We start from the raw sequence: 55,328 nt of genomic DNA, 5'->3' as shown, positions 1-55,328 counted from the left end.
AGTTGCAGCGCGGCAACACCGAGGAAGGCCGCGAAGATCACCACGCTGATAATTGACGTCGGATTGGCACCGGTCAGATCGGCAAACGGATTCTTCGGAACAAAAGAGAGCAACAGCTGCGGCGCACTGAGGTCAGCAACTTTGCCGACGTAATTATTTTGGATCGCAGCCAGACGCGCACTTTCCTGCACACCCTGCACCAGTCCACTGGCATTCAGGCCAAACAGCCAGGTAACAAAGATCCCGACTGCCGCTGAAATCGCGGTAGTGAACAGCAGAACACCAATCGTCAGCAGGCTGATTTTACCCAGTGATGACGCGTTGTGCAGACGGGCAACTGCGCTGAGGATAGAGGCAAATACCAGCGGCATAACAATCATTTGTAACAGCTGAACATAGCCGTTACCGACGAGGTTAAACCAGCTGACCGACTCTTTAATGATCGGGCTGTTTTCGCCGTAGATCGCGTGAAGGGCCAGCCCGAACAGTACCCCGATCACCAGACCGAACAGCACTTTCTTTGACAGGCTCCAACCTGTGCGACCGGTTTTTGCTACCAGCAGCAGCAGGGCGACAAACGCCACAAGGTTAATGATTAGCGGAAAGTTCATTCCCATTTTCTCCCAATAAATACGGACTACAATGTCGCCATGCTGGTGACAATTAATTTTTGACGCGCAGAAAGTAAAAACAGTGGCGGAATGGTATCAGCTACTTATGGTGCAGCCTTATATCCAGATGGAATTATTTATAACTTTTCGGTGTTATTTGAACACTTAATCAACCCTTCGTTTATTAATTAATCGCTCAATGTGATATTGCGCGGAGCTGACCACCTGGTTTGTCCAGCCGGATGCACCAAAAGGTAGCGAGCTGGGGGGGAACCAGATGGCATAGCCGACTAAAACCAGGCACAGGGCGCGCTCCAGCTGATTGCCTTTTTGGCTGTTCAGCACGGGCAAACGAAAGCGCCAGCGACAGGGCCAGAGCAGCGGCACGCCAGCGGGTGTCAGCATGTCGGCGACGATGTGGCTCAGATAACCCAGCACCATCCCCTGAAAAGCATCCGCTGGAATCAGCCAGGCGTCCGGGAGCTTTAACTGCAACAGGGCAACGCCCCCGACGACTGCCAGCAGGCTGTGGGTGAACCCCCGGTGGCCAAACGCACGGGCGATAGGATGCGATAGCCACCTCAGGCGCTGGCCCAGAAACGACTTCGGATGGTCGATATCGGGCAACAGGCAGGTCAGCAACGTAGCGGGGATAATGTGCCACCAGTCTGCGCTGGCCAGAACGGGAGTGAGTTCGGCACGTTTCGCAAAAATTGCACTGGCGATGGCAAAAATAAGATGGCCTTCGGCCGTCATGGGAGTACCTGGCTGCATAACTGTCAATGCATCCAGTATAGGGAATATATACAGTAGAATAAATATGTGACGCTGTAACGAAAGATAAATAATTTGGCATTAATCGTGCGGTGAACAAAGCGTGAGCGGCTTTTGTTCACCGCAGCGCATTAACGTGCCAGCCAGCCACCGTCTACCGCCAGCGTATAGCCATTGACGTAGTCAGCGGCCGCAGAGGCGAGAAATACCACCGGGCCCATCATATCGTCACTTTGACCCCAGCGTCCGGCAGGGATGCGATCCAGAATTTGCTGATTCCTGTCTTCATCGTCACGTAGCTGTTCCGTGTTATTGGTGGCCATATAACCGGGGGCGATGGCATTGACGTTGATGCCATACTGCGCCCATTCATTGGCCATCAGGCGCGTGAGCCCCATCACGGCGCTTTTTGACGCCGTGTAGGACGGCACCCGGATCCCCCCCTGATAAGAGAGCATTGAAGCGATATTGATGATTTTACCCCCACGCCCCTGGCGAACAAACTGGCGGGCTACCGCCTGTGAGAGGAAAAACAATGTCTTGCTGTTAACGTTCATTACGTCATCCCAGTCACGTTCGCTGAAGTCGAGCGCGTCTGCCCGGCGAATAATCCCGGCATTGTTGACCAAAATATCTAACTGTGGGCAGGCGGTCAGCGCCTGATCCATCACGCTCTCAAGGCAATGGCTGTCGGAAAGGTCTGCCGTGATGCTGACAAACCGTCGCCCGGTGGCCATGACTTTTTGTGCAGTCTCGCTGGCAGAGGAGCGATTAACACCAATAATATCGCATCCTGCATGGGCCAGCCCAAGCGCCATTCCCTGACCAAGACCGGTGTTACAGCCGGTAATCATGGCCACTTTGCCTTCAAGATTAAATGTGTTCAGGATCATCGTGGCTCCTTATAGATAAGTGGGCACGCGCCATGGCAGAGATGACATAACGGATATGCGCGAGCCGGTTAACGGAGCATAGGCAGAAGCGGGGATGAATTCAACAAAAATGAAACGATGTTTTATTTATTTTAACGGCAATGGGTGATAATAAAAAACCAGGCGGACGCATTGCCGCCTGGTACTGACTCAGCGTCCGTGCAGATGCTGTGCTGTAAGCTCTTCAAGGCTGGCGAGTTTTACGTCAGCCAGTGACCAGCGCAGATCGGCGGCATGAGCGGCATCCGGGACGACGATAGAGCGCATACGTCCTGCTTTGGTGGCGATCATGCCGTTAAATGAGTCTTCCAGCGTCACGCAGTTGAGCGGATCCACGCCCAGGCGGGCGGCCGCATCCAGATAGACCTGCGGGTGGGGTTTACTGTAAGGCAGCGCCTCTGCCGAGGCCAGGACCTCAAAGTACTGGCGCAGGTTGAACATCTCCAGCACACGTTCCAGCATAAATAGCGGTGAGGCAGACGCGAGGCCGATCTTCAGTCCCTCGGACTGACAGAGCTGTAATGCCTGTTCAACGCCGGGCAGGAGCGGCCGGGTTTCTTCGACCAGACTCAGTGCCCGTGCGATGACTCGCTGGGTGACTTCGGCCTGGGAGGGGCCTTTCCACGGCAGGTTTTCATACCACATGCGTACCACCTGATCGATACGCAGACCCAGCGCATCCGGCATTTCACCGCGACGGCTGAGGTCAACATCAAGGGTGGTTAAGATATCCAGCTCGGCTTGTTGCCACAGGGGCTCGGAATCAATCAGCAGACCATCCATATCAAAAATGGCGGCGAGTACAGGGCGGTGATAAGACATGCTACGGCTCCATTTAACAGTTTATGGCAGCTTAGCACGAAGTGTTGATGAAAAAATTATCATCGCGGCAGGCTGTCTGTGTAAACCTGGCATTAACTCTGCATTTTGCAGGCACTTTTATGTCACTACAGGTAAACTGACAGGCAGACAACAGATGGACTGGAGAAAGCATGACATATCAACAGGCTGGCAGGGTTGCGATTATAAAGCGCATCGCGGGCTGGATTATTTTTATTCCCGCGTTGTTATCGACGCTGATTTCACTGCTGGGTTTTCTGGAAAAGAGTCGTGAGCAGCGCGAAGGTATCAATGCGGTGATGCAGGATTTCGCCCATGTGATGATTGATATGATCCGCTTCAATACCGGTTTTCTCTCCGGCTTCTGGGCACATTCGCCCATACCGGACTTTAATCAGGGGACGAATGTTCTGTTCTGGATTATTTATGTGCTGATTTTTGTTGGTCTGGCGTTACAGGCCTCGGGAGCACGTATGTGGCGGCAGACGCGTTTTCTGCGTGAGAGTCTGGAAGATCAGATGATCCTGGAGAAAGCGCGCGGCACAGAAGGGCAAAGCCGGGAACAGCTGGAAGCAAAAATTGTGGTGCCACGGCACACGATTTTCCTGCAAATCTTCCCACTCTACATCCTGCCGGTGATCATCATAGTGGCCGGATATTTTGTGTTGAAACTGGCTGGCTTCATCTACTAAGCCAGCCCTCATACCCACGTTTGCGTTCTGCCATCAGGCAGGGCGCGCGTGGCGTTTTACCCGCTCATCGGTATCCAGCAATGCGCTTGTGGCCCGTTGCGCCTCTCCCAGCCAGCGTCCGCCAAAGACATTGGCGCGGTTAAGCAGGTAATAGAGCTGATAGACAGGCTGCCGTTGCAGGAAGTCGCCAGGCAGCGGCCAGACTGACTGGTAACCATCATAAACCTGCACCGGAACATCCGGGAACCAGGACAGCATCGCCAGATCACATTCACGATCCCCCCAGTAGCAGGCGGGATCAAATATCCACGGTCCGCTGTCACTTCCGGCACAGTTGGCCGGCCACAGGTCGCCATGCAGCAGGGACGGCTGAGGGTGATGTGATTCCAGAATCGCTTGTGCACAATGGACAATCAGTTCGCTGTCACCATACTGAATGCCTTTCTCTGCGGCGAGCTGAAGCTGCCAGCCGATGCGCTGTTCGGCAAAGAATACCGACCAGCGGCGCAACCAGCTGTTCGGCTGCAGGGAGGTGGTGATGTTATTGTCGAAGTCGAGGCCAAACTGCGGTTGTTCACTCCACTGATGAAGGTGCGCCAGCTGCTGACCCAGTTGAAAAGCACCATGGGCATCAAGCGGCCTGACCGGGATGTACTCAAGCAGTAAAAAGCTGGTATCGCGATCGCTACCCACCCCGTATACCGCCGGTACGCGCACTGTCTGACTGCGTGCCAGCAGTTGTAACTGATCGGCTTCCCATGTGAACAGGTCCTGCATGTCACGCTGGTTACATTTAACGAAGATTTCATGCTCACCATAGCGCAGATACCAGGTGGGATGAACATCACCACCGGGCAGCTCGCTGCGTTCGGTGATCTCTGCCGGCCCCAACTGCTCACTCAACAGACGACGAATGGCTGACCACATAGGACACTCCTCTTTTTCGCTGTGATTGCACTATGATAACGCTTAAAGAATAACCAAAATCTGCGCTTGCGCACGTTAAGCGCCCGTCTTTACAAAAACTTAGTCGGTGTTACTGCGGAAGTCTTCCCAGTGCTGAACGTCAAGTTGCGGTACTTCTCCCAGTACCTGTTCACCGATCCCCACCGCTTGCTGGTGGATATCCTCTTCTGACAAAGCGGTAATGATGCCGAAACTGTTGGTGCCAAGTTCGTGTGGATGACCATCGTCATCTTTCAACGTGGTAGAAAATCCACTACTAATCAGCGCACTACTGAGTTCCAGCACATCTGACAAACCTTTTTCATCGTAATGAAAAGTCACAACATACTGATGGATCCCCTGATTACTCATCATTCACCTCATTGTAAAAAAACATGTTTTCAGCGTAGCCCATCCTGAAGGGGGCGCAGTAAAATCAGCATATCGTAGGGGGATGTGGCGCATTAACACATTTGTGCGTGCTGCAAATCAGAGCAGGGGGGCTTGAGAAAGAGGTGAAGAAGAAAGCAGCCCGTTGACTGGGGGGATTTTACATTTAGTCACATTGCTGACGGTTTTCGGTGAGAAAATGCCCGTTACTAAAGATATTTCTTATTTACAGCCAGGTGTTTTCTCACCAAATACCCTCTATAATGCGCCGCGTTAATGGGAATGTTCTCAATAACGGTGCTGTTTTGTCATGATGCTTTGTAAAAAGAGCGAATTAACAAATTGTTACGAATATTACCGTAAAATGCGTTGATCGTCCTTCAAAACGCTTCAGACTCACTCTTTTAAAAACTGTCGTACGGGTCACATTTAAATGAAAGCGCTTAATAAGCTGTCTGTAGTTCTGCTGCTCTCCGGGGGAGCACTGTGTCAACAAGCCCTGGCGGATAATAACGTCTTCACGGTTATGGATGACCCTTCCACGGCGAAAAAAGATTTTGAAGGCAACGCCGCTGCGGGTTATCTGGCGCAGTCTGGCAACACCACCAGCTCCTCTGCAACGGCAAACACCAACCTGACCTGGTATACGCCAAGCTTTGCATACAGCCTGTGGGGCAACGCCAGTAATACCTCTTCCAATGATGAGCGCTCTTCAGAGACTTATCAGGTGGGTGGCCGTACGCGTTACAACATGAACAGTGCCGATTACCTGTTCGGCCAGGCAAGCTGGTTAAGTGACCGTTTCAATGGCTACGATGGTCGTTCCATCCTGGCGGCAGGTTATGGTCGTCAGCTGCTGAATGGCCCGGTGCACTCACTGCGTGTGGAAGCCGGTCCTGGTGTGCGTTATGACGATTACCATCAAGGTGGCCATGAAACTCAGGCGCTGGCTTACGGTGCATTTAGCTACCAGTGGCAGTTAACCGATACCACCAAGTTCATTCAGGGTGTTTCCGTTCTGGGTAGCGACGATACTACCGTCAACTCAGAAACCGGTCTTCAGGTGGCGATTAATGAACATTTCGCCCTGAAAATGGCTTACAACGTGACCTGGAACCAGAATCCTCCAGAGTCTGCGCCTGATCATACTGATACCAAAACAACGATCATGCTTTCCTACGCGATGTAATCCTCAGACGAGCCGCTGCCTGCGGCTCGTTTTTCTCCTGCCTCGAATCCTCCTGCTTCGTTTCTGAACGGTTTCTCTCTGATCCTAAAGCCATTTGATGACGTATCCGTTCATTGCTTAAGACACGCCCCCGTGCAATTGACCTCTATGAAGTGTAAGATGTTCCTCCTTCTGAAGTTTCTGATAAACAGACACTTTTGAATATGTGTACCAGGCCTGTACCAAATCGGCAAATGTGAGTCGGTTTCAAGTGCAAAGTGCTTGTTGTATAACGTAAATTTTAATTTTGCATGTAATCTTACGTGTGGGTTACCACTGCAATTAAGGATGTTTCATGCCTGTTATTACTCTTCCTGATGGAAGCCAGCGTTCGTTTGACCACGCCGTAAGCGTGATGGATATTGCTCTGGACATCGGTCCTGGCCTGGCGAAAGCCTGTATTGCCGGACGTGTCAATGGCGAACTGGTTGATGCGGTTGACCCGATCACCGAAGACGCACAAGTTGCCATCATCACGGCGAAAGACGATGCGGGTCTGGAAATTATTCGTCACTCCTGCGCCCACCTTTTAGGGCACGCGATCAAGCAACTGTGGCCAGATACGAAAATGGCTATCGGTCCTGTTATCGACAACGGTTTTTACTATGATGTTGATCTCGACCGTACGCTGACCCAGGAAGACATTGAGCTGCTGGAAAAGCGTATGCACCAGTTAGCTGAGACGAATTACGACGTCATCAAGAAGAAAGTCAGCTGGCAGGAAGCGCGTGATGCCTTCGCTGCACGTGGTGAGACTTATAAAACCACCATCCTTGATGAAAATATCAGCCACGACGATCGTCCTGGTCTGTATCATCACGAAGAATATGTGGATATGTGCCGTGGCCCGCACGTACCCAATATGCGTTTTTGTCATCACTTTAAGCTGCAGAAAATTTCTGGTGCTTACTGGCGTGGTGACAGCAATAACAAAATGCTGCAACGTATCTACGGCACTGCATGGGGCGATAAGAAGCAATTAGCCGCCTATCTGCAACGTCTGGAAGAAGCAGCAAAACGCGACCACCGTAAAATCGGTAAACAGCTCGACCTGTATCATATGCAGGAAGAGGCACCAGGTATGGTGTTCTGGCACAACGATGGCTGGACAATTTTCCGTGAACTGGAAGTGTTTGTTCGTACCAAGCTGAAAGAGTATGAGTACCAGGAAGTGAAAGGTCCGTTTATGATGGACCGTGTGCTGTGGGAGAAAACCGGGCACTGGGAAAACTACAAAGAGGCGATGTTTACCACCTCTTCTGAGAACCGTGAATACTGCATTAAGCCAATGAACTGCCCAGGGCACGTGCAGATTTTCAATCAGGGTCTAAAATCATACCGCGACCTGCCGTTACGTATGGCTGAGTTTGGCAGTTGCCACCGTAATGAGCCGTCAGGTGCGTTGCACGGTCTGATGCGTGTGCGTGGTTTTACCCAGGATGATGCCCACATCTTCTGTACCGAAGAACAGGTACGTGATGAGGTCAACGGCTGTATTAAGATGGTGTACGACATGTACAGCACCTTCGGCTTTGAAAAGATCGTGGTAAAACTGTCTACCCGTCCTGAAAAACGTATCGGTAGTGATGATCTCTGGGACCGTTCAGAGGCCGACCTGGCCGCTGCGCTGAAAGAGAACAATATACCGTTCGACTATCAGCCGGGTGAGGGCGCATTCTACGGCCCTAAAATTGAATTTACCCTGTATGATTGCCTCGACCGTGCATGGCAGTGCGGTACCGTTCAGCTCGACTTCTCTCTGCCGAGCCGTCTGAGTGCCTCTTATATCGGTGAAAGTAATGAACGTCAGGTGCCAGTGATGATTCACCGTGCAATCCTGGGGTCCATGGAGCGCTTTATCGGGATTTTAACCGAAGAATATGCCGGTTTCTTCCCGACCTGGTTAGCTCCTGTACAAGTTGTGGTGATGAATATCACCGATGGTCAGTCCGAATATGTTGCAGAATTGACTCGAAAACTGCAAAATGCGGGCATTCGTGCAAAAGCGGACTTGAGAAACGAGAAGATTGGCTTTAAAATCCGTGAACATACTTTACGACGTGTCCCTTATATGTTGGTCTGTGGTGATAAAGAGGTGGAAGCTGGCAAAGTTGCCGTTCGCACCCGCCGCGGTAAAGACCTGGGAAGCATGGACGTAAACGAAGTGATCGCTAAGCTGCAGGGTGAAATCCGCAGCCGCAATCTTCATCAATTGGAGGAATAAAGTATTAAAGGCGGAAAACGAGTTCAACCGGCGCGTCCTAATCGCATAAATAGAGAAATTCGCGCCACTGAGGTTCGTCTGACTGGCGTCGATGGCGAACAGATTGGTATTGTCAGTCTGAATGAAGCTTTGGAAAAAGCTGAAGAAGCGGGCGTGGATCTGGTAGAGATCAGCCCCAACGCCGAGCCGCCCGTTTGTCGTATAATGGATTACGGCAAGTTCCTTTACGAAAAAAGCAAATCTTCTAAAGAACAGAAGAAAAAGCAAAAGATTATCCAGGTTAAGGAAATTAAATTCCGTCCTGGTACCGATGATGGCGACTATCAGGTAAAACTACGCAACCTGATTCGCTTTCTGGAAGATGGCGATAAAGCCAAGATCACGCTGCGTTTCCGCGGTCGTGAGATGGCGCACCAGCAGATCGGTATGGAAGTGCTTAACCGCGTCCGTAAAGATCTGTGTGAAGATATTGATCTGGCAGTTGTCGAATCATTCCCTACAAGGATTGAAGGTCGTCAGATGATTATGGTGCTCGCTCCCAAGAAGAAACAGTAGGCCCTAAAGTAATCTTGCTGCGTGTTTCGGCACGCGGCGTGATTCGCCTGTCTGGTTCATTTTATTAACAATGCGAAGTGGATATTTTTTAAATGCCAAAGATTAAAACTGTACGTGGCGCGGCCAAGCGCTTCAAGAAGACCGCCGGTGGCGGCTTCAAGCGTAAACACGCTAACCTGCGTCATATTCTGACTAAAAAATCTACTAAGCGTAAACGCCACCTGCGTCCTAAAGGTATGGTGTCTAAAGGCGATCTGGGTCTGGTTATTGCCTGCCTGCCGTACGCATAAGTATCAATTTTTTTAACAGAATATTAAACAGGAGAGCTAAATGGCTCGTGTAAAACGTGGTGTAGTTGCTCGCGCACGTCACAAGAAAATCTTAAAACAAGCTAAAGGCTACTACGGTGCACGTTCACGTGTATACCGTGTTGCTTTCCAGGCTGTTATCAAAGCTGGTCAGTATGCTTACCGTGACCGTCGTCAGCGGAAGCGCCAGTTCCGTCAGCTGTGGATTGCGCGTATTAACGCTGCTGCCCGCACTAACGGTATCTCTTACAGCCGCTTCATCAATGGCCTGAAAAAGGCTTCGATCGAAATCGACCGTAAGATTCTGGCTGACATCGCAGTATTCGACAAAGCAGTATTTGCTGCTCTGGTAGAAAAAGCGAAATCAGCTCTGGCGTAAGCCAGATTGAAGAGGGAGCTCGTCTCCCTCTTTTTTATTATCTGAAATGATTGACTTTTTTCCCCTCCGGCCTTTCAATAGAGCGGTCCGAAACTGCATTTAAGGTCAGCTAACCATGAATACTGCTATTTTCCGTTTCTTTTTTTACTTTAGCGCCTGATCATCGGGGGCTTTAGCGCAAAGAAAAGAAACGAAAAATCGCGCTGAAAGCCTCCCTCGTGGAGGCTTTTTTCGTTTTAGCGCACGTGAAATAACGACCGGGCGGCTATTCGTCCTGAAAAAAACAGATCAGCCAGCGTGGCTGGAAGAAGAGGAAAGCATGTCACATCTCGCAGACCTGGTGGCGAGCGCGAAAGCCGCCATCAATGATGCTCAGGATGTCGCCGCGTTAGATAACGTTCGCGTCGAATACCTGGGTAAAAAAGGGCATCTCACGCTCCAGATGACCTCCTTGCGTGAACTGCCTGCGGAAGATCGCCCGGCAGCGGGTGCGGTAATCAATGAAGCAAAACAACAGGTGCAGGAAGCGCTGAACGCGCAGAAAAACGCACTGGAATCTGCAGTGATGAACGCCCGTCTGGCGCAGGAAACCATTGATGTTTCTCTGCCGGGCCGTCGCATTGAAAACGGTGGGTTGCATCCGGTCACGCGCACCATTGACCGCATTGAAACCTTCTTTGGCGAACTGGGCTTCTCTGTCGAGACGGGCCCGGAAATTGAAGATGACTATCATAATTTCGATGCGCTGAATATTCCGGGCCACCACCCGGCGCGCGCCGATCACGATACCTTCTGGTTCGATGCCACCCGCCTGCTGCGTACTCAAACGTCAGGCGTGCAGATCCGCACGATGAAAAACCAGCAGCCGCCAATCCGCATTATTGCGCCAGGTCGCGTGTATCGTAACGATTACGATCAGACTCATACCCCCATGTTCCACCAGATGGAAGGCTTGATTGTTGATAAAAATATCAGCTTTACCAATCTGAAGGGCACCCTGCACGATTTCCTGAACAACTTCTTTGAAGAAGATTTGCAGGTTCGTTTCCGTCCGTCCTACTTCCCGTTCACTGAGCCTTCTGCTGAAGTGGATGTGATGGGTAAAAACGGCAAATGGCTGGAAGTGCTGGGTTGCGGCATGGTGCACCCTAACGTGCTGCGCAATGTGGGTATTGATCCGGAAGTGTACTCAGGTTTCGCCTTTGGTATGGGAATGGAGCGTCTGACCATGCTGCGTTACGGTGTGACCGATCTGCGTGCCTTCTTCGAAAATGATTTACGTTTCCTCAAACAGTTTAAATAAGGGCGGGTAAAACCAATGAAATTCAGTGAACTCTGGTTACGTGAATGGGTCAACCCGGCCATTGACAGTGCAGCCCTGTCCGATCAAATCACCATGGCCGGCCTTGAAGTGGACGGTGTCGATGCGGTTGCCGGTGCTTTCCATGGCGTGGTAGTAGGTGAAGTCGTTGAGTGCGGTCAGCATCCTAACGCCGACAAACTGCGCGTGACCAAAATCAATGTGGGCGGCGAACGCCTGCTGGATATCGTCTGCGGTGCACCCAACTGCCGCCAGGGGCTGAAAGTGGCCGTGGCAACCGTGGGTGCGGTACTGCCGGGCGATTTCAAAATCAAAGCCGCAAAACTGCGCGGTGAGCCGTCAGAAGGCATGCTGTGCTCTTTCTCCGAGCTGGGTATTTCCGACGACCACAACGGCATCATTGAACTGCCGCTGGATGCGACTATCGGCACAGATATCCGCGATTATCTCAAGCTGGATGACAACACCATTGAGATCAGCGTGACGCCTAACCGTGCCGACTGCCTGGGCATTATCGGCGTGGCGCGCGATGTGGCCGTGCTTAACAAGCTGCCACTGACGGCGCCGGAGATGGCCCCCGTCGCCGCGACCGTGCAGGATACTTTCCCGATCCGTGTGGAGGCGAGCGAAGCCTGTCCGCGTTACCTTGGCCGCGTAGTGAAAGGCATCAATGTGAAAGCTGCTACGCCGCTGTGGATGAAGGAAAAACTGCGCCGCTGTGGAATTCGCTCAATCGATCCGGTTGTCGACATCACCAACTATGTTTTACTGGAGTTGGGCCAGCCGATGCACGCCTTCGACCTCGATCGCCTTGAGGGCGGTATCGTGGTGCGTATGGCAGAAGAGGGTGAAACCCTGGTTCTGCTGGATGGTAACGAAGCTAAATTGAGCAGCGATACGCTGGTGATTGCGGATCAGAAGAAAGCGCTGGCAATGGGCGGTATTTTTGGTGGCGAACATTCCGGTGTGAATGAAGAAACCCAGAACGTGCTGTTTGAATGTGCCTTCTTCAGCCCGCTGTCGATCACGGGTCGTGCACGCCGTCATGGTCTGCATACGGATGCTTCGCATCGCTACGAGCGCGGTGTTGACCCGGCATTACAGCACACGGCGATTGAGCGTGCGACCCGCCTGCTGTTGGATATCTGCGGTGGTGAAGCAGGCCCGGTCATCGATGTGACCCACGAAGCAACCTTGCCTGTGCGTGCCACCATTACGCTACGTCGTGAAAAACTGGACCGTCTGATTGGCCATGTGATTGCCGATGCTGAGGTGGGCGATATTCTGCGCCGTCTGGGCTGCACGGTGACAGAAGGCCAGGGTGAGTGGCAGGCAGTGGCACCAAGCTGGCGTTTTGACATCGCCATCGAAGAAGACCTGGTAGAGGAAGTCGCCCGTGTTTACGGCTACGACAATATTCCTGACGTGCCTGTACAGGCCGGTCTGGTGATGACGAAGCATCGTGAAGCGAATCTTTCGCTGAAGCGTGTTAAAGCGTTACTGGTGGACAAAGGCTATCAGGAAGCGATTACCTACAGCTTCGTTGACCCGAAAATTCAGGCGTTACTGCACCCGGGCGAAGAAAATCTGGTGCTGCCAAGCCCCATCTCCGTTGAGATGTCAGCAATGCGTCTGTCGCTGTGGAGTGGCCTGCTGGGTGCGGTGGTGTATAACCAGAACCGTCAACAGTCTCGCGTGCGTCTTTTCGAGAGCGGGTTGCGCTTTGTGCCTGATACACAGGCAAACCTCGGTATCCGTCAGGACGTTATGCTGGCTGGCGTGATCAGTGGTCATCGCAACGAAGAGCACTGGGATCTGGCGCGTAACCCGGTAGACTTCTATGATTTAAAAGGTGATTTAGAGTCCCTGCTGGAATTGACCGGCAAACTCGATGAGATTCAGTTTGTGGCTGCCACTAACCCGGCGCTTCATCCGGGGCAGAGCGCCGCGATTTATTTACGTGGCGAACACATCGGATTTATTGGTGTGGTGCATCCGGAACTTGAACGTAAACTGGATCTTAACGGCCGTACCGTGGTGTTTGAACTGTTGTGGGATAAGGTCGCAGACCGCGTCCTGCCTGATGCCAGCGGCATTTCGCGCTTCCCGGCGAACCGTCGTGACATCGCTGTCGTTGTCGCTGAAAACGTGCCAGCAGCAGATATTATCACCGAGTGTAAGAAAGTTGGCGTAAATCAGGTAGTTGGCGTAAACTTGTTTGACGTGTACCGTGGTAAGGGCGTAAATGATGGTTTTAAGAGCCTCGCTATCAGCCTGATTTTGCAAGATACCAGCCGGACACTCGAAGAAGAGGAGATTGCCGCTACCGTTGCAAAATGCGTAGAGGCACTGAAAGAGCGATTCCAAGCATCCTTGAGGGATTGAACCTATGGCGCTTACAAAAGCTGAAATGTCTGAATACCTGTTTGAGAAGCTTGGTCTTAGCAAACGGGATGCCAAAGAGCTGGTTGAACTGTTTTTCGAAGAAGTGCGTCGTGCTTTGGAGAATGGTGAGCAGGTCAAACTGTCTGGATTTGGCAATTTCGACCTTCGCGACAAAAATCAACGTCCGGGACGTAACCCCAAAACGGGTGAAGATATTCCCATTACGGCTCGCCGGGTTGTGACGTTTCGACCTGGTCAGAAACTGAAAAGCCGGGTTGAGAACGCTTCACCGAAAGAAGACTGATTTCTGCTATTCAAAAGGCCGCGCAAGCGGCCTTTTTCATCATGAGAGCAGACCGAAAGGCGGCGATCACCCTAAGCCGAGACCACCAAAGCAAAACCAGCATCATTAATCCACTCAGAGCCAGCGTTGCTGGCTCTTTCTTTTTGCCGATTTCCCTCTACAATTAACCCTCTGTTTTCTTTTAAAAAACGTCGGTTATGACTCTGCTTTCCCAACAGATATCCGCTGCTCACCGTCGTTCCGGCTTCTGGCTGTGCGGGCTGGGGATATTTTGTCTGTCGCTGCTGCTGCTGAGTCTGTGCGCGGGTGAGCGCTGGATCTCGCCTGCCGAATGGTCAACCTCCGACGCACAACTCTTTGTCTGGCAACTCCGCCTACCGCGTTCGCTGGCGGTGATGCTGGTCGGTGCCTCGCTGGCGGTCGCAGGTGCGGCAATGCAGGCACTGTTCAGTAATCCACTGGCCGAACCTGGCCTGCTGGGCGTATCCGGCGGCGCAGGCGTAGGGCTGGTGATGTGCATCCTCTCCGGTGTCGGTAGTCCCTGGTTGATGAGTCTCAGCGCCATTCTTGGGGCGCTACTGGTCACCGTGATTCTGCTGCGTTTTGCCCGTCAGCATCTCTCCAGTAGCCGTCTGCTGCTGGCCGGGGTCGCGCTGGGGATTATTTGCAGCGCGCTGATGACCTGGGCGGTCTATTTTAGCAGCAGCATGGATTTACGTCAGTTAATGTACTGGATGATGGGGGGCTTTAGCGGCATTGACTGGCGCTATGGCTGGCTGATGCTGGCATTGATCCCCGTGCTATTGTGGTTGAGCAGTCGGGTTCGTGTGCTTAACCTGCTGGCGCTGGGTGAGATCTCTGCGCAGCAGCTGGGTCTGCCACTGGTGCTGTGGCGTAATCTGCTGGTACTGGCGGTTGGCTGGCTGGTGGGTGTCAGCGTTGCTCTGGCAGGGGCTATCGGCTTCATCGGCCTGGTGATACCGCATATCCTGCGGCTGAACGGACTGAGCGATCATCGTATTCTTTTGCCGTGCTGTGCGCTGGCTGGCGCAGGTGTATTGCTGGCTGCTGACATTATTGCCCGCGTGGCGTTGACCTCCGCTGAACTGCCGATCGGGGTGGTGACGGCGACATTGGGCGCACCGGTGTTTATCTGGCTATTATTGAGCAACCGCTGACAGTCTGAAGGCTGTCGTGTTCTTACGTTAAAACAGGAAAAGACGATGAGTATTTTCGAAACAGAACTGGTCACGCTGGATGGTGATAAGACGACATTAGCGCAATGGCAGGGCGATGTTCTATTGGTGGTTAACGTGGCTTCTAAATGTGGGCTCACCCCACAGTATGAGGAGCTGGAGACGCTGCAAAAAGAGTTACATGAACAGGGGCTGACAGTACTGGGCTTCCCATGTAATGCATTCCTTGAGCAGGAGCCAGGCACAGACGCTGAGATTAAAACCTTTTGCAGCACCACCTACGGCGTAACGTTCCCGATGTTCAGCAAAATTGAGGTAAACGGCCCGCAGCGCCATCCGTTGTACGCCCAGCTGGTGGCCGCACAGCCTGAAGCCACTGCGCCGGAGGGGAGTGGTTTCCTCGAGCGTATGACCAGCAAAGGGCGTGCGCCGAAGGTGCCGGGAGACGTTTTATGGAACTTTGAAAAGTTCCTGGTGGGCCGTGACGGTAAGGTGTTACAACGCTTCTCGCCGGATACGGCACCGAATGATCCGCAACTGATCGCCCGCATCCACCAGGCGCTGGCGTAACCGATGCTGCTGGAATTAACAGGTGTCGCGCTAACCGGGCGCCTGTTTCCGTTCAGTGCGCAGGTAAAGGCCGGGCAGGTTATTCATCTGGTCGGTCCCAATGGTGCAGGAAAAAGCTCGCTGCTGATGGCGATAGCCGGGCTGCTGTCGGCTCGCGGTAACGTGCTGTTTGCCGGACGTGCGCTGGCTGACTGGCACGGCATGGCGTTGGCCCGCCAGCGCGCTTATCTCGCCCAGCAGCAGTCTCCTCTGGGGCAGATGCCCGTCTGGCATTATCTGCTAATGCATACGCAGCAGCAGGGAGACGTGCATCATGCAATGCTACTCACGCTGGCCCAGGCCTTACAGCTGAGTGATAAGTTGTCCCGGCCTCTTACGCAACTTTCTGGCGGCGAGTGGCAACGTGTGCGACTGGCGGCGGTACTCTTGCAGGTCAGTCACCCGGATGGCAAGTTGCTGCTGTTAGATGAGCCCCTGACGGGGCTGGATATTGCCCAGCAGGCCGCGTTTGACCGCTTGATCCCGGCGCTAACGCAGCAGGGGGTCAGTGTGATCATGAGCAGCCATGATATGAATCACTCCCTGCGATATGCGGATTGTGTCTGGCTGATGCGGCCAGGGCAGTGTGCATTACAGGGTAATCCGCAGGACGTGTTGACTCCGGAACATCTCAGCGCGCTTTATCAGGTCTCATTCCGGATGCTGGATATAGAAGGGCAGGCGATGCTGACAACGCTCAGTTGAGCAGGGTGTCGCTGTTGCCTGTTTCGGGTATTACCGTTAGATTACAGACTGTTGCTATTGAGAGGCATTGTTATGCGTTACTGGCTTCTGCTTATTGTTGTTGTTCTGGCGGGTTGTAGCAGTCGTGCCCCGGCACCTGACGGGCGTCTCTCCGATTCCATTACCGTTATTGCCCAGCTTAATGACCAGCTCGGTCAGTGGCGCGGTGCGCCTTATCGCTATGGAGGGATGAGCCGCAGTGGCGTCGACTGCTCTGGTTTTGTTTATCTGACCTTCCGCGATCGCTTTAATTTGCAGTTACCACGCACCACCTCCGCGCAGACCGATATCGGTACCCGCATTGATAAGGCCCAGCTTTTACCGGGCGACCTGGTGTTCTTCAAAACTGGCAGCGGAGAAAATGGCCTGCATGTCGGCATTTACGACACTGATAATCAGTTTATCCATGCGTCGACCAGTCAGGGCGTCACCCGTTCTTCACTGGATAATGTTTACTGGCGAAAAGTATTCTGGCAGGCGCGGCGTATTTAATCGCCAGATTAAGACGTGGCCTGCTGTTTTAATTAGCGTTTAATTTATGTCCGCATAAATAGGGTTTGCGGAATTTAAAATACCACTTCAACTCAAATTTACCTTAAGTCAATTTTTCTCTGGTGCCGAAATACGCATTCGTAAAGATAGCGTTACCGGAAACAACGACGTTTATTTTTACGCATCAGGAAAGTGATATCAGTAAGCATCGTTTATGTCAGTTTTGTGTTAGCTTAAGGATATGGATTACAAGCAAAAGCACACTGCAATTGAATTTCCGCAGGGTGACAGTCTGTTGACACTGTTGCTTGTCCTATTTTGTTGATATAGGATGCGGTGAGTGCCGCTTAATAATGGCGATTAAGATGAACATCTTTTTGGAAGCTGATTATAAAACTTACACAGCATTCTGCCCGGTTTACAGCCCAGGCGGGCTGTTGACGTCTGTTGAGATGTTAACCCACTTTACTCATGCCAGTGCCAATGTGGCCATGCCTCAGGAGATTCTTACGCCGCTATTAAATGACCGGCAGCGTGTCCTGTTGTTGCAGGAACAAATTAACGTTATTGAAAAACATTACGATTTTTTTAGCGACAATGACCTGAAAGTAGCGATTAATATTGATAAACCGCTGGCTGAGACCATCCTCGAGAGTGAGTTTATTCTGAAAAAAATGTGTCAGCTGGATTGCCTGGAACTGGAAGTCAGCGAAAGCTTTCCTGATTTAACGTTGGGGCGAAATAATAATTTTCTGAAAGCGCTGAGTGAAAAATTTAACTTAAGTCTGAATAATTACGGTGCCGGTAAAGCGACCTCAAAAGCTGTTTTTGACGATTTGTTTTATCGTATTAAGCTGGATAAAGGATTTATTCAACACAATATTAAACGCTTATCTTTTCACCCGTTTATCAACGCTATCCTTGATCACGTCAAACCCCACTGTCAGGAGATTGTTGTGCAGGGCGTGGATGATATCACCGGGTTACAGACTGTTCGTGACTATGCCTTCGATGGTATTCAGAGCGCGCTATTCCCGCCGGTCGGTGAAGAGGCGTTAATTCATCTGACGGAACCCCCTTATCAGCTGCGGGAACGCATACTGCAATAACCCTGAAAACTCTCCGTGTTTTCCAGCACCGTGGCGCTTTACACTAGCAGTATTATCGGGAATGTTCCCGGTGGCACTGATGGAGGCGCCATGCAATTCAATAATACCTGGTATCAGGAGCTGAGTGGTTTTTACACGGCTCTTGAACCGACGCCGTTAAAAAATCCTCGTCTGCTCTACCACAGTGCGCCACTGGCGCAGGAACTGGGTCTGGATAGCCGCCTGTTTGACGCAGAAAATGTCGACCTGTGGAGTGGTGAAACACTGATGGACGGCATGCAGCCTCTGGCGCAGGTTTATAGCGGTCACCAGTTTGGCGTCTGGGCGGGGCAGTTGGGTGACGGGCGCGGTCTGCTGCTGGGCGAACAGCAACTGCCTGACGGGCGCAAGTTCGACTGGCATCTGAAAGGGGCAGGGTTAACGCCCTATTCACGCATGGGGGATGGCCGCGCGGTGCTGCGCTCCACACTGCGAGAGTTTCTCGCTTCTGAGGCAATGCATGCCCTCGGGATCCCCACATCGCGTGCGTTGACGGTGGTCACCAGCGATGAACCGGTCTACCGCGAAAGCGCCGAACCGGGTGCGATGCTGCTGCGCGTGGCCGAGAGCCACCTGCGTTTTGGCCATTTTGAGCATTTCTACTATCAGGGGCAGCAGGAACAGGTCACCCGACTGGCGGATTATGCGATCCTTCATCACTGGCCGCAGTGGCAGCAGGAGCCGGATAAGTACCTGCTGTGGTTTAGCGATGTGGTGAAGCGCACGGCACGCCTGATTGCAGGCTGGCAGAGCGTGGGGTTTGCTCACGGTGTGATGAACACCGACAACATGTCGATCCTCGGGCTGACACTGGATTATGGTCCTTACGGTTTCCTCGATGACTATCAGCCTGGGTTTATCTGCAACCATTCTGATCATCAGGGGCGTTACAGTTTCGAGAATCAGCCGATGATCGGACTGTGGAACCTGAATCGCCTGGCGCACGCGCTGTCAGGGTTGATGAGCACTGAACAGCTGAAACAGGCCCTGGCGCTGTATGAAACCGAGCTGATGCGTTGCTGGGGCGAAAAAATGCGTGCCAAACTGGGGCTGATGACGGCCGGTAAAGACGACAACAATATTCTGACCGGACTGCTATCACTGATGACGAAGGAGAACAGTGATTACACACGGACTTTCCGTCAACTGAGTGCAGTGGAACAGCAACAGTCGCGTTCACCGCTGCGGGATGAGTTTATTGACCGTGAGGCGTTTGATAGCTGGTACAACGTGTATCGTCAGCGTCTGTTGCAGGATGAGCAGAGTGATGAACAGCGCCAGCAAGCCATGAAACAGGCTAACCCGGCGCTGGTGCTGCGTAATTATCTGGCACAACAGGCAATTGAGCAGGCAGAACAGGATGATGTCAGCGTGCTGGCGCGTCTTCATCATGCACTGCTGCAGCCGTTTGATGATGCGCCAGAGTTTGCTGACCTGGCGCGTCGTCCGCCTGACTGGGGTAAGAAGCTGGAAGTGAGCTGCTCCAGCTAGCGGCGCAGCGCCACCTGAGGCACACCCTCGATAAGATGAGGGTGGACCATCACATCGGCGTGATACCAGTGCGTCAATGTGGCCTCATCCAGTACCTGTGCCGGGCTGCCCTCCGCCACCAGTTTCCCCCCGGCCAGTAGCATCACACGATCGGACCACAAAGAAGCGAGGTTGAGATCGTGCAGAACACAACAAACACTCAGGGGATACTGTTTCGTCAGTTGTGATAGCAATCGCAACAGATGCTGCTGGTGGTAGAGATCCAGCGCCGACGTCGGTTCATCGAGGAACAACCAACCCTGTGGGCCATCCGGACGCCACAGCTGTGCCAGCGCGCGGGCAAGCTGCACCCGCTGCTGTTCACCGCCGGAAAGTTGCAAATAGTCGCGTTCTGCCAGTCCGTCACAGCCCGTCAGGGCCATCACTTCCTTCACCACCTGCTGAGCAGATCCAGGCCAGGGCGCGCGGCCCATCGCCACCACATCCACCACACTGAGCGGAAATGCCATGCTGCTTTGCTGGCGCATCACTGCGCGCTGCTGCGAAAGCCGTGCAGCAGACCACTCGGCCAGCGGCTGGTTATTCAATACACAGCTGCCCCGCTGCGGTGTGAGAAACCCGGTGAGCAGCCTCAGCAACGTGGATTTACCCGCGCCGTTCGGGCCAATCAGGGACACCAGCTCGCCGGGGCGCAGGGTCAGTGAAATATCGTCAATCAGCCAGCGTGTATCCAGCTGATAGCTCAACCCACTGGCAATCAGGGCATCAGCCATTGAGACCTCCACGACGACGCAGGATCAGCCACAGGAACCAGGGGCCGCCAATCAGGCTGGTCAGCAGCCCGACCGGCATCTCTGCCGGGGCCACGACTGTGCGTGCCAGGGTATCGGCCAGCAGCAACAGGATGGCACCGCTTAACAGTGAAGAGGGCAGCAGCCAGCGGTGATCGCCACCGAGGCAGAAGCGCATCAGATGCGGTACCACCAGACCAATAAAACCGATCACGCCACTGACCGCGACAGCAGACGCCACCAGAAACGCACTCAGCACCAGTAAATAGCGCTGGGTACGTGGCACATCAACGCCCAGATAATGCGCCTCTTCTTCGCCGAGTTGCAGCAGGTTGAGACGCGTAGCCAGGCGTTGTACCAGAACCATGCAGGGCAGCACCACGGAGGCGCAAACCAGCACAACAGGCCACTGGGCCTGGCCGAGACTGCCCATCGCCCATAATGACAGCTGGCGCAGCTGCTGATCGTTACTTATCCATGACAACACGCCAATCGCTGCACTGCACAGTGCGTTAATAGCGATGCCCACCAGCAGCAGGCGGCTGAGTCCCGTCTGGCCTTGCCGACTGAGCAGGAAAATCACCAACGTTACTGCCAGACTTCCGATAAAGGCGGCCAGCAGAGGCTGATACAGTTTCAGTACACCGGGCAGCGAAAATGAAAGCACGATGGAGATGGCCACTGCCAGCGCGGCACCGCAGCTGATCCCGAGCAGACCCGGGTCCGCCAGCGGATTGCGGAACAACCCCTGCATCACGCAGCCGGAGAGGGCCAGCGCACCGCCCACCATCACCGCCAGCAATACGCGGGGCAGACGAATAGTGAACCAGATTTGCCACAGGCGGCTGTCTGTACCTGCATCCCACAGCATCGGCAGCGACAAATGCATCGCACCGATGTTGGCGGCGCTGACACCCAGTACCAGCAATAACAGCATTAAAGCAGCAAGCCAGCTGCGAGATCGCGCTGACCTCACTTCAGCGTTTCTGCGATCTGACGAAGTTTCAGGATCGCGGCTGGCGTATCAATGCCAAAGCCCAGCAGCGCCATGTCATCCACCACCAGCAGCTGATGATTTTTCCCCGCCGGAGTCAATGCGAGACCGGGCAGTTTCCACAGATTATCTTCGCCGCCCAGTGTACGGATGCCGTCCCGGGTGGCCACAATCAGCTGGGGTGCACTGGCGATCACACCTTCCTGGGATAGCGGTTGATAACGCTGAATGCCGGACATGGCATTTTGCAGACCGGCTGCACGGATGGCGGCATCGGCGGAGGTATCGCGTCCGGCCCCCATCGCTCCCATGCCCTGATGTGCCAGAATAAACAGCACGTTGACCGGCAGTGGATTTGTCGGCACGCTGGCCAGCTGCTTGCGGACTTTTTCCTGTAACGCCTTGCCAGCTTCCTCACGGTGCAGGGTAGTGGCAATGGTCTGGATCTTTTCATTGATGGCTGAAATGTCTGTCTTCCCGGTCACATCCACCACTTTCACGCCATTTTGCTCAACCTGTTGCAGCGCCAGCGCCGGTTTTGCCAGCTCACTGGCGATGACCAGCGTCGGCTTGAGGGCCAGAATCCCCTCCGCGTTTAACTGGCGCATATAGCCTACGTCAGGCAGTTTTTTGACCACTTCAGGGTGCAGGCTGGTGCTGTCACGCGCCACCAGTTCCTGCTGCGCATCCAGCGCATAGATGATTTGGGTGACATCGCCACCGATACTGACGATGCGCTCAGCGGCAGCGGCGTGGAAGGCCAGCGACAGAGCAATCAGAGCGAACAAGCGTGATTTCATACGGTTGCACCTTCCGTGCTGAGTGCGGCTAACTGCTCACGCCACTGCGTTTGTTCTGGCTGGCCTTCGCTGCGTTGACCGTACAGTTGGGCAATCTGCGTGCCGTCGGCAGCAAACAGTTCCAGGCTGGTGACAATGCCGTCAGCGGTGGGCTTACGTGTGATCCAGCTCTCCGCAATCAGCTGATCCTGCAAATGCAGGGTGAAAGCCGGGTTGAAGATGTTCAGCCAGCCGTGCATGGGCATCAGCTTTTCAATCTGACCCGTAAAGATCTGCACACAGGCGCGGTTACCGACGAAAATCATAATTTCGTTGCCATCCTGACGCACTGTTTCCAGCAGCGTGGCCAGTGACTGATTGCTGACCTGCTGCGCCAGATCGTCGCTGACGGCGTGGAAGGCCTGCTGGCGTGAGGCGTTATGCTTTTTCAGCAGACGGAAGAACTGATGCACATCGGTCATCGCCCGCCATTCCGTTTCCAACGTGGCACCGTCGATCTCGTCGGCAAAGGCGGCAGGCGTAGCCGGGCTCACACTGAGTGAGGTGACGGGTTCTGCACGGTAGTCTGCGATCAGCTGCTGCCAGGCTTCAGAGTGAGTGTTCTCAGTGGCATAAACTTTCAGTACCGCATCACCGTGCTGATCGAAGAACTGAATGCTCTGACGTTCGCCGTGACCGGTCATCTCCTGCAGGTGAAAAACACTGGCCCACTGATTAACAAACACCCGCAGATCCAGTGCTCGTGGATTCAGCACGATGCCGGCATGTTCATTGATATGAATATTGCTGAAAACGCCCAAATGCTCGTGTACGGCGTATTCGTTGCGGGTAATACATTTGGTTTCACCCACGGCTTCCAGCGCGTGCAACAGTTCTCGCATCGCAGGGCGTAACGGTTGTGCCTGATGGCCGACACGCGCTGCGGTCAGTTCCGCTTCACTGATCCCCATCAACGCGGCCAGATCGCGCGCATATTTCTTAGGATGCTGTTCTTTTAATTCGCTGTATTGTTGATAGTGCGCAGTCATTGCTGTTGTCCTCACGGAGCCGCCAATAGGGAAGGGTATTCATTATCAGAATGATAATCATTATCAATGAAAGAAGGCCGCGTGCAAGCAGAAATTAACCTTCAGGTAACAGTTTGCATAAAGAAGGGCATATACCCGTCATACTTCAAGCTGCTTCAGCGTTGGATTCCTTCCATTGCCGCCTTGAAGCCGCTCGAATTATTTAGGGTATAAAAGAAAGCAGGCCCGTTACGGGCCAGCCAAAGGTGTCAGAAGCGGCTATCGACGGCATCCGCCAGCTGTGCTAAGACGCTGGCTGTATCGTCCCATCCGAGGCAGGGGTCGGTAATTGACTGGCCATAAACCAGCGGGGTTTCTGCTGTCACTTTCTGCGTGCCTTCCTGCAGGAAGCTTTCGATCATCACACCCGCAATGGCGCGCGAGCCGTCGCGGATCTGCTGCGCTACGCTGGTGGACACCTCTTTCTGTAGGCGATGCTGCTTCAGGCAGTTCCCATGGCTGAAGTCGATCACCAGGTGCTCCGGCAGGTGGAATTCCCGCAGGTGTGCGACCGCAGCGGCAATATCCGCCGGGTGGAAGTTTGGTGCTTTGCCGCCGCGCATAATGATATGCCCGGAAGGGTTGCCGCTGGTCTGATAGATGGTCATTTGGCCGCGTTTATCCGGCGACAGGAACATATGGCTGACGCGGGCAGCACGAATAGCATCCACGGCGATGCGCGTATTGCCATCGGTGCCGTTTTTGAAACCCACCGGGCAGGAGAGTGCCGAAGCCATTTCGCGGTGGATCTGGCTCTCCGTGGTGCGCGCACCGATGGCACCCCAACTGATCAGGTCGGCAATAAACTGTCCGATCACCATATCCAGAAATTCAGTCGCCGTCGGCATTCCCAGCGTGTTGATATCCAGCAGCAGTTTACGTGCCACTGCCAGCCCATGATTGATGCGGAAACTGCCATCGAGATCCGGGTCAGAAATTAATCCCTTCCAGCCGACCACCGTGCGCGGTTTTTCAAAATAGGCGCGCATCACGATCTCCAGGCGGGATTGGTATTTATCACGCAGCACGTTCAGACGTTCCGCGTATTCCAGGGCGGCAACCGGGTCATGCAGCGAGCAGGGACCGACCACGACCAGCAGGCGTGGATCTTCACCGGAGAGAATACGGGCGATGCGTTTACGTGACGCTGTCACGTTTTCGATAATGGCAGACGTGATCGGCAGCTGCGCCTGCAGTTCAGCAGGCGTCACTAAGCTGTCGATGCGCGCGGTCCGCAGTTCATCTGTTTTGTTCATGGGGATCTCTAAAATTTTGTCTTCACAACGGCAGGAATACCGGGAAGTAATGGCGTTCACCTTAAACCAAACCGCGATGATTTCAACCGTAAAACAGCAGGGGAATTGCATTTCCGGCTCGCTGCGAGCAAGCCGGAAACGCAAAAATCAGTACATACGGCGCGTAAGACCCATGATATCGAGGATTTTGGTGGCGATCTCTTCCACCGAATAATTCGTACTGTTGAGGTAGCGAATCTGATGGGTACGGAACAGCGCTTCAACTTCGCCCACTTCCAGCCTGCACTGGCGCATTGACGCATAACGGGTGTTTTCTGCCCGCTCCTGGCGGATGGCGGCCAGGCGTTCCGGGTCAATGGTTAACCCGAACAATTTATTCTGGAAGGGTTTCAATGCCGGGGGCAGTTTCAGGTTATCCATATCATCCGCGATAAACGGATAGTTAGCCGCGCGAATGCCGAACTGCATGGCGAGATAAAGGCTGGTAGGGGTTTTACCACAGCGCGAAACGCCCAGCAGGATCACCTGCGCGTCTTCGAGACCGCGCAGTGAGATACCATCGTCATGGGCCAGCGTGTAATCAATCGCGGCAATACGCGCATCATATTTACCGAGGTTGTTGGCGGTCAGACCGTGCGTACGGTTCGCCACAGGCGCAGGGTCAACGCCTAACTCTTGCTGGAGCGGGGCGACCAGCGACTGGACAATGTCCTGGCAGAAGCCATCGCTTTGCAAAATGATCTCGCGGATCTCCGGGGAGATCACCGAAATGAACACCAGCGGACGCACACCGCTTTGCTGGTACAGCGCATTTATCTGCGCTTTCACCGCTTGAGCGCGCTGCACGTTTTCCACAAAGGGCAGGGTGACACTCTGCGTTGCCACCGGGAACTGTGACAGGACCGCATGACCTAATACTTCAGCCGTGATGGCGGTGCCATCTGAAATATAAAAAACACTACGTTCGGCGTTCACGTCCATTTTATCTCCGCTGGCGGGTATGCAGTGCAGACTAAATTAATCTGCCCTGTTAAAGCAAATCGTGATTCAGTCTACAAAACAAAATAAAAAAACCATTAACTAATGATTTGAACTTTTTATTTTTATAAAATCAGAGAAATCGCACTTTTATCATAAAATGAAATGATGTTTCTGTTCACTATTCATCTTTATCGCCCTTTCAATTAAAAACATTCTAATATGGAATCCTTTTTTGTTGCGCAAGTGGCGATGCGATTTTATTTTGTGATTATTTTCAATTTACTGATTTGTAAGATAAATTATTATTTTATTTGTTGCGCAACGCTGTTTTATTACGCGGAGAAATCTTAAAAATAAAAAAATCATCTGCTTGAACGATTCAACACTTTATCAATCCGGCTTAACTGTGCGAGTCTCAAGAAGCATTACTGTACTCCTCATATTTTTAATTAAATCTTACAAGGATTGCTTCAATGTCCAATAAAGGCCAATTGCCGCTAGTGCTCTGGTATAACCAGCTTGGCATGAACGATGTGGATCGGGTGGGAGGCAAAAATGCCTCTCTGGGTGAAATGATTACTAACTTGTCATCGTTGGGTGTATCAGTGCCGAACGGATTTGCGACAACCTCGGAAGCGTTCAACCTGTTCCTCGACCAAAGCGGCGTCAATCAGCGTATCTATGATCTGCTGGATAAGACCGATATTGATGATGTTGATGAGCTGGCGAAGGCGGGTAAACAGATCCGTCAGTGGGTGGTAGAAACGCCGTTTACGCCAGAGCTGGAACAGGCGATACACGAGGCGTACAACCAGTTGTCAGCCGATGATGCTGATGCATCGTTTGCGGTGCGTTCTTCCGCCACCGCAGAGGATATGCCGGATGCCTCCTTTGCCGGGCAGCAGGAAACCTTCCTCAATGTGCAGGGCTATGATGCGGTGCTCATTGCCGTTAAGCATGTCTATGCCTCTCTGTTTAACGATCGTGCGATCTCGTACCGTGTGCATCAGGGATACGATCACCGTGGTGTGGCACTCTCCGCCGGGGTGCAGCGCATGGTGCGTTCTGATCTCGCCTCTGCCGGCGTGATGTTTACTATTGATACCGAGTCGGGCTTCGATCAGGTGGTATTTATTACTTCTGCGCTGGGCCTGGGTGAGATGGTGGTGCAGGGTGCGGTTAACCCGGATGAGTTTTACGTGCATAAACCGACGCTGGCCGCAGGTCGCCCGTCCATTGTGCGCCGTAATATGGGTTCGAAGAAAATCCGCATGGTCTACGCAGATTCGCAGGAGCATGGCGAGCAGGTCAGGATCGAGGACGTGCCAGAAGCAGAGCGTGACCGTTTCTCCCTGACGGATAAAGAAGTGGAAGCACTGGCGGCGCAGGCCGTGCAGATTGAGAAACACTACCAGCGTCCGATGGACATTGAGTGGGCGAAGGATGGCCATACCGGCAAACTGTTTATCGTACAGGCTCGTCCGGAAACCGTCCGTTCTAACGGTTCAGTGATGGAGCGTTACACACTTCAGGGCAACGGTAAGGTGGTGGTTGAAGGCCGCGCCATCGGTCACCGTATCGGTGCCGGTGAAGTGAAAGTCATTCACGACATCAGTGAAATGAACCGCATTGAAAAAGGTGACGTACTGGTGACCGACATGACCGACCCTGACTGGGAACCGATCATGAAAAAGGCGTCTGCCATTGTCACCAATCGCGGTGGGCGTACCTGTCATGCGGCGATCATTGCCCGTGAATTGGGGATCCCGGCGGTTGTCGGGTGCGGTAATGCCACCGATATCCTGAAAGACGGTCATAAAGTGACGGTGTCATGTGCGGAAGGCGACACCGGCTATGTCTATGATGAACTGCTCGACTTCGAGGTCAAAAGTTCGCAGGTTGATGAAATGCCATCGCTGCCGCTGAAAATCATGATGAACGTGGGTAATCCCGATCGTGCATTTGATTTTGCCTGCCTGCCGAATGAAGGGGTGGGACTCGCGCGCCTGGAGTTTATTATCAACCGAATGATCGGTGTACATCCTAAGGCACTGCTGGAGTTTGACCAGCAGACGCCGGAGTTGCAGAAGCAGATCTGCACCATGATGAAAGGGTTTGACGACCCGATTGAGTTTTATATTGGCCGCCTGACCGAAGGGATTGCCACTCTGGGGGCGGCATTTGCGCCGAAACGCGTGATTGTGCGTCTTTCAGACTTCAAGACTAACGAATATGCCAATCTGGTCGGTGGCGAACGTTATGAACCTGAAGAAGAGAACCCAATGCTCGGCTTCCGTGGCGCCGGTCGCTATGTGGCGGATAGCTTCCGTGACTGCTTTGCACTGGAGTGTGCGGCGGTCAAACGTGTACGCAACGATATGGGGCTGACCAACGTAGAGATCATGGTGCCGTTTGTGCGCACCGTAGCCCAGGCGAAAGCCGTGGTGGAGGAACTGGAACGCCAGGGACTGAAGCGCGGTGAGAACGGGCTTAAGATCATCATGATGTGTGAGATCCCGTCCAATGCGCTGCTGGCTGACGAGTTCCTGCAATACTTTGACGGCTTCTCGATTGGCTCAAATGATATGACCCAACTGGCGCTGGGGCTGGACCGCGACTCCGGTGTGGTATCCGAGCTGTTTGACGAGCGTAATGATGCCGTAAAAGCGCTGTTGTCGATGGCAATCCGCGCCGCGAAGAAGCAGGGGAAATATGTCGGTATCTGCGGGCAGGGACCTTCAGACCACGAAGACTTTGCCGCCTGGCTGATGGAAGAGGGCATTGACAGTTTGTCACTGAACCCGGATACCGTGGTTCAGACGTGGCTGAGCCTGGCTGAGTTGAAGAAGTAAACGCGGGTGGTTGCGGGTCGGGCATGCCCGACCCCTACGATTAACCAGATATCCTTAGAGGCGTGGCATACCGCGTCCGGGATCGATGCAAGGGATAACCGCGCTGCGGTTATCCTTTTTTTATGCCGAATTTCAGACAAAAAAAAGCCCATCACAGGGGATGGGCAAAGACTACACACAGCAATTCTTTACTCAGGGAAATAACATTGTTCAGAAACCAGTGGGGTGATTTCAAACTTGATATCCATACTATGCAACCGCGTTTATGGCGTCTTTAAGAATCATCTTATTAGTTTAAAACTCATAATATTTCCCGGTGCAGGTGGCGGTTTTTAACGCAAATTGATGTGCAAAATATCAGCAATTTGGTGATGCAAGGGCTGGAAAGCGTGAAAAGTGGGATTTAGTGATAAATTCCATTAATGAAAATCAGGATTTATGATGCGGAAATATTCCATGCGCTAATGTTTGCAGTCAGCGAACTGACTGCAAACGAAGGGGCGATTATGCTTTTGGCTGGTGCGCTTCTGCTTCAATTTCGGCGAGTTCTTCAACCACTGCCAGCGGGTCTTCTTCCGGTGCCGGTGACTCATGTACCCAGACAGAAACCAGGCGGTAAGAGACGGCCAACACGACCGGGCCAATGAACAGACCAATCATACCAAAGGCAATCAGGCCACCAATCACGCCTGACAGAATCAGGATCATCGGTAAGTCAGCACCCATACGAATCAGCATGGGCCGCAGCACGTTGTCCAGAGTACCCACCACACAGCTCCAGACCAGCAGGACTGTGCCCCAGGTGGTGTCTCCGCTCCAGTAAAGCCAGATGATAGCGGGTACCAGCACAATCAACGGACCGAGCTGAACCAGGCAAGAGAGAATCATCAGTACCGTCAGTATGGTGGCATAAGGAATACCGGAGATTGCCAGTCCAATTCCTCCCAGAACACCCTGAACTAACGCGGTGACGACAACGCCGAGGGCGACCGCTCGAATAGCCTGACCAGCCAACAAGACGGCAGCATCCCCACGACGAGACGCCAGACGGAAGGCGAAATGACGGATACCGTGCCCCACCTGCTCACCGCGCCAGAACAGCAGCACGGCAAAGAGCAACATCAGACCGAGATGCATCATAAAGCGGCCAAAGTGGCCCGCCTGAGCAAAGAAGAACCCGGTAGTGCGGCCAATATAAGGCTGTACCTGCGTAATCAATGCTGACCCGCCGCCGGCTAGCAGATTGTGATAAGCCGAATAGAGCTTTCTACCAACGAGAGGAATGCTGCGCAGCCAATGCAGATCCGGCATTTGCAGATGGCCCGAACTGAGCCACGAAAGCAGCGGAGGGACGTTTTCAATCAGGCTGTTAACCAGTACGGCAACAGGAATAATAAAAACCAGAATCAACAACAGCGTCATGACCAGCACCGCCAGCCCGCGGCGACCCCACAGCAAACCCTGAATTTTGATCATTAATGGCCAGGTGGCAATCACCACCATGCTGGCCCAGGCAAACCCCAGAATAAACGGCTGAACCACCCAAAAACACGCGACAATCGTCAGGCTGATAAACAGCAGTGAAAACACGATTTGCGGTAAGTCCCAACCTTTTTGCGCGTTCTTCATCGATTAACAATGACCTCAAGTAAAATGCGATTTGTCTCTTAAAATCAGCGCAGGCGCATCGGTTACGCTAACCCTGACGTTTAAATCATGATGTATGAAACGATTTAGCGACAGAAACAACAGGTTAAACCATCGGTCACTCCGGAAAATCAATGGTTTATAAATAAATCAGAGGTTTAGCAGGCCTGTAAAAGGCAATATAGGGCAATAATCCTAAGTTCAGGCGACACTTTTGCGACATTTCAAAGGATTCAATCTCATAGCTTCCTCTAAATGGTTGGGGGCAAAGTGCGCGTATCGCATGGTCATTTTTATGTCAGAGTGACCAAGTATTTTTTGTAGCACTAAAATATTACCGCCATTCATCATAAAATGACTACTGAATGTATGCCTCAGAACGTGAGTAAGCTGTCCTTTGGGTAGTTCGATACCCGTCCGCTCTAATGCGGAGCTGAAAGCCCGGTAGCAAGGGGAGAACAGTGGACCGCTTTTTTTTGGAACCAGCGCAGCGATATCCTTGCTGATTGGGACAGTCCTGTTGCGCTTACCCTTTGTTTTTATAAAAGTGATTTTTCCGAGGTTGACTTGGGTGCTTTTCAACTTTTCAGCTTCACTCCAGCGTGCCCCGGTAGCCAGGCAGATTTTTACTATCAGTATCAGATCCTTCACCGCACTGTTAGCGCATTCATCTAAAAGTAAATCGATCTGATCTGATGTTAGATACGCCATTTCATCTTCGCTCGTTCGGAATTTTCTAACGTTTTCGAGCGGATTAGGGCCGGACCATTCTCCCAGCCTTTTGAGTTCGTTGAAAACAGCTTGGAAATGAGTGTGCTCAAGATTTACTGTGCGGGGTGTTACTTTGGCTATTCGCTGTGTACGGGGGAGTTGGCCGTCTAACCTTTTTGCTCTATATGCCGTAAAAAGTTGCGGAGTAAACTCTGTAGCCAGAGGCGATCCCATGCATTCAGCCGCCCACAGCATTGCCGCTTTGCGTCTCTCACCATCACTCAGTGTGATGCCGTGCCGCTCAAACCAGATATTCACCAGGTCTGACAGGTATCGTGCGTCTTTGCTCTTACCCAGCCAGGGCGAATCGGCATGCTGTTGAAGTGTATAATTTTCAAAGGCCAGTGCTTCTCCTTTGGTGGAGAATTTTTTTCTAATGCGCTTACCGTCTTTGCCGTTGCTGCGATCAACGGTATAGAAATCGGCAATCCATTGCCCATCCGGTAGTTTCCGTACAGACATATATTAACCGTTTAAAATACGTTGTTTTTGCTGTTGGAATTCTTCATCGGTTAAAATCCCATCTTCTTTCATCTCTGCCAGGCGTTCTAGTTTTGACATGATATCGTCAAAAGGTTGAGGTGTGGTTGCTGTTTGCTGGGGAGTTTGAGTGGGGGATGGATGATTTAGACCGTTTCTTGTTTCATTCACTAAATTAGTGAAAGGTATCACGGAAGCCTTCATGACGTTTTTGATTGTATAACTTTGACCGCTTGTCGAAATCATAATTTCGCCCAGCAGTAGCCCCGTTTTACCACCCACACTAACAATGTCTTTCAGATTCACATCAATCTGTTTAACACCATAAAACATCCCTTTGTCTAAAAACACAACGCGGTGATTAGTAAGCGTAATTAGCCACGTGTTGTTATCCATCAGACCGCTTGCGATGGCCAGGGGTTGTTCACCTGTATTTAAAATTTCAGGAAGGTGGAAAAATTCCTTTTTTGTGCCGAATGGCGTATCAGTGACCACGGCGGCCAGACGTTTCATTTCCTGCTTTAATTCTTCTTTAGTTGCTGTTTTGTAGTTCAACATGCTATTTCCTTTTGCACTAATTACGGCAGGTCATTACTACTCTGCCAATTACGTTAACGTCATCTAAATTACAATCAAATGCCATCCCGGACCCACTCACTCGCACCTTTTTGATCGGTACTCTGGTAAGTGTGCGGATGCTGGTTTTACCTTCCAGTTCGATCAGCCAGTCTCCGTCGAAAACCTCAGTGTAATTTCTCTCAATGACGGACTGAACAGAGCCATCAATGATGCACACTGGATTTTCAGGGATAGGAACGCCGGGAAGAAACATGGCTTTATCAAACATAAGAAAGCCAGAATCGTAAAGGTGCCCATCAATTAATTTTTGACGTGGAAACTTTAAGATATCAATTTCATCACTTTCGAATTTTTTACCAGACCCTGTCGCCAGCCATTCTAAGTTCACTCCGGTTTCAGCTACGCACTTCAGCATGATATCTGCGGGTAACCCGCCACGCTTGTACCTTGCTGACATCGAGCTGGAGGCTATGCCTAAGTGTTCCGCGAGCTGAAGTTTTTGAGTGAACCCATAGGCCTCCAGAACTCTATCGAGTACAGGAGCGCTGTCTGTTTCTGGATCTAGTCTAAATCTTGCCATGATGATTTTAGGGTTAGATAAAAGCTACATTGTATTGACATGTAGATTTAATCTAACTAACCTTACTCCAAGTTGTAGATATTGCCTTAAATTGCCCTGTATTACCGTACAGGCTAACCAATGGAGTTTGCCCTATGCGCCCTAACATTACAATTGTCATCCCTGAGCCATACCTGCCTTTAGATGAGTATTGTCGCCGTACTGGAACCAATAAAGAAACGGCTAAGAACTTGATTGAATACGGAAAACTTCCAATAAAGCCTAAAGGGGCGCAAAAAAAAGGCCTCATTGAAGTCAACATGGCTGCGCTGACCATACAGGCACTTAGCGAATGCAACATTTCGTTGATGGCTTGATGCACTCTATTAGTTAGGGAAATGCGAATCATGTTTGATTATACCGAATCCAAACATTCTCACTTTGATGCAGCCTGCCGAGCGTTTGCGCTGGCCAACAACGTAGAGGCAGTTGCGCGCGCCGTTGGCATGACACCGCAGGTATTGCGTAACAAGCTGAACCCGGACCAGCCGCACAAGCTGACCGTGGATGACCTGCTGGCTATCGTCGTTTATTCCGACGATGCTCGCCTGATTGATGGTGTGCTGGCGCAGCTTCATTGCCTGCCGTCTGTACCCGTTAATGAAATGGTGACCAGCAGTGTTCCTGTCTATGCGCTCAACGCCACGGCGGATGTGGGCGCGATTGCTGGCCAGGCTGTATCAGTAGAACCGATGACCCAGGCGCGTAGAAACGCCATCTTAGACCGGGCAAGCAATGCGATCCGCAATCTGTCCCTAATCATGCTTACCGTTGAATCCCGGTTCCAGTCCACGCCGATCATGGCCGCTGCTGTCGATATAGTCAGCGCCATGCCCGGAATAGTGTGAGGTATCCAATGAAAACCTTCGTCAATTTTCTAAAACGTCAGTCTCCATCCATGCAGTTGCCCCATTTTGGACACGGCTGGATTGAGTTGCCGAACGGCAGACTATGGCAACCGGCACCGGGCACAAAACCGTTTAAACAGGCTGTGCGCCGTTCCGCTCTTTCCCGGTTACTGCGGTTAGGAGGTAAGCGTGGCTGATAACAAAAAGTGGCTTGAGCGTATTCGGCAGCAGCTCAACTGTAGCCAATCAAAAGCCGCTGATTACTGGGATTCCCTACGGCCGGAGATGCGCGGGCTTGTACTTCACGCAGCTTCGTTATCCGGTTCACAGAATTTCAGCCATCACCTTTCCGGCTGTAACTGGCGCGAACTCTATGACCGTGTTGATTCGCGTGGGATGGTCCAGCTTCGCACCGGTATTCAAATGGCACGCGATGTGTTCGAAGGGTTTGGCAGTCTGTCCCGTTCCAGCTTTACCCGCAGCACAGCACTGCGGCCAGATAGCAAGGCGTCTACTGTCTGCGAAGGTCAGGAAATGGTTGTAGCGCCACATATCATCATGCCGTTGATTGCGGCTGAACAACGCAGTAATACAGCAGGAGAGCAGCAATGAAAATTATCACAGTACAGAAAGAAGGCTTGATCGTGGAGATGGGTAACTGGGGGGTTACTCACCAGTACGCTGACTTCTTCATTTCTAAATGCGCCGACGATGGCCATACAGTTTCACTTCGCCCGTTTGCTTTCAATGACACGACACATCTGAATGCATCAGGGCAATGGCTGCGTTGCAGTGCGGCTTATTGGGTCATGGCTTATCGCGAAGCTGGCCAGAAGATTGAGCAGGTGGAGGCGATCAGCGCCATTCGCGCTTTGTATTACGTGGCCGGGATGATGGGGCAAGGCGCTGTCACAGCGGCCATCCGTATGTGGTGGGATCATGCCTACGCGCTGCATCGCCTGCCAACGTTCAACCGTTCGCAAGGTTCAGTTAATCATCAGTCTGATTCTTCGTTCCTTCGTCACCCTTTTACTACTCACTAACCAAAACCGCAGAAATCTAACGGCCCCGTAATTGTGGCCGGGGATTCCTGCGCTCTTAACCGGAGAAACCCCATGAAAATGACCCGCCAGGACATCAAAAAAAACAGCGTCACAGCTGCCGAATTGGTTCAGGAACTTTGCACTAACGCGCACGCAGAAGGGCGTAAGGATATGGCAACAAAGCTGTCCGGCCGCCTTGATCTGCTGGCTACCCAGGTCAGCAATGGTGAGCTGTCGGCCGTTGAGATAGTTGAGCTAATGCGGGAGGAGTCGGTCACGTGGGTGAATCATTGGCACTGATCCGCGCTGCCGCTTTGTTGCTCATTTTGATCATCTTAATGGGCCTGGCTTTTTGGATGCCTCAGCTTTTTGAAGTTACGAAAGCCGAACGCTACGAATTACGTGATTACGACTGAGGGTAGGGAATATGGCACAACGTACACCACTGAAATGGCCCGGCAGCAAATGCCGTGCAATGTCTGAACTGAAGAAACATCTACCCGCTGGTAAGCGTCTTGTTGAGCCGTTCGCGGGTTCCTGCGCGGTCATGATGAATACTGACTATGACGAGTATCTGATCGCAGATATAAACCCGGACTTAATCAATTTTTACCAGCAGCTGCTTGTTGCTACCAACGATGTGATCTTTTCGGCAGAGGCCCTTTTCAAAACGGCCAACAGCGAGGAAGAGTATTACCGTTTCAGGCACGTTCTTAACTACCAGAGTCCGACACCATCGCAGAAAGCTGCAATATTCCTCTATCTGAATCGGCACTGCTTCAATGGCATGGTGCGATATAACCAGGCTGGCCAGTTCAACGTCCCATACGGCAAATACAAGGCTCCGTATTTCCCGGAGACTGAGATCCGTGCGTTTGCTGAAAAGGCTAAGCGTACCACTTTCATTTGTGCTGATTTCAGCGAAACGCTGGAAATGGTGCGGTCTGGTGATGTGATTTACTGCGATCCGCCGTACAACCCGCTTGAGGGAAAAGAGAGCTTTACGGGTTACCACACTGGCGGTTTCGGAACCAATCAGCAGCAGGCGCTGGCTAATAAGCTGCACTCACTGGCAGTGCAGGGATATCCTGTTATCGCGTCGAATAGTGATAGCGTGCTGACTCATGGCCAGTATGGCTATGGTCGCTTTGATCTGCATAAGATTACGGTTGCCCGGTCAGTTGGTGCGAGTGCCGGTAGTCGAATTGCTGCCCCGGAAATCATCGCAACCCGGTTTCCTGCCGTTCAGTTGTCAGTCCAGCAATGAGTCTTGCCGCTGTAGATTTTTCCCCTGAGAACTATCACGCCGTTAATCAGCAACGGCGTGAGTTCTTCGCGCCTGGCGCACCGAGTGACATATCCCTGACAGAGCTGAAGCTGTGGCACGCTGATGCAGTAGATCACAACTGGCGCAGTCAGTATCTAAAAGACATGCCCGACTTCCTCGCCGGGTATTTTGGCCACCGTTATGAAAAGTTGCTGGCGTCCGGTAAGAGTGGGCGCCGTCGTGCTAATACGTTTTTACGAAATACCATCGGGAAGAGCGTATTACCACGGTTAAAGAACGTTACCCACCAGTGGCAGAAAGACTATAGCCACGGAATGCCATCCCCTTTCAACGACAATCTGGACAACCTGCCAACGTATGGCCGGGACCAGATCCGCGATCTCTCTTACAACGTGGCCAACTATCTGGTTGAGACATTTAACGCCTGGTCGGAAGATACTGCCCCGAAACAGACACCCGACAAGCACGAAAGCCGCCAGCGTACTGCTGAAGCTTATGTGTATCTGGCGCGTGAAGCGCTCAAATGCGGCACCACGCCACCTTTCTGGGAGTCCGTCAAAAAAACCGGGCGTATTAAGCGGCGGAATGCTGAAAGTGCATTGTTGCGCATGATGTCGCCCGAATGGTGGCGTGTGCGTCTCAAGCGGCGCCGTGACCTGCAACGTGAGCATATGGCTATCGCAGTGGGGCAGGTTCAGCGCACGGCCACCGCCTATGTATCACGCAGCACGCTGGGCGAGTGGGTGGAGCAAAAGAAGCGCAACCGCGAGTTCTTCAAGCGATTTGATCTTATCAATGATGATGGTGACCGTATCGCGCTGGCCGCGATGGTTGACCGTAGCAACGCTAACCCGGCAATCAGGAGATGTGAACTAATGGCCAGAATGAGGGGTTTTGAAGATATCGCTAACGATATGGGCTGTGCGGGTGTGTTCTACACCATCACCGCGCCATCCCGTTATCACTCAGTACACAACAAGGGAGGTTTCGTTTCCCAATGGAACGGCAGCAGCCCGCGTGAAACGCAAAAGTACCTGTGCAAGGTATGGTCAAAAATACGTGCAGCGCTGTCGCGTGAAGAAATTCACCTGTTTGGCTTCCGAGTTGTCGAGCCGCATCACGATGGGACGCCGCACTGGCACATGCTGTTTTTCATGCTGCCGGAGCATAAAGAACGTGCAACTGAAATCATGGCGAAATATGCCCGCGAAGAAGATGCAGACGAGTTAAACACAGCGCAGGCTTTAAAGGCGCGTTTTCATGCGGAAGATATCGATCCGGCCAAGGGCAGCGCCACGGGCTATATCGCTAAATACATCTCAAAGAATATCGACGGTTACGCCCTGGGTGATGAGGCAGACGGAGAAACAGGCGGCAAGGCTAAAGAAATGGCTAAGGCGGTTTCTGCGTGGTCTTCGCGCTGGCGTATCCGTCAGTTCCAGCAGATTGGCGGCGCTCCCGTTACCGTCTGGCGTGAGCTGCGCCGGATGCGTGGGCAGACGCTGGACGATCCGAAGATGGACGCTGTGCTGGCGGCGGCTGACGTAGCAGTAGACTGGGCTGCGTACACCCAAGCGCAGGGTGGCCCGTTAGTTGCGCGTGATGCTCTTGTTATCCGCCTGGCTTATGAAATCACCGAGTGCGGCAACGAATATGGAGAAGACGTCCAGCGCGTACAGGGCATCTATAGTCCGCACGTATCTGGATCTGAGGTTCCCACGCGCCTGGTCAAGTGGGAAAAGGTAGCGAAGTTGTCCGAAGCGTCAGCGGAGGATGCAGTTTCAGGCCGCAACGCGGCCCCTTGGAGTTCTGTCAATAACTGTACGGGCGCGGAGCGCAGACGGTTAGAGCTGGAGTTGAAAAGTCGTGGTTTTGAGGGAAGTGGGGCTGAAATATCGATCCTGCTCAGCGGTAGCGGGCTGAATTTTGCCGGGGCGGGTAAGGTTAAGTTCAGAAATGGCCGGGTGATTGAGGATGACGATGGTTTGTCGGGCGAAATGTGGCCCGGCTGGAGCTAAATCAATATGTTACTGAGCCATGTCGCGTCATTTTTTAGGTAATTAATCTTAAAAAATGTTTCATATTTCGATATGAATATTATACTGTACGCATATCCAGTACTTTTCGTCAGGGAGGTTTTATGGCAGATCCATTGGAGCAGCTTGTTAAGGCTCAACGTATTGATTTTATAGTTAAGTTTATGATTTGTTCTGAAGTGGTTGGGCAGGAAAGGGAGTTGCTTGATATATGGCTAAGTGAATTGACAGAGGATTTGATTGTTGATTTAAAGGGATGTAGTCAGAAAGAAAGCCTCCAGTAAGGAGGCTGATGGTCATGCGGCTGCTGACCCCTGAAGAAGGTCCAGGGCAATCTGTTTTTGCTGGGGTGACATGCTGCTTAACACCTGCTGTAACAGCATATCCCCGGTTTTGGCACTTGGGCTGATGGTGTGTGAGAACGTCAGGTTCATCACGAAAGTGTGTCCGCATTCGACGTCAGCGCAGGAGCAATAGATATCAGCGATATCCCGGTGCTTACGGTTAGTCTTGCGTATGACCGCTTTAGAACCGCACTCAGGGCATTCAATTTTTAACACGCGCATGTTAGCGGCTCCGGCAAAGTATTTGTGCCTGGATTTTAGCCGTTTTTGCATCACACTGCATCCTTGTTCGTTGTTTCATCGGGAAATTTCAGGTGTAGTCGTTCCGGTACTTCCGGGTCGCTGTTCACCGCTGCGGCCAGACGGCGCTGAATCGGTGTAATTTCATCTTTTCGGTATGTGGCGCGGGATTTCTCCGGGTCTCCCAGCCCTGCCGCATTTTGCGGAATAATCCCCGCCAGCCCTGCCGGGAAGCGGTGCGCGTTCAGCACGTCCTGTGCACTGATATTCTTCACGTTGGCGAACTCGTCATTCGCGCCAATATCCCCCATCTCAATGAACTTCACCGCGTCAGCGTCACCACCAGGAATATTCACAAGAATGGTGCTGAAGTTGCCGATCCCCTTGCTTTGTTCCAGCTGTCGTCCTATTTCTTCTTCCACCTCGTCGGTCATTGCCGGGTCGCGTGTGTAAAGAATGCCGCCTGTATGTGCGCCGTTGTGGTAATAGCGGCGGCGGAAAATAACCGCTTCGCTGTTAAGCAGGGCAGAGTGTACGCCGCCGATATAGTCCGGCAGCCCGTAAACCTGCTGCTGCGGGTCATACATCCTGATGAAAATGACGTCTTCTGGCGGGTATTCCAGCGGCTCACCATCCTGCAAAACTAAAAAAAAGTCGTCTTTGCGGCGGCGCATGTACAGCCCCGGCATGGGTTCAAGTGCGATCACTTCACCCCAGCCATTGCGCACCTTCAGGATGGCCAGATCACCGAAGGTGAAATAGTCCATTGCAGCCCCCTCCAGCTGGTCGAACGTCAGACCGCCGCCGATGTAGTCGGATAACAGCATGTTTTTACGTGCGTGCAGTATCCCGCCGTGCTGGCCGTTGAGATTAACCAGCTGCGCCAGGGCGAGGCGGTCAATCGGCAGCGTGTAGTGGTTATTGTCACCGTCATAACGGATATCCTGATAATCCGTGCCTGTTGTCAGTACGGGTTCCGGCTTATCAAAGGTGATAATGCTCATGCTGCGCTGCTTTTTTGCCGGGGCGCTGTGCTTTGTTCGTGCGGGTCGCCTGTGCTGTTTCTTCATGCTGCTTTCTTTAGCCCCCATTTTGATTTTGGTTTGTTCTCGTAGTTGAGCGGTTCATTAATGAGCGCGTGCGTGATGGCCCAGAAAGATTCTGCGTGTCCCGTTTCCGGGCTGCGGTCAGCGACAAACGTCATGGCGTTGCCGCTCAGCGTGGTGGTGTGGCGGATGGACATAAACGAGGCCGGGATCTCCTTCAAATCCTTATCCCATTCAATGCGGCCGCTGCCCACCACATCCGCCGCTTTCAGTACCAGCTGGTCTTTCGTGTGGCGGTCATAGCGGATGGCCACGGCAACGCGTAAGGCGAAGTGCTGGATATTGTCGAATACGCCTGAACCGATGCCTGTCACGTCAACGCCCAGGTAAGTGAAGTTGTACTGACCGAAAAGCTTCTGGATCTGCTTTGCCTGCCAGCGGAAGTTCATTCCCTGCCAGTTGATAACCCTCAGTACCCGGAATTTTTCGCCGTCATGCTGTGGGGGCGCAATTATCACAAACGTGGACATGTCGCCGGAGCGGGCCGGGTCAAATCCGCCCCATACCGGGCGGTTACCGAATGGCCGTGCGGCGTGGATGTTGTGATCCTGCCATGTCGTGACGTCAACGGCGCACGCCTCCAGGTCACTGAATTTGAACACCGAGTTTTTGCTGTCAACGAACACGCACATGTAGAGCATGTTGAAGGTGGTGTCGTTGTACCGGTTCCTCAGTTTGTCGATGCTGGCGAGGTTAAAGCCGCCCCTGATAGCATCTTCCAGCGTGATGATGTAGCGCCACTGGCCATCGGGACACAACCGCCCGCCGTCCCGCATTTCTTTTAAAGACGGGAATTTGACAGCAGCACGTTTTTTATTGCCCTGTTTCCATTCTTCACCCGTCCAGAATGGGTAAGCCTGGTGCGTTTTGGCTGATGGTGTGGAAAAGTAGGTGGTGCGCCATTTGTCGTGTGTGGCCATCGCGGAGGCCACTTCGTTAAGCCTGGCGAAGTTCGGCACCCAGAAGTATTCGTCGCAGTACAGATGTCCGCTGTAGGACTGCGCCGTATTCTTATTCGTCGACAGAAAGCGCAGCTCTGCGCCGTTGCTCAGGCGGATAGGATTACCCGTCAGCGTGATGCCAAAATACTGCTCTGCGATATTCACGATGTATGACCGGAACACCTCAGCCTGTGCCTTACTTGCAGACAGGAAAATTTGCGGGTCGCCCGTCATGACGGCGTTTTCAAAGGCTTCAAACGCAAAATACCAGGTTGCCCCAATCTGGCGGCTTTTGAGGATGTTGCGCACCATCTGGCCAATGTTCTGCCTGAGATGTTTCTGATAGCCAAACAGGTGCTCTTTGGCCCACTCGTCAAAGTCTTCCTGATTCAGCCCGCTGATATCGTTTTTCTTATACTGGCGCTTTTTACGTGGCTGCCCGTCCTCGTCTTCATTGCTGCCGCCCGCTCCGGGGCCGCCGCGCCCGCGTGCCTCTGCCAGCTTCTCTTTATGCTTGTTCGACTGCGCCCGCAGCTTGGTGCTGTGCGCAATCAGCAGGTCCAGTTCCTTTAATTCAAGATCCGTCTTGCCGTCGCGCTGCGCCAGCAGCTGGCAGCGGCGCTCAATTGCCTCCTCTGTGCTTTCATGGCTGAGTAAATCCGCCCAGCCGAATTTCTCCGCCCAGTAATAAACGATCCGCGCATTTGGCAGATTTAATTCGGAAGCAATTTCCTTTGGCGTATAGCGGCGCAGGTAAAGCGCCCGTGCCACGCCTTTTAATTCGTCACTGTATTTAGTCATGACCTTTATTATGCCGGGATAATTTATATAAATATGGTGGTGTTATTCGCATGGGTTCGATAAAGGTCTTATATCCGAATGATGGCGAATTTAATAAGGTGCGTAGGGGGTTGCGATGATGAATAATTGGTTTCGTTGGAACGCATTAAGCAATCAGGAAAAATAATGTCGCATTTACGCACTGACTGGCTTTGTGTTGCTACAGAAGGAGATACCGTGGATAAACGGGTTTTAGAAAGACAGTGGTTAATTGATGCTGCTGAAACCTATAACCCGAATTTATACGGAGCATTAATCTGGCCTGAACATGAAAAGGACTACGGTAATTTTGGCGAAGTGCTTTGTACCATGTGGCAGGAAGATGATAGCGGGCTGGTTAAGTTATATGTGCAACTGCGGCCCAATGCGTTTCTGCTTGAAGCAAACAGCCGCGATCAGCTGATTTACTTCTCAGTTGAACTGAGCGAAGACAACTGGCGCGGAACGGGGCGCTGCTATCTGGAGGGGCTGGCTGTTACCGATACCCCCGCCAGCGTTGGCACTACCCGGCTGCGCTTTAGGAAACGTGGAAAATATCAACCCGGTTATTACGCCTGCCGCGTCAGCCGGAACGGAATTAAACAGGATAACGCAATGAATAAGAAACACTGGCAGAGCTGGTTTGGTATCAAGCCTAAACATTTTGAAGAAACGGAAGTTGATCCAAGCGAAGCCGCGCCGGAAGATAAGTTACAGGTTCTGGCTGAAGCATTAGACAGTCTGGAAGCCCGAGTTACAGCGATTGAAACTCAGCTGTCAGATACGCAGGAAGATTTGGATACAGTTAAAGAAGTGGTTGATACCGCTGATTTCGCCACCCTGCGCGATAACGTAGGCGCTATCGTTAAAAACTTCAGCAAGCTGGATGAAAAAATCACCACTTTACCGCACCGTAAATTTGGTGATAAATCCAAGTCGAAAGACAAAGGCTTTAAATTCCTGTAATTCTCATTGCCGGGTAAAAGTTAATTATTATTTCGCTATGTGGCGAGAGGGAATTTTATGCAATTAAATCGACGCGCGGAAGATTTTATTAACCGCTATGCGGCCGGGCTGGCGCAAAGTTATGGTGTTAATAAACCCAACCGTTATTTTTCGCTGACCGAACCGCAGGAAATTTCGCTGCGTCAGGCGCTGCTGGAGTCCGTTGAATTTCTCAACCTGATTACCGTGGCCGATGTCGATCAGCTGTCCGGGCAGGTTGTGAATGTTGGTGGCAACAAACTCCATACAGGCCGCAGTGAGAAAGGGCGCTTTAGCCAGAACGTGGGCGTTGGCGGTAACAAATATGAGCTGGTTGAAACCGACTCATGTGCGGCTCTGCGCTGGGACCTGCTGTCCATCTGGGCCAATGCTGGCGATGAAAACGAGTTTTTCCAGCTGGTGCAGACGTTTTCTAATCAGGCGTTCGCGCTGGATCAGCTGCGTATCGGCTTTAACGGAACGTCAGTGGCAAAAGACTCTGACCCTGAAAAAAACCCGAACGGCGAAGACGTCAATATCGGCTGGCATAAGCGTATGTCCGACTATGAGTCTGGCAAGCAAATCCTGACCGATGCCGTTACCCTGGGCGAGGGTGGCGACTATGAGTCACTGGACGCGATGGCGTCTGACCTGGTTAACATCAAAATCCCGGCGCAGTTCCGTAATGACCCGCGTCTGGTGGTGCTGGTCGGTGCCGATCTTGTCGCCGCAGAACAATACCGGCTTTACCAGAAAGCTGACCGTCCGACTGAAAAAATTGCGGCGCAGATGCTCGACAGCACGATTGCCGGACGTAAAGCCATTGTGCCGCCGTTCATGCCGGGTAAACGCATGGTCGTGACGCCGCTCAGTAACCTGCATCTCTATACGCAGCGTAACACCCGTCAGCGTAAGGCGGAGTTTGTTGAAGACCGCAAGCAGTACGAAAACAAGTACCTGCGCAACGAAGGTTACGCCGTTGAAGAGCCGGAGCTGTACGCGGCAATCGACGAAAGCGCGGTAACCATCGGTAAAGTCACTGCACCAGTAGAGGGTTAATCATGGGACTGTCACCCGCGCAGCGTCACAGCCAGCGCATTGAGATGGAACGCCATCTGGCGCGGCAGGAGGCCACGGATAGCGCAACCAGCCTGCATATGCAGTTGCTGGCACTGAATGAGGACGTTGCGCGGGTGCAGTCTCAGCCAACGATTGCCGATCGCATCGAACTGAAGCGCACCGAAATGCTGCCGCGCTGGATGCCAACCGTTCAGGCGTATCTGGACGCCGGGAAGGTCTACCGCAATCCGGTATTCGCCTGGTGTGTTGTCTGGCTGTTTGACGTGGGTGATTTTGAGCAGGCGCTGGACTGGGCGGATATCGCTATCAGCCAGGAGCAGCCAACGCCTGACAATATTAAGAGCACGTTCCCTGCTTTTGTAGCGGATACGGTGCTGGCGTGGGCTGACGATACGCTGAGCCGTGGCGAAAGCGTTGAACCGTATTTCTCCCGCACCTTTGAGAAGGTGACGGAAAACTGGCGGCTGCATGAAGAAATCACGGCTAAATGGCTGAAATTTGCCGGGTTGATGCTGTTGCGTGATGACCGGGGAGAAGCCCGCGCCACCGCGCATGATGATGTGGAATTACTGGAAAAAGCAGATGTTTTACTTGCAGCTGCTGAATCCCGTCACAAAAAAGTGGGTGTGGGAACGGTGCGTAAAAGTATCGCCGCCCGCATCCGTTCGCTGAGCAATCAGCAATAACGACTACCGCAAGCCGAGCGGGCGCGGGTGAGGGCAGAGCGAAAGCAATGTGCCGTGGACCCCGGTCAGCCCGCTTTTTTCGGGAGAATTGAATGTTTAGCGGCACACCGATTGAGTACCAGGACGAACCGCTGACGAATAACGGTTTCTGGCCAGACCTGAATCTGGCGGACTTTCAGCGAAGCCGTGCTATCCCGGCTGACGTTGACGCCGGAACGGTGGCAGAGGCGTTACTCGCCGCAACGGGTGAGGTCAACAGCCTGCTGGACGGCATTCAGGTTAAACACCAGGGCAATGGGTATGCCGTTGCGCAGGACGTACCCGGCGCGCGGATGGGTGAGCAAAACCAGCTGTGCGCTCAGTATAAAAAAGCGGTGTATGCCAGGGCAAAAGCAGACCTTTTAGGCGAGTTTGCGTCCGTTGGCCGCCGCGAGTCGCATCCGGGACAGGAGAGCGAAGATACGCGCAATGGACTGCTTGCTGAATCGTCAATTGCGATCCGACTGATTAAGGGGCTGAAGCGGGCCACGGTGACAAAAATATGAGTCCCATAGATTCGCTGACTGCCTTTTTTACGGAACACATGCCGCCCCGCGCTATGCAGTCGTTTAGCAGTGAAATTGACGGGATGAAAACCATCCCGGCTGCGAAGGATTACGGCCTCAGTCAGTACCGTCAGTCGATTATCCGTTATGACGCGGTGCTGTCATGGGAGCGCTATCCGTACCGGGAGTATGACCCCCGAGTGCTGATGTCCCTCCTTGATGCCTGGCTGGCGTCTGATGACCGGGATTTACTGCGCCAAATCGGCATTACTGGTGCCGATCCCGACTGGGATATCGGCGTTATCGACGACAAGGCCGCGATGGTAGTCGTGACCATCCCGATGGCGGAGGAGCTGGTGATTGTCCAGGACGAAAAGGGTGTGATCCCGTTCGACGGCAAAAAATGGAGGCTGGCCGATCCGGTTATCTGGACGGCGCTGACGGCGCAGATTTACGGCGCAGACGGCAGCGCGGCCAGTGCGGAGGATGAATGAGCATTTTTGGTGCTGAGCTAAACGCCGCTCAGCTGCGTGATATGCGCCGGGAAATTGCTGCGCTGGACCTGCCGCAGAAGAAGCGCCAGCGCTTTATCTGGCGAATGGCCAAATACGGCGTTATCCCGGCCGCAAAGCGCAATGTGCGCAATCAGCAGGCACCGGACGGCACGGCATGGCAGGGGCGAAAAACCCGGCGCAGGGGCAAGATGCTGCGCAATATGCCGGGGCTGCTGCATATCAGGGAAATGCCCGAAATCGACGCCGTGCGGTTGTATCTGCGCGGGGGAGAATACGGCGGTGTGAATGCCGGGGTAGTGGGGTATGCGCATCAGGAAGGAATGAAAACCACGGTACGCGCCGGGAAAAGCCAGGGGCGTACCGACCCCGGCCGGATGGCCAGCGCGGCGCAGGCAAAAAAGCTGCGAAAGCTGGGTTACAAGGTCAGACGGGGTGTGCGCTGGCGTAAGCCTCCACTGAATGAAATTACCGAAAAAATGAGCTTTTCGCAGGCCGGGTTATTAATCCGAAAACTCAGCGGCAAGGCAAGTAAGGCCGCGTGGACTATCGATCTCCCTGCCCGTCAGTTTGTCGGCATGAGCGACGATGATTTTAACAAAGCGCTGGCGCGTCAGCTTCAGGCCATTGGCTACGGAGCAGACGTCCGCGCACAGGATATCAGGGGACGTGTATGACGTGGCCAAATGTCACCGTTAATCAGTTAAACCAGTTGCAGGGTGAGACGGACGAAATTGAACGCAGCGTGCTGTTCATCGGACGCGGCACGGTCAACGTGGGTAAGACGCTGGCGGTGAATACCCAAAGCAATTTGGAAACGCTGCTGGGTGTAGTGGGATCAGCATTAAAAAGTGACGTGCAGGCCGCAATGACTAACGCTGGCCAGAACTGGGCGGGTTATGTGCATGTGCTGGCGGCAGATGCAGAAGACAACGCCTGGACGGATGCGGTGCTGGCAGCGCAGCGAGTAGCCTCTGTTGAGGGGGTTGTGCTGACTGATGATATCAGTAGCAAAGCAACAATTAATGCCGCAGTGGCTTTACGTGCCACGCTGCTGGCGAAATTCAGCCGTTGGGTCTGGTTCATGCTTGCCGTGCAGGGGCCGCAGGCTGAAGAGGGTTGGGCGGAGTATCTGGCGCGTCTGAGCGCGTTGCAGGAGGGCATTGCCGCGCCATCGGTTCAGCTGGTTCCCCGTCTGTTCGGGCATGAGCCGGGTGTGCTGGCGGGGCGTCTATGCAGTCGTTCAGTCACGATTGCAGACAGTCCGGCGCGGGTGAAAACGGGTGCGGTTATTGATTTAGGCAGTGATGATTTTCCGCCAGACGGCACCGGAGAACCGCTGGAGCTGGCAACGCTTCAGGCGCTGGAGAAGCAGCGCTACAGCGTGCCAATGTGGTATCCGGACTATGACGGCATGTACTGGGCGGACGGGCGCACGCTGGACGTGAATGGCGGTGATTATCAGGTGATTGAGTACCTGCGCATTGCTGACAAGGTGGCGCGGCGCGTCCGTTTGCTGGCGATTGCCCGCATTGCTGACCGTTCGCTGAATACCACGCCATCCAGCATGGCGGCGGCACAGCTGTACATGGCCAAACCGCTGCGCGAAATGTCGATTTCCAGCCAGATTAACGGCGTGCGTTTCCCCGGTGAGGTTAAGTCTCCGAAGGATGGCGATGTGTCTGTCGTGTGGACGTCTGCGACGAAGGTGAGCATTTACGTGGTGATCCGCCCGGTTGAATGTCCGAAAGAAATCACCGTCAGCCTGATGCTGGATACCAGCATTGATTCATCGGAGGCAGCAGCATGACACAGCGTTTATCGGGCCAGTCATTTGATGTGCATATGGACGGTGAGCTGGTCCACTTCGAAAAAATCAGCCTGGATATTACCGACAACACCGCCGCCGTACAGACGCAGGGCGTGCCGGATGGTTTTGTTGCCGGGGACGTGGCAGCAGAGGGAGAGGTGGAGGTCAGCAGCAAAACGTTTATGCAGCTTTCCGCCACCGCCCGCCGTGCCGGTTCATGGCGAGGGATTATCCCGGTTGATTTTCTGTTCTACGCGAAAGCGGGTACGGAGGAGGTCAAGGTGGAGGCATTCGGCTGCAAGCTGGTCGTGAGCAACGTGCTGGATCTCGATCCGAAGGGTGGCAGCATCACAACGCACAAAATTAAGTATTTCGTGACGAGTCCTAAATTCGTCAATCTCAACGGTGTGCCGTATCTGGAACAGGCGGCGACTGAAAACCTCATCAGCTAAGGACAGGACATGCAGGAAGAAAAAGGGGTACTGGCAATTTTGCTTCTGCTGATGACCGGGGCGCTGATCGCGCTGGGAAACCTGCTGGTCAGCGCGGAACAGGTGACCCCGCGTCTTTTTTTGGGGCGCATCATTCTGGGATCGGCCACGTCGATGGTGGCCGGGGCGGTGCTGGTCTGGATACCTGGGCTTTCGCTCACTGCGATTCTGGGGATCGGGTCGGGGCTGGGGATTGCAGGTCACCAGGCGATTGAAATGTGGCTTAAACGCAAAGGCAGCACGCTGCTGACGGGGAAAAAACCAGTATGACACTGAGCGAAAAGCAGCAGTTGTTCACCGCGCTTATTGCGCAGCTGATCACCTATGCAGGCGATCACGGGATGCGCCTGACGTTTGGTGAGGCATACCGCACGCCGGAACAGGCCCGCATAAACGCTGGCAAGGGGACAGGTATCAGCAACAGCCTGCACACGCAGCGGCTGGCGGTGGACTTCAACCTGTTTATTAACGGCGAGTATAAAACCCGCACTGAAGATTACCGGGCGCTGGGTGAGTACTGGGAGTCCATCGGTGGTGTATGGGGCGGACGCTTCAAGTCTAATCCTGACGGCAATCATTTCAGCCTTGAGCACAACGGGGTACGCTGATGGCCAAAAACGTAGCACTGATTGTTTTCGCTGTGCTGGGCGCGTTTCTGGCCGGGTGGACGGCGGCCGGATGGGAACGGGACAGCACTGACCTGGTGATCGAGCGTGCCGCCAGCGCCAGTGCTGAAAAAAGCCGGGTTGCCGTTCAGGCCATCTCCAGCGCATCGGGAAAAAAACTGGAAACGCAGCTGGAGGAACTGAGGGATGTTATTCCCGCGTCAATTCGTACGGAAGTGGTTAAGCCTGTTTTTACTAACGTTTGTGTTTCTGATGATTTCATCGGGATGTACAACGCCGCAATTGAAAAAGCAGAACGAACCTTATCAGGAAAACCTGAAAGTAAAATGCCCCGTTAATCTTCCCCGGTTAACGGCTAATAACGGACAGGCTGCCGCAGAGTCTTTGATTAAATGGCTGGATATTTATTCCGTCTGCGCGGCACGTCACAATCAGTTAATTGATGAAATCTTAATAAGAGAGAGTTTGAATAATGGCTAAATCAATTGTATTGACCATCGCCGGGACTGATATTTCATTTTCACCCGACATGGCAACGTATAACAAATATATCAATGAAATGTCCATGAGCAATAAAGTCGCTCCTGCGCATAATTTCCTTATCCGTATTGTGGAAGCAGACAGCAAAGAAGCGCTGTTGAAAATCATGGAGCAACCGGGAGCTACGCTTCAGGTAGTCGCTAAACTGCTGGAAGAGTATACCCCTGATCTGGAAATCACGGTAAAAAACTAACCGAGCGGGTCCGTAATATAGAATCTAACGGACTCGAACAATACGTTATTTTGCGGCGTCACTATTTACCCCATGAGGATAATAGTGAGGACAGTCTCGCCGCTGCGTTATGGCTTGATAACCGACACTGGGAATATCAGCGTATATCCGTGGCTAACGGCGTTGCGCTGGCATTTAAGGGAAAAGAATGAAGTCACTGGAATTTACATTATCGCTGATTGATAAAATCACCCGCCCGTTAAAACAGGCGCAGGGTTCGGTGACGTCATTCGCGGATAAATCCCGTGTTTCATTCCAGCGTATTGCGGTGGGTGGTGCCGGGCTGTTTGGTGTGGGCATGGCGATCAAGGGGGCATTAGGCCCGGCGATTGAAATGTACGACACGCTCCAGGAGCAGTCAGCTAGGGGGATCGACAGCAGCGCACTGAAAACCATTGAGCGTGATGCGAATACGTTCGCGATGACTTATGGCCGCAGCGCTGTGACGTTTGTTCAGTCCACTGCGGATATTAACGCCTCCATTGCCGGGCTGACGGCCACCGAGCTGCCGAAGGTCACGCGCACCGCCAATATTGTGGCCGCTGCGCTGGGTGGAACGGCGACAGAATCGGCTGAATTCATGGGGCAGATGTTCGCCAACTTCCAGAGCTATGCAAATCAGGTCGGCAAGGTCCAGTTTGCTGACGAGCTGGCCGGGAAAATGGCGTACATGAAGAACACCTTTGGTACGGACATGGCCGCTATCAAAGACCTGATGGAGGGCGCACGCGGGGTCGGGTCTAACTTTGGTGTCGGCATTGATGAACAGATGGCGGTCATGGGCCAGTTGAGGCGCACGCTGGGTTCAGAGGCCAGCGGTGCGTATGAAGGGTTTATGACGGCGGCGCTTGAGGGCGGAAAAAAACTGGGCGTCAGCCTCAGTGATTCAGCCGGGAAGATGCTTTCCATGCCTGAAATGCTGATTAAGTTGCAGGGTAAGTACGGAAAAAGCATTGAGGGCAATCTCAAGGCGCAGGCCGCGCTGGATGGTGCATTTGGTGACAGTTCGGCTGTGGTGAAACAGCTGTGGGGCAATGTGGATGTCCTTCAGCGCAATATCACCGAGCTGGGCGGCAGTGACGGGCTGAAGCGCACGCAGGAGATGGCGGGCAAGATGGTGAAGCCGTGGGATCGCTTTATTGAAATTCTGACGGCTATCCGCCGCGTGATCGGCCTGACGCTGATACCGGTTCTTTATCCGATGCTTAACCGCCTGGCGGATATGGGACAGACCTTTGCCCGCTGGATGCAGATGTTTCCTAACATCGCCCGTGTTGTGGGCTATGCGGCAATGGCGATACTGAGTTTTGCGGCGGTGGGGGCCGGGGCTAACGTTGTGATGGGCGTTAGCGGATTTATTATGCGCGGGTTGCAGGGCATCTGGAGACTGTTGGTTACGGTGGTGCGCTCTTACACGGCTGTTCTGTGGGTGGCGCAAAAAGCGGTGCTGGCTTTCAACTTCATCATGGGGGCATTGCGCGGCGTGCTGCTGGCAGTGCGCATGGCGGCAATCACATCCGGCGTGGCGATTAATTTTATGAGCTGGCCAATCCTGCTGATTATCGGTGCTATTGCGCTGCTGGTTGCAGGGTGTTATCTGCTCGTCAGGCACTGGGACCAGATAAAAGCGGCCATCATGGATACCACTTCATTTCAGGTTCTTGCTGCTGTCGTGAGGGCGGTTGCCGGGGTGTTTGTCAAAGCCTGGGCGTTTATTACCGAGGGCTGGAATAGCTTTATCGCACTGCTGGCGAATTTCTCCATTACTAAAACGCTGGGCAACGTGGCCAGCGGCATTATGAATATTTTTGGCAACGTGTGGGCTTCGGTTAAGCGGACGGCAATGAGTTCGCTGAACTGGCTGATTGAAAAGCTGAACATGATCCCGGGAATTGATATTGATTTGATTGGTGGTGTGCCGGACCCGCAACCGCCTGTTATTGATAATACCCTGTCCACTGGCGGGAATATTAACGGTATTGAAAAGGGCGGAATTAATAAAACCCTGTCCAGTAACAGTAAAAGCATGACGGATAACAGTAAGCGGATTGATAAGGTTGAAATTCACACCGCCAACGGAATGACGCCGGGGCAATTAATGGAATGGCAGGAGATGGCCGGATGAGTGATTTATTATATATCGACCTGTTGATTGCGGATGGCAGTTTCTCGCTTAACAGCGGTAATGAACCTTTCACCTGTAATAATCAGCAGAGCATCGGGCAGGATATTATCCATTCTATTATTGAATCGGGTCTGGTTGTTGAACTAGTCGCAGAGCGTAGCCCTATATTACGCGCTGACGTCTTCACACAGCTGGAGCTGTTGGTGGAAAACGATGAGCGCATTATTCCTGGTACGGTTGGAATTCAGGAAGAAAGCGCGAAGCGGTTATTTGTCACAGCACAAACTTATGAATTCGGAACGATAAACGCGGGGGTGTCCTTGTGACGACTAAGCCGGACGTGGATTTTACCGAAGTATTAAAACAGAACGGCGTCCCGGTTACGGCTGACGCTGTGCGCCAGGAATTTGATGCCATCGTTAAGGCCGAAGGGCTTATTACGAACACCTCACGCATGTCGCCGTTCTGGCGTCTGATTACGGCGATTGTCACCACGCCAGTGATGTGGCTGATTACAGCTCTGGCCAACACCGTGCTCGCCAGTATGTTTCTGGCCACCGCCAGCGGTGCCATGCTGCGCCTGCTGGCCTGGGCGGTGAACATCACACCGAAACCCGCCACGGCTGCGCAGGGTGTGATCCGTTTCATCAAACAGGATACCAAGGCCGTTGTGACCGTGAAAGCGGGTACGGCGGTTCAGACTGAGCGCATTAACGGCGTGGTGTACGTGCTGACAACGGTTGCTGACGTGACGATTACGGCAGACAAGCCAGATGCGCAGATAGCGGTTACCGCTTCCGGCACGGGCGGAGCGTGGAACCTTGCGCCGGGGTATTACCGGATTTTACCCGTAGCGGTGGCCGGGATCGCCCGTGTTGAAAATGGTGAAAACTGGCTGACATCACCGGGGGCCGATGAAGAGTCTGATGACGATCTACGGGACCGTGCACGCAATCAGTTTAACCTGGTCGGAAATTATCACACTGACGCGGTGTACCGTTCGATGATCGCCAGCGTGGCCGGGCTAAGTGTTGACCGGATTTTTTTTGAACACGATGCCCCACGCGGACCGGGAACGGCAAATGCCTACCTGCTGCTGGATACCGGGGTGGTGTCAGCGCCATTTGTTGATGCGGTTAATGCATACATCAATACGGAGGGCCATCACGGTCACGGTGATGATATGCAGTGCTATCCGATGCCGGAAACCCTTCACGATCTGGCTGTGACCGTGTATGTCAAAAATCTGGCCAACGTGACGGCTGAAGACCAGGCGGCATTAGTGAGCGGGGTGAGCAATCTGATCCGCAGTGCATTCCGTGAGAACAGCGATTTCGACGTAGAGCGCACATGGCCATTCACGCGGTTTTCATTTTCTAACCTGGCACATGAGGCCCATCGCGAGTTCAGCCTGATCGACTCTCTGGAATTTTCGCTGGCAGACATCATCAGTGATATGTCCGTGCCGCGATTGAAAACGCTAACGGTGGTGCCTGCAAATGCCTGATTTCATCAAAATGTTATCGGGGCTTTCCCTGCCGTCATGGATGAATGCCGGGGAGCCGGAAAAGCTGCTGAAAGCGGCCCGGGTATGGTGGGCGAAAGTGTATGGCTGGATTAACTTCCCGCTGACCCGGTTTGATCCGCTGACCTGCCCGGAGCCGTTTCTCAACCTGATGGCCTACGACAGGGACATTACCCGCTTCAGCAATGAGCCGCTGAGTCTCTTTCGTTTACGCGTGGCTTACGCATTTATCAATGCCCGTGACGCGGGTTCGGTGGCGGGATTTATCGCCATTTTTGAGCGCCTGGGGATTGGTTACGTAGAGCTGCTGGAGCGCCAGCCGGAGATTGACTGGGACGTGATTATCGTCCGGGTTTCAGATGGTCAGCTGGCGGCTAATCCTGACCTGATGTTGCAGATCATCAGGCAGTACGGGCGCACCTGCCGCCGCTATCAGTTTGAAGTGCTGACCAGTCAGAAGCTGTTTATCAGTGCGGGCTGGGAGGGCGGGGAATACGTCTGTTATCAGGGCGGAAACAGCCCACGCGGTGAAGTGAAACCCGGTGAATATCTTTGCTTCCCGGCGCGTCTAGAAAATCAAACTAACGCCACGTTTGGCGCCAAAATATAGGTACATCATGAGTCAGACAGTTATCACAAAAGCCTTTGAGCGGCTTAAGGCGCAGCAGGCGGCTAACGGTTCCATTGTTACCCTTGATGAATTTGTTTTTGCAAACGTGCCGGATTTAAACATTACCGACCCGATCAACCGTGATGAGTCATGGCCCGCAGGTAGTCAGATTGTCCACCGTCAGGCGGTGAGTAAAACGGGCATGGTGAATGAAAACGCGGTGGTGTACTCCGTTGTGCTGGGTGCGGATGCCGGGGATTTTGAATTCAACTGGGTCGGTCTGGTGCACAAGAGCAGCAACACCGTGGCGATGATTGTTCACGCGCCTTTGCAGAAGAAAATTAAAACCGCAGCAGGCCAGCAGGGCAACGTACTGACGCGCTCTTTTTTGATGGAATATAACGGCGCGTCACAGCAGACCCAGATTATTACCCCGGCTGACACGTGGCAGATTGATTTTACCGCCCGTCTGGCCGGAATGGACGAACGAATTCGCCTGGAAAATATCGACGTCTGGGGTAATGCCGGCTTTATAAATGATGGCTTCATGGTGACTAAATCCGGCAGTCAATACAGCGTAAAAGCGGGGGCAGGTTATGTGTCCGGCTTACGTGCGGAACTGCTGTCCAAACAGGATATTGCCATCGCTAATAAGCCGTCAAAAGTATGGGTGGATGTGTGCTGGCGCGGAACGCTGTCCAGTGAATGGCGCGCGGAAACAAAAATCACCGTGGCTGATGCTCTGGCAGATTATTACAACGGTGATGAAAAGCATTACGTCTTTGCTCTGGCTGAAATTAATGCAGATGGTTCCGTTACCGACCTGCGCCCAAACGGTAATAAAACAGACCGTGATCTTCAGCCATCCGGCACGGTGAAAGCGTTGCAGGAGCTGACCCCGGAAGCCAAAAAACTGGTGTGGTTCGGGGCAGACAAAGCGCTGGGTAAAACCTCCTTGAGTGATTACGCCCGCACGTTGCTGGAAAAGGTCAGCGCAGAGGAAGCACTTAAATATCTGGGGGTGAGTGACTACAGCCGCGACATGCTGAAGCAGGGCAATCTGGCGGACATGCTCAAATTCCTGGGGCTGAAGGATTTGCCGTTCATCATGAAATATGGCTGTACGATGATCGGTGAACTTGTTGAATGGCCGCTCGAAAAAATGCCACAGGAAATCTGGCCAGATATGACGATGGAATTCATTCCCTATATGGCGCAGTCGTTTGATGGCGCTAAGTTCCCCTTACTGGCGCAACTGCATCCCTCATTGATCCTACCTGTTGATATGCGTGGTGATTTTGTTAGGGGGTGGGATGAGGGGCGAGGCATCGATAGGGGGCGCATTTTGCTTAGTGCGCAGGGTGATGCGATCAGGAATATCACTGGATCTTTTCATAATCTATTTGACTATGAAGCGCCAAGGAATATGGGCGCATTTATCTCGTCAACGAGCGGTGCCACTAGGCAGTCAGGAGTTTCCCCAGCAACGGGCACAATTCAGAAGTTCGACGCATCTGTAGTTGTACCGACAGCCGCAGAAAACCGACCACGGAACATCGCATGGAATATGATCGTGAGGGCGAAATAATGCTTGATGAAAACGGAAACGCACTGGAAACACTGGAAACCACGGTACACGGATTCGACCCTGTTACTGGTGAGTTTACCGGGACTTACGAGATCAGAATTATTGAAGGCACGGGGATTCCCGGTTTATCCACGCTGACCGCGCCACCGAAGGATAAAGCAGGTTTTGCCCGCGTTTGTCAGAAGGGTGACTGGATATACCTGAAGGATTTAAGGGGGCAGACAGTCTACGCTACCGCCACCGGGCAGGCGCAACAGATTGCTTATTTAGGCGACATTCATCAGGGCTATGTGTCCGCTGCGCCTGTCACCCCTTACGATGTATGGAACGGAAAAAAATGGGTCACAGACACGGATGCACAAAATGCTGCGCAGGTCGTTCAGCTTGAGGCAGTGCGCACCAGCCTGCTGTCTAAGGCTGATGACATCATGCGTGACTGGCGGGACGAGCTGGCGCTGGGTGTCATCAGCGATGATGACAAAGCGAAGCTGTTGAACTGGCTGGACTATAAGAAACGCGTTAAAGCCGTTGATATTTCGCAGGGGGAATCCATCGTCTGGCCAGAGGAACCTGCTGATGTGGCGTAAAGCTGACATTGCTTTCTCTGATGCGGCGGCGTTGTCATGCTCGATTGTTGCGGCGCATCCGTGGGTGTACGGGTTGGGTCAGCAGACGGCTAACGGGGCATATCTCAGCCCGGTTAATGCGGTCACCTGGCTGGCCGGAAAGCTGGCCAGCCAGGGCGGCGATGCTGACTTGACGGTGTTTATGATCTGCGGTGATTCCCATGACGGTTTTATGCAGTCGCTTAATCTGCTGACCGCCGTTTTCCCCGCACCGGCTTTCACTCAGGTGGCACGGCTGGCGCAGTCTTCAGCGGTGCTCAATACGGTAAAAATGCAGC

General features: G+C 53.0%; 64 protein-coding genes, 1 other RNA gene, 1 pseudogene and 1 other annotated feature (2 of these 67 only partly in view). Of the genes and pseudogenes, 46 read left to right on the top strand and 20 right to left on the bottom strand.

Annotated features, from left to right (window positions below):
• From HHI26_RS03775 to hxpB, 4 genes are all read right to left on the bottom strand, one after another.
• Positions 1–611 carry the beginning of an L-cystine transporter gene (locus HHI26_RS03775; RefSeq protein ID WP_133845327.1) on the bottom strand. The gene continues 787 nt to the left of window position 1, outside the view, so 611 of the gene's 1,398 nt are visible here — the first part of the coding sequence; its start codon is at positions 609–611; its stop codon lies beyond the left edge, outside the window.
• A gap of 165 nt (positions 612–776) precedes the next feature.
• Positions 777–1,367 (bottom strand): metal-dependent hydrolase, encoded by a 591-nt coding sequence (locus tag HHI26_RS03770; RefSeq protein WP_133845325.1) that lies wholly within the window; start codon positions 1,365–1,367, stop codon positions 777–779.
• A 149-nt stretch (positions 1,368–1,516) separates the two neighbouring features.
• Positions 1,517–2,278 (bottom strand): 2-dehydro-3-deoxy-D-gluconate 5-dehydrogenase KduD, encoded by a 762-nt coding sequence (kduD, locus tag HHI26_RS03765; protein WP_171148625.1) that lies wholly within the window; start codon positions 2,276–2,278, stop codon positions 1,517–1,519.
• Positions 2,279–2,467: 189 nt separating this feature from the next.
• On the bottom strand, positions 2,468–3,139 hold the full coding sequence (gene hxpB / locus HHI26_RS03760; RefSeq protein WP_133845321.1) for a hexitol phosphatase HxpB: 672 nt from the start codon (positions 3,137–3,139) through the stop codon (positions 2,468–2,470).
• Positions 3,140–3,309: 170 nt separating this feature from the next.
• Between hxpB and HHI26_RS03755 the strand changes: the two genes are divergently transcribed.
• On the top strand, positions 3,310–3,849 hold the full coding sequence (locus HHI26_RS03755; protein ID WP_133845319.1) for a YniB family protein: 540 nt from the start codon (positions 3,310–3,312) through the stop codon (positions 3,847–3,849).
• A gap of 33 nt (positions 3,850–3,882) precedes the next feature.
• Here HHI26_RS03755 and HHI26_RS03750 read toward each other — a convergent pair whose 3' ends face one another.
• The gene (locus tag HHI26_RS03750) at positions 3,883–4,776 is read right to left on the bottom strand and encodes a fructosamine kinase family protein (RefSeq protein ID WP_133845317.1); all 894 of its coding nucleotides are present in this window, start codon (positions 4,774–4,776) and stop codon (positions 3,883–3,885) included.
• 99 nt (positions 4,777–4,875) lie between these two features.
• Positions 4,876–5,166, bottom strand: a complete 291-nt coding sequence (ghoS, locus tag HHI26_RS03745; RefSeq protein ID WP_133845471.1) for a type V toxin-antitoxin system endoribonuclease antitoxin GhoS — start codon at positions 5,164–5,166, stop codon at positions 4,876–4,878.
• 451 nt (positions 5,167–5,617) lie between these two features.
• Between ghoS and HHI26_RS03740 the strand changes: the two genes are divergently transcribed.
• The 15 genes from HHI26_RS03740 to HHI26_RS03670 all read left to right on the top strand — a co-directional run bounded on the left by HHI26_RS03740 (position 5,618) and on the right by HHI26_RS03670 (position 19,568).
• On the top strand, positions 5,618–6,373 hold the full coding sequence (locus HHI26_RS03740; RefSeq protein WP_133845315.1) for a DUF481 domain-containing protein: 756 nt from the start codon (positions 5,618–5,620) through the stop codon (positions 6,371–6,373).
• Between the two features lie 334 nt (positions 6,374–6,707).
• A complete protein-coding gene (thrS, locus tag HHI26_RS03735) occupies positions 6,708–8,636 on the top strand; it encodes a threonine--tRNA ligase (RefSeq protein WP_133845313.1) in 1,929 nt (642 codons plus the stop codon).
• 3 nt (positions 8,637–8,639) lie between these two features.
• Complete coding sequence (infC, locus tag HHI26_RS03730) at positions 8,640–9,191, top strand: translation initiation factor IF-3 (RefSeq protein WP_072277407.1); 552 nt, start codon at positions 8,640–8,642, stop codon at positions 9,189–9,191.
• Positions 9,192–9,283: 92 nt separating this feature from the next.
• A complete protein-coding gene (gene rpmI, locus HHI26_RS03725; RefSeq protein ID WP_005968897.1) occupies positions 9,284–9,481 on the top strand; it encodes a 50S ribosomal protein L35 in 198 nt (65 codons plus the stop codon).
• A gap of 40 nt (positions 9,482–9,521) precedes the next feature.
• Positions 9,522–9,878: a 50S ribosomal protein L20 gene (rplT, locus tag HHI26_RS03720; RefSeq protein ID WP_004157375.1), complete on the top strand. Its 357-nt coding sequence runs from the start codon at positions 9,522–9,524 to the stop codon at positions 9,876–9,878.
• 109 nt (positions 9,879–9,987) lie between these two features.
• Positions 9,988–10,113, top strand: a sequence feature (Phe leader region).
• The gene (pheM, locus tag HHI26_RS03715) at positions 9,994–10,038 is read left to right on the top strand and encodes a pheST operon leader peptide PheM (RefSeq protein WP_133845469.1); all 45 of its coding nucleotides are present in this window, start codon (positions 9,994–9,996) and stop codon (positions 10,036–10,038) included. (Overlaps the previous feature by 45 nt.)
• Before the next feature lie 84 nt (positions 10,114–10,197).
• Complete coding sequence (gene pheS / locus HHI26_RS03710) at positions 10,198–11,181, top strand: phenylalanine--tRNA ligase subunit alpha (RefSeq protein WP_133845311.1); 984 nt, start codon at positions 10,198–10,200, stop codon at positions 11,179–11,181.
• A 15-nt stretch (positions 11,182–11,196) separates the two neighbouring features.
• Positions 11,197–13,584, top strand: a complete 2,388-nt coding sequence (pheT, locus tag HHI26_RS03705) for a phenylalanine--tRNA ligase subunit beta (protein WP_171148624.1) — start codon at positions 11,197–11,199, stop codon at positions 13,582–13,584.
• Between the two features lie 4 nt (positions 13,585–13,588).
• Entirely contained in the window at positions 13,589–13,888 is a 300-nt protein-coding gene (gene ihfA, locus HHI26_RS03700; RefSeq protein WP_017802142.1) for an integration host factor subunit alpha, read from the top strand.
• A gap of 197 nt (positions 13,889–14,085) precedes the next feature.
• Complete coding sequence (btuC, locus tag HHI26_RS03695) at positions 14,086–15,066, top strand: vitamin B12 ABC transporter permease BtuC (RefSeq protein ID WP_133845307.1); 981 nt, start codon at positions 14,086–14,088, stop codon at positions 15,064–15,066.
• 45 nt (positions 15,067–15,111) lie between these two features.
• Positions 15,112–15,654, top strand: a complete 543-nt coding sequence (locus tag HHI26_RS03690; RefSeq protein WP_133845306.1) for a glutathione peroxidase — start codon at positions 15,112–15,114, stop codon at positions 15,652–15,654.
• 3 nt (positions 15,655–15,657) lie between these two features.
• Entirely contained in the window at positions 15,658–16,398 is a 741-nt protein-coding gene (gene btuD, locus HHI26_RS03685) for a vitamin B12 ABC transporter ATP-binding protein BtuD (RefSeq protein ID WP_171148623.1), read from the top strand.
• Between the two features lie 72 nt (positions 16,399–16,470).
• Positions 16,471–16,929: an NlpC/P60 family protein gene (locus HHI26_RS03680; RefSeq protein WP_133845302.1), complete on the top strand. Its 459-nt coding sequence runs from the start codon at positions 16,471–16,473 to the stop codon at positions 16,927–16,929.
• 365 nt (positions 16,930–17,294) lie between these two features.
• Complete coding sequence (locus tag HHI26_RS03675) at positions 17,295–18,038, top strand: EAL domain-containing protein (protein WP_133845301.1); 744 nt, start codon at positions 17,295–17,297, stop codon at positions 18,036–18,038.
• 90 nt (positions 18,039–18,128) lie between these two features.
• Positions 18,129–19,568: a protein adenylyltransferase SelO gene (locus HHI26_RS03670; RefSeq protein WP_171148622.1), complete on the top strand. Its 1,440-nt coding sequence runs from the start codon at positions 18,129–18,131 to the stop codon at positions 19,566–19,568.
• Here the strand turns inward: HHI26_RS03670 and HHI26_RS03665 are convergent.
• The 6 genes from HHI26_RS03665 to HHI26_RS03640 all read right to left on the bottom strand — a co-directional run bounded on the left by HHI26_RS03665 (position 19,565) and on the right by HHI26_RS03640 (position 25,457).
• Entirely contained in the window at positions 19,565–20,341 is a 777-nt protein-coding gene (locus tag HHI26_RS03665) for a heme ABC transporter ATP-binding protein (RefSeq protein WP_133845299.1), read from the bottom strand. The two genes, HHI26_RS03670 and HHI26_RS03665, sit on opposite strands and share 4 nt — an antisense overlap.
• Entirely contained in the window at positions 20,334–21,335 is a 1,002-nt protein-coding gene (locus HHI26_RS03660) for an iron ABC transporter permease (RefSeq protein ID WP_133845298.1), read from the bottom strand. The genes HHI26_RS03665 and HHI26_RS03660 overlap by 8 nt, the downstream gene beginning before the upstream one ends.
• On the bottom strand, positions 21,332–22,153 hold the full coding sequence (locus HHI26_RS03655) for a hemin ABC transporter substrate-binding protein (RefSeq protein ID WP_133845297.1): 822 nt from the start codon (positions 22,151–22,153) through the stop codon (positions 21,332–21,334). Before HHI26_RS03655 ends, HHI26_RS03660 begins: the two co-directional genes overlap by 4 nt.
• On the bottom strand, positions 22,150–23,181 hold the full coding sequence (locus HHI26_RS03650) for a ChuX/HutX family heme-like substrate-binding protein (protein ID WP_133845296.1): 1,032 nt from the start codon (positions 23,179–23,181) through the stop codon (positions 22,150–22,152). The genes HHI26_RS03655 and HHI26_RS03650 overlap by 4 nt, the downstream gene beginning before the upstream one ends.
• 248 nt (positions 23,182–23,429) lie before the next feature.
• Positions 23,430–24,476 (bottom strand): 3-deoxy-7-phosphoheptulonate synthase, encoded by a 1,047-nt coding sequence (locus tag HHI26_RS03645; protein WP_133845295.1) that lies wholly within the window; start codon positions 24,474–24,476, stop codon positions 23,430–23,432.
• Between the two features lie 147 nt (positions 24,477–24,623).
• Positions 24,624–25,457 carry a pyruvate, water dikinase regulatory protein gene (locus HHI26_RS03640; RefSeq protein WP_133845293.1) on the bottom strand — a complete coding sequence of 278 codons (834 nt, stop codon included), beginning with the start codon at positions 25,455–25,457 and terminating at the stop codon, positions 24,624–24,626.
• A 473-nt stretch (positions 25,458–25,930) separates the two neighbouring features.
• Between HHI26_RS03640 and ppsA the strand changes: the two genes are divergently transcribed.
• Entirely contained in the window at positions 25,931–28,309 is a 2,379-nt protein-coding gene (gene ppsA, locus HHI26_RS03635; RefSeq protein WP_171148621.1) for a phosphoenolpyruvate synthase, read from the top strand.
• Between the two features lie 136 nt (positions 28,310–28,445).
• Here ppsA and rprA read toward each other — a convergent pair.
• The 5 genes from rprA to HHI26_RS03610 form a co-directional block, all read right to left on the bottom strand.
• Positions 28,446–28,549: antisense sRNA RprA (gene rprA, locus HHI26_RS03630), an RNA gene on the bottom strand.
• A 264-nt stretch (positions 28,550–28,813) separates the two neighbouring features.
• Positions 28,814–29,938, bottom strand: a complete 1,125-nt coding sequence (gene ydiK / locus HHI26_RS03625; RefSeq protein ID WP_133845288.1) for an AI-2E family transporter YdiK — start codon at positions 29,936–29,938, stop codon at positions 28,814–28,816.
• 219 nt (positions 29,939–30,157) lie between these two features.
• Positions 30,158–31,189 (bottom strand): tyrosine-type recombinase/integrase, encoded by a 1,032-nt coding sequence (locus tag HHI26_RS03620; RefSeq protein WP_171148620.1) that lies wholly within the window; start codon positions 31,187–31,189, stop codon positions 30,158–30,160.
• A 3-nt stretch (positions 31,190–31,192) separates the two neighbouring features.
• Positions 31,193–31,765, bottom strand: a complete 573-nt coding sequence (locus tag HHI26_RS03615) for a PH domain-containing protein (protein ID WP_171148619.1) — start codon at positions 31,763–31,765, stop codon at positions 31,193–31,195.
• Between the two features lie 16 nt (positions 31,766–31,781).
• Complete coding sequence (locus HHI26_RS03610; RefSeq protein WP_171148618.1) at positions 31,782–32,366, bottom strand: phage repressor protein CI; 585 nt, start codon at positions 32,364–32,366, stop codon at positions 31,782–31,784.
• Positions 32,367–32,500: 134 nt separating this feature from the next.
• Between HHI26_RS03610 and HHI26_RS03605 the strand changes: the two genes are divergently transcribed.
• The 10 genes from HHI26_RS03605 to HHI26_RS03560 all read left to right on the top strand — a co-directional run bounded on the left by HHI26_RS03605 (position 32,501) and on the right by HHI26_RS03560 (position 37,904).
• Positions 32,501–32,722 carry a regulator gene (locus HHI26_RS03605; RefSeq protein ID WP_171148617.1) on the top strand — a complete coding sequence of 74 codons (222 nt, stop codon included), beginning with the start codon at positions 32,501–32,503 and terminating at the stop codon, positions 32,720–32,722.
• A 30-nt stretch (positions 32,723–32,752) separates the two neighbouring features.
• A complete protein-coding gene (locus HHI26_RS03600; RefSeq protein WP_171148690.1) occupies positions 32,753–33,253 on the top strand; it encodes a phage regulatory CII family protein in 501 nt (166 codons plus the stop codon).
• An 8-nt stretch (positions 33,254–33,261) separates the two neighbouring features.
• Positions 33,262–33,450 carry a phage filamentation protein Fil family protein gene (locus HHI26_RS03595; protein ID WP_171148616.1) on the top strand — a complete coding sequence of 63 codons (189 nt, stop codon included), beginning with the start codon at positions 33,262–33,264 and terminating at the stop codon, positions 33,448–33,450.
• On the top strand, positions 33,443–33,865 hold the full coding sequence (locus tag HHI26_RS03590; RefSeq protein WP_171148615.1) for a hypothetical protein: 423 nt from the start codon (positions 33,443–33,445) through the stop codon (positions 33,863–33,865). The genes HHI26_RS03595 and HHI26_RS03590 overlap by 8 nt, the downstream gene beginning before the upstream one ends.
• Complete coding sequence (locus HHI26_RS03585) at positions 33,862–34,296, top strand: hypothetical protein (protein WP_171148614.1); 435 nt, start codon at positions 33,862–33,864, stop codon at positions 34,294–34,296. The genes HHI26_RS03590 and HHI26_RS03585 overlap by 4 nt, the downstream gene beginning before the upstream one ends.
• A gap of 72 nt (positions 34,297–34,368) precedes the next feature.
• Positions 34,369–34,596 carry a DUF2732 family protein gene (locus tag HHI26_RS03580; protein WP_171148613.1) on the top strand — a complete coding sequence of 76 codons (228 nt, stop codon included), beginning with the start codon at positions 34,369–34,371 and terminating at the stop codon, positions 34,594–34,596.
• Positions 34,575–34,712 (top strand): hypothetical protein, encoded by a 138-nt coding sequence (locus HHI26_RS03575; RefSeq protein WP_171148612.1) that lies wholly within the window; start codon positions 34,575–34,577, stop codon positions 34,710–34,712. The genes HHI26_RS03580 and HHI26_RS03575 overlap by 22 nt, the downstream gene beginning before the upstream one ends.
• Before the next feature lie 11 nt (positions 34,713–34,723).
• Positions 34,724–35,563: a DNA adenine methylase gene (locus HHI26_RS03570; RefSeq protein WP_171148611.1), complete on the top strand. Its 840-nt coding sequence runs from the start codon at positions 34,724–34,726 to the stop codon at positions 35,561–35,563.
• Complete coding sequence (locus tag HHI26_RS03565) at positions 35,560–37,602, top strand: replication endonuclease (RefSeq protein WP_171148610.1); 2,043 nt, start codon at positions 35,560–35,562, stop codon at positions 37,600–37,602. The genes HHI26_RS03570 and HHI26_RS03565 overlap by 4 nt, the downstream gene beginning before the upstream one ends.
• A gap of 122 nt (positions 37,603–37,724) precedes the next feature.
• Entirely contained in the window at positions 37,725–37,904 is a 180-nt protein-coding gene (locus tag HHI26_RS03560) for a hypothetical protein (protein WP_171148609.1), read from the top strand.
• Between the two features lie 12 nt (positions 37,905–37,916).
• Here HHI26_RS03560 and HHI26_RS03555 read toward each other — a convergent pair whose 3' ends face one another.
• From HHI26_RS03555 to HHI26_RS03545, 3 genes are read right to left on the bottom strand one after another with little or no spacing between them, the layout of a single operon-like run.
• The gene (locus tag HHI26_RS03555) at positions 37,917–38,186 is read right to left on the bottom strand and encodes an ogr/Delta-like zinc finger family protein (RefSeq protein WP_171148608.1); all 270 of its coding nucleotides are present in this window, start codon (positions 38,184–38,186) and stop codon (positions 37,917–37,919) included.
• Positions 38,187–38,236: 50 nt separating this feature from the next.
• Positions 38,237–39,274 (bottom strand): phage portal protein, encoded by a 1,038-nt coding sequence (locus tag HHI26_RS03550; protein ID WP_171148607.1) that lies wholly within the window; start codon positions 39,272–39,274, stop codon positions 38,237–38,239.
• Positions 39,271–41,052, bottom strand: a complete 1,782-nt coding sequence (locus HHI26_RS03545) for a terminase family protein (RefSeq protein WP_171148606.1) — start codon at positions 41,050–41,052, stop codon at positions 39,271–39,273. The genes HHI26_RS03550 and HHI26_RS03545 overlap by 4 nt, the downstream gene beginning before the upstream one ends.
• A gap of 165 nt (positions 41,053–41,217) precedes the next feature.
• Here HHI26_RS03545 and HHI26_RS03540 point away from each other — a divergent pair, with 165 nt between their 5' ends.
• The 19 genes and pseudogenes from HHI26_RS03540 to HHI26_RS03450 form a co-directional block, all read left to right on the top strand.
• Positions 41,218–42,036 (top strand): GPO family capsid scaffolding protein, encoded by an 819-nt coding sequence (locus HHI26_RS03540; RefSeq protein WP_171148605.1) that lies wholly within the window; start codon positions 41,218–41,220, stop codon positions 42,034–42,036.
• A gap of 57 nt (positions 42,037–42,093) precedes the next feature.
• Positions 42,094–43,113, top strand: a complete 1,020-nt coding sequence (locus tag HHI26_RS03535; RefSeq protein ID WP_171148604.1) for a phage major capsid protein, P2 family — start codon at positions 42,094–42,096, stop codon at positions 43,111–43,113.
• A gap of 2 nt (positions 43,114–43,115) precedes the next feature.
• Positions 43,116–43,820, top strand: a complete 705-nt coding sequence (gene gpM / locus HHI26_RS03530) for a phage terminase small subunit (RefSeq protein WP_171148603.1) — start codon at positions 43,116–43,118, stop codon at positions 43,818–43,820.
• 92 nt (positions 43,821–43,912) lie between these two features.
• Positions 43,913–44,365: a head completion/stabilization protein gene (locus tag HHI26_RS03525; protein ID WP_171148602.1), complete on the top strand. Its 453-nt coding sequence runs from the start codon at positions 43,913–43,915 to the stop codon at positions 44,363–44,365.
• A gap of 38 nt (positions 44,366–44,403) precedes the next feature.
• Positions 44,404–44,859 (top strand): phage tail protein, encoded by a 456-nt coding sequence (locus HHI26_RS03520; protein ID WP_241008199.1) that lies wholly within the window; start codon positions 44,404–44,406, stop codon positions 44,857–44,859.
• Positions 44,856–45,554: a hypothetical protein gene (locus tag HHI26_RS03515; protein WP_171148600.1), complete on the top strand. Its 699-nt coding sequence runs from the start codon at positions 44,856–44,858 to the stop codon at positions 45,552–45,554. Before HHI26_RS03520 ends, HHI26_RS03515 begins: the two co-directional genes overlap by 4 nt.
• A complete protein-coding gene (locus tag HHI26_RS03510) occupies positions 45,551–46,687 on the top strand; it encodes a DUF2586 domain-containing protein (RefSeq protein ID WP_171148599.1) in 1,137 nt (378 codons plus the stop codon). Before HHI26_RS03515 ends, HHI26_RS03510 begins: the two co-directional genes overlap by 4 nt.
• Positions 46,684–47,139 carry a phage protein gene (locus tag HHI26_RS03505; RefSeq protein ID WP_171148598.1) on the top strand — a complete coding sequence of 152 codons (456 nt, stop codon included), beginning with the start codon at positions 46,684–46,686 and terminating at the stop codon, positions 47,137–47,139. Before HHI26_RS03510 ends, HHI26_RS03505 begins: the two co-directional genes overlap by 4 nt.
• Positions 47,140–47,148: 9 nt before the next feature.
• Positions 47,149–47,448 (top strand): holin, encoded by a 300-nt coding sequence (locus HHI26_RS03500; RefSeq protein ID WP_171148597.1) that lies wholly within the window; start codon positions 47,149–47,151, stop codon positions 47,446–47,448.
• Positions 47,445–47,786, top strand: a complete 342-nt coding sequence (locus tag HHI26_RS03495) for a M15 family metallopeptidase (RefSeq protein WP_171148596.1) — start codon at positions 47,445–47,447, stop codon at positions 47,784–47,786. Before HHI26_RS03500 ends, HHI26_RS03495 begins: the two co-directional genes overlap by 4 nt.
• A complete protein-coding gene (locus HHI26_RS03490; RefSeq protein ID WP_171148595.1) occupies positions 47,786–48,142 on the top strand; it encodes a hypothetical protein in 357 nt (118 codons plus the stop codon). Before HHI26_RS03495 ends, HHI26_RS03490 begins: the two co-directional genes overlap by 1 nt.
• A gap of 134 nt (positions 48,143–48,276) precedes the next feature.
• Positions 48,277–48,537: a putative phage tail assembly chaperone gene (locus HHI26_RS03485; protein ID WP_171148594.1), complete on the top strand. Its 261-nt coding sequence runs from the start codon at positions 48,277–48,279 to the stop codon at positions 48,535–48,537.
• Between the two features lie 187 nt (positions 48,538–48,724).
• Positions 48,725–50,701, top strand: coding sequence for a phage tail tape measure protein (locus HHI26_RS03480; protein ID WP_171148593.1), 1,977 nt, complete (start codon positions 48,725–48,727; stop codon positions 50,699–50,701).
• The gene (locus HHI26_RS03475) at positions 50,698–51,027 is read left to right on the top strand and encodes a DUF2590 family protein (protein ID WP_171148592.1); all 330 of its coding nucleotides are present in this window, start codon (positions 50,698–50,700) and stop codon (positions 51,025–51,027) included. The genes HHI26_RS03480 and HHI26_RS03475 overlap by 4 nt, the downstream gene beginning before the upstream one ends.
• Positions 51,024–52,208: a baseplate J/gp47 family protein gene (locus HHI26_RS03470; RefSeq protein WP_171148591.1), complete on the top strand. Its 1,185-nt coding sequence runs from the start codon at positions 51,024–51,026 to the stop codon at positions 52,206–52,208. Before HHI26_RS03475 ends, HHI26_RS03470 begins: the two co-directional genes overlap by 4 nt.
• Positions 52,201–52,836: a hypothetical protein gene (locus HHI26_RS03465; RefSeq protein ID WP_171148590.1), complete on the top strand. Its 636-nt coding sequence runs from the start codon at positions 52,201–52,203 to the stop codon at positions 52,834–52,836. The genes HHI26_RS03470 and HHI26_RS03465 overlap by 8 nt, the downstream gene beginning before the upstream one ends.
• Before the next feature lie 7 nt (positions 52,837–52,843).
• Positions 52,844–53,674: pseudogene (locus HHI26_RS25435) on the top strand (phage tail protein); the annotation flags it as partial.
• A 722-nt stretch (positions 53,675–54,396) separates the two neighbouring features.
• Entirely contained in the window at positions 54,397–55,011 is a 615-nt protein-coding gene (locus HHI26_RS03455; RefSeq protein WP_171148588.1) for a tail fiber assembly protein, read from the top strand.
• Positions 55,001–55,328 carry the 5' portion of a hypothetical protein gene (locus HHI26_RS03450; RefSeq protein ID WP_171148587.1) on the top strand. 395 nt of this gene lie beyond the right edge of the window, so the window shows 328 of its 723 coding nt (coding positions 1–328); its start codon is at positions 55,001–55,003; the stop codon falls past the right edge of the window. Before HHI26_RS03455 ends, HHI26_RS03450 begins: the two co-directional genes overlap by 11 nt.

The organism is Erwinia sp. JH02 (assembly GCF_013074405.1).
Lineage (GTDB): Bacteria > Pseudomonadota > Gammaproteobacteria > Enterobacterales > Enterobacteriaceae > Erwinia > Erwinia rhapontici.
Note: the sequence above shows the minus strand (reverse complement) of the source record. Positions and strands in the feature narration are given on the sequence as shown.

Excerpts from the sequence above, each read along its gene's own strand:
- HHI26_RS03770 (WP_133845325.1), bottom strand. The coding sequence starts at position 1,367 with ATGACGGCCGAAGGCCATCTTATTTTTGCCATCGCCAGTGCAATTTTT.
- kduD (WP_171148625.1), bottom strand. The coding sequence starts at position 2,278 with ATGATCCTGAACACATTTAATCTTGAAGGCAAAGTGGCCATGATTACC.
- hxpB (WP_133845321.1), bottom strand. The coding sequence starts at position 3,139 with ATGTCTTATCACCGCCCTGTACTCGCCGCCATTTTTGATATGGATGGT.
- HHI26_RS03755 (WP_133845319.1), top strand. The coding sequence starts at position 3,310 with ATGACATATCAACAGGCTGGCAGGGTTGCGATTATAAAGCGCATCGCG.
- HHI26_RS03750 (WP_133845317.1), bottom strand. The coding sequence starts at position 4,776 with ATGTGGTCAGCCATTCGTCGTCTGTTGAGTGAGCAGTTGGGGCCGGCA.
- ghoS (WP_133845471.1), bottom strand. The coding sequence starts at position 5,166 with ATGAGTAATCAGGGGATCCATCAGTATGTTGTGACTTTTCATTACGAT.
- HHI26_RS03740 (WP_133845315.1), top strand. The coding sequence starts at position 5,618 with ATGAAAGCGCTTAATAAGCTGTCTGTAGTTCTGCTGCTCTCCGGGGGA.
- thrS (WP_133845313.1), top strand. The coding sequence starts at position 6,708 with ATGCCTGTTATTACTCTTCCTGATGGAAGCCAGCGTTCGTTTGACCAC.
- rpmI (WP_005968897.1), top strand. The coding sequence starts at position 9,284 with ATGCCAAAGATTAAAACTGTACGTGGCGCGGCCAAGCGCTTCAAGAAG.
- rplT (WP_004157375.1), top strand. The coding sequence starts at position 9,522 with ATGGCTCGTGTAAAACGTGGTGTAGTTGCTCGCGCACGTCACAAGAAA.
- pheS (WP_133845311.1), top strand. The coding sequence starts at position 10,198 with ATGTCACATCTCGCAGACCTGGTGGCGAGCGCGAAAGCCGCCATCAAT.
- pheT (WP_171148624.1), top strand. The coding sequence starts at position 11,197 with ATGAAATTCAGTGAACTCTGGTTACGTGAATGGGTCAACCCGGCCATT.
- ihfA (WP_017802142.1), top strand. The coding sequence starts at position 13,589 with ATGGCGCTTACAAAAGCTGAAATGTCTGAATACCTGTTTGAGAAGCTT.
- btuC (WP_133845307.1), top strand. The coding sequence starts at position 14,086 with ATGACTCTGCTTTCCCAACAGATATCCGCTGCTCACCGTCGTTCCGGC.
- HHI26_RS03690 (WP_133845306.1), top strand. The coding sequence starts at position 15,112 with ATGAGTATTTTCGAAACAGAACTGGTCACGCTGGATGGTGATAAGACG.
- btuD (WP_171148623.1), top strand. The coding sequence starts at position 15,658 with ATGCTGCTGGAATTAACAGGTGTCGCGCTAACCGGGCGCCTGTTTCCG.
- HHI26_RS03680 (WP_133845302.1), top strand. The coding sequence starts at position 16,471 with ATGCGTTACTGGCTTCTGCTTATTGTTGTTGTTCTGGCGGGTTGTAGC.
- HHI26_RS03675 (WP_133845301.1), top strand. The coding sequence starts at position 17,295 with ATGAACATCTTTTTGGAAGCTGATTATAAAACTTACACAGCATTCTGC.
- HHI26_RS03670 (WP_171148622.1), top strand. The coding sequence starts at position 18,129 with ATGCAATTCAATAATACCTGGTATCAGGAGCTGAGTGGTTTTTACACG.
- HHI26_RS03665 (WP_133845299.1), bottom strand. The coding sequence starts at position 20,341 with ATGGCTGATGCCCTGATTGCCAGTGGGTTGAGCTATCAGCTGGATACA.
- HHI26_RS03655 (WP_133845297.1), bottom strand. The coding sequence starts at position 22,153 with ATGAAATCACGCTTGTTCGCTCTGATTGCTCTGTCGCTGGCCTTCCAC.
- HHI26_RS03650 (WP_133845296.1), bottom strand. The coding sequence starts at position 23,181 with ATGACTGCGCACTATCAACAATACAGCGAATTAAAAGAACAGCATCCT.
- HHI26_RS03645 (WP_133845295.1), bottom strand. The coding sequence starts at position 24,476 with ATGAACAAAACAGATGAACTGCGGACCGCGCGCATCGACAGCTTAGTG.
- HHI26_RS03640 (WP_133845293.1), bottom strand. The coding sequence starts at position 25,457 with ATGGACGTGAACGCCGAACGTAGTGTTTTTTATATTTCAGATGGCACC.
- ppsA (WP_171148621.1), top strand. The coding sequence starts at position 25,931 with ATGTCCAATAAAGGCCAATTGCCGCTAGTGCTCTGGTATAACCAGCTT.
- ydiK (WP_133845288.1), bottom strand. The coding sequence starts at position 29,938 with ATGAAGAACGCGCAAAAAGGTTGGGACTTACCGCAAATCGTGTTTTCA.
- HHI26_RS03620 (WP_171148620.1), bottom strand. The coding sequence starts at position 31,189 with ATGTCTGTACGGAAACTACCGGATGGGCAATGGATTGCCGATTTCTAT.
- HHI26_RS03615 (WP_171148619.1), bottom strand. The coding sequence starts at position 31,765 with ATGTTGAACTACAAAACAGCAACTAAAGAAGAATTAAAGCAGGAAATG.
- HHI26_RS03610 (WP_171148618.1), bottom strand. The coding sequence starts at position 32,366 with ATGGCAAGATTTAGACTAGATCCAGAAACAGACAGCGCTCCTGTACTC.
- HHI26_RS03605 (WP_171148617.1), top strand. The coding sequence starts at position 32,501 with ATGCGCCCTAACATTACAATTGTCATCCCTGAGCCATACCTGCCTTTA.
- HHI26_RS03600 (WP_171148690.1), top strand. The coding sequence starts at position 32,753 with ATGTTTGATTATACCGAATCCAAACATTCTCACTTTGATGCAGCCTGC.
- HHI26_RS03595 (WP_171148616.1), top strand. The coding sequence starts at position 33,262 with ATGAAAACCTTCGTCAATTTTCTAAAACGTCAGTCTCCATCCATGCAG.
- HHI26_RS03585 (WP_171148614.1), top strand. The coding sequence starts at position 33,862 with ATGAAAATTATCACAGTACAGAAAGAAGGCTTGATCGTGGAGATGGGT.
- HHI26_RS03580 (WP_171148613.1), top strand. The coding sequence starts at position 34,369 with ATGAAAATGACCCGCCAGGACATCAAAAAAAACAGCGTCACAGCTGCC.
- HHI26_RS03570 (WP_171148611.1), top strand. The coding sequence starts at position 34,724 with ATGGCACAACGTACACCACTGAAATGGCCCGGCAGCAAATGCCGTGCA.
- HHI26_RS03565 (WP_171148610.1), top strand. The coding sequence starts at position 35,560 with ATGAGTCTTGCCGCTGTAGATTTTTCCCCTGAGAACTATCACGCCGTT.
- HHI26_RS03560 (WP_171148609.1), top strand. The coding sequence starts at position 37,725 with ATGGCAGATCCATTGGAGCAGCTTGTTAAGGCTCAACGTATTGATTTT.
- HHI26_RS03555 (WP_171148608.1), bottom strand. The coding sequence starts at position 38,186 with ATGCGCGTGTTAAAAATTGAATGCCCTGAGTGCGGTTCTAAAGCGGTC.
- HHI26_RS03550 (WP_171148607.1), bottom strand. The coding sequence starts at position 39,274 with ATGAAGAAACAGCACAGGCGACCCGCACGAACAAAGCACAGCGCCCCG.
- HHI26_RS03545 (WP_171148606.1), bottom strand. The coding sequence starts at position 41,052 with ATGACTAAATACAGTGACGAATTAAAAGGCGTGGCACGGGCGCTTTAC.
- HHI26_RS03540 (WP_171148605.1), top strand. The coding sequence starts at position 41,218 with ATGTCGCATTTACGCACTGACTGGCTTTGTGTTGCTACAGAAGGAGAT.
- HHI26_RS03535 (WP_171148604.1), top strand. The coding sequence starts at position 42,094 with ATGCAATTAAATCGACGCGCGGAAGATTTTATTAACCGCTATGCGGCC.
- gpM (WP_171148603.1), top strand. The coding sequence starts at position 43,116 with ATGGGACTGTCACCCGCGCAGCGTCACAGCCAGCGCATTGAGATGGAA.
- HHI26_RS03525 (WP_171148602.1), top strand. The coding sequence starts at position 43,913 with ATGTTTAGCGGCACACCGATTGAGTACCAGGACGAACCGCTGACGAAT.
- HHI26_RS03520 (WP_241008199.1), top strand. The coding sequence starts at position 44,404 with ATGCCGCCCCGCGCTATGCAGTCGTTTAGCAGTGAAATTGACGGGATG.
- HHI26_RS03515 (WP_171148600.1), top strand. The coding sequence starts at position 44,856 with ATGAGCATTTTTGGTGCTGAGCTAAACGCCGCTCAGCTGCGTGATATG.
- HHI26_RS03510 (WP_171148599.1), top strand. The coding sequence starts at position 45,551 with ATGACGTGGCCAAATGTCACCGTTAATCAGTTAAACCAGTTGCAGGGT.
- HHI26_RS03505 (WP_171148598.1), top strand. The coding sequence starts at position 46,684 with ATGACACAGCGTTTATCGGGCCAGTCATTTGATGTGCATATGGACGGT.
- HHI26_RS03500 (WP_171148597.1), top strand. The coding sequence starts at position 47,149 with ATGCAGGAAGAAAAAGGGGTACTGGCAATTTTGCTTCTGCTGATGACC.
- HHI26_RS03495 (WP_171148596.1), top strand. The coding sequence starts at position 47,445 with ATGACACTGAGCGAAAAGCAGCAGTTGTTCACCGCGCTTATTGCGCAG.
- HHI26_RS03490 (WP_171148595.1), top strand. The coding sequence starts at position 47,786 with ATGGCCAAAAACGTAGCACTGATTGTTTTCGCTGTGCTGGGCGCGTTT.
- HHI26_RS03485 (WP_171148594.1), top strand. The coding sequence starts at position 48,277 with ATGGCTAAATCAATTGTATTGACCATCGCCGGGACTGATATTTCATTT.
- HHI26_RS03480 (WP_171148593.1), top strand. The coding sequence starts at position 48,725 with ATGAAGTCACTGGAATTTACATTATCGCTGATTGATAAAATCACCCGC.
- HHI26_RS03475 (WP_171148592.1), top strand. The coding sequence starts at position 50,698 with ATGAGTGATTTATTATATATCGACCTGTTGATTGCGGATGGCAGTTTC.
- HHI26_RS03465 (WP_171148590.1), top strand. The coding sequence starts at position 52,201 with ATGCCTGATTTCATCAAAATGTTATCGGGGCTTTCCCTGCCGTCATGG.
- HHI26_RS03455 (WP_171148588.1), top strand. The coding sequence starts at position 54,397 with ATGGAATATGATCGTGAGGGCGAAATAATGCTTGATGAAAACGGAAAC.